Below are 55,556 nucleotides of genomic sequence, written 5' to 3'. Positions count from 1 at the left end.
GGCAACCGCTACGTCGACCTGGTGGGGAGCTGGGGGCCGCTCATCCTTGGCCACGCCTACCCGCCCATCGTGGAGGCCATCATCGACGCGGCTCGGCGCGGCTCGTCGTTCGGTGCGCCCCATGCGGGCGAGGTGGAGTTCGCGGAGCTCATCTGCGGGACGATGCCGGCGGTGGAGATGGTGCGGCTGGTGTCCAGCGGCACGGAGGCCACGGTGGCCGCCATCCGCGTGGCGCGAGGCTTCACCGGTCGCGAGCACATCCTCAAGTTCGAGGGCTGCTTCCACGGCGCGGGAGACCCGTTCCTGGTGAAGGCGGGAAGTGGCGTGGAGACGCTGGGCCTGCCGGACTCGCCGGGCGTGCCGTCCGCGCTGGCGAAGCTCACGCTCACCGCGCCCTATAACGACCTGGCGGCGGTGGAGCGCATCTTCGCGGAGAAGGGGCAGGACATCGCCTGCGCCATCATCGAGCCGGTGGTGGGCAACATGGGCGTGCTGGTGCCCAAGCCGGGCTACCTCCAGGGCCTCCAGGCCCTGTGTCAGAAGCACGGCGTGCTGCTGGTGCTGGACGAGGTGATGACGGGCTTCCGGCTGGCGCGCGGTGGGGCGCAGGAAGTGTACGGGCTGAAGCCGGACCTGACGACGATGGCCAAGGTGATTGGCGGCGGCATGCCGCTGGGCGCCTATGGCGGTCGCGCGGACATCATGCGGAAGGTGGCGCCGGCGGGGCCCGTGTATCAGTCCGGCACGTTGTCCGGGAACCCGGTGGCGGTGGCGGCGGGGCTGGCGTGTCTCAAGGCGCTGGCGGCGCCGGGGACGTACGCGCGGCTGGAGCAGGTGAGCCGGATGCTGGAGGAGGGCTTCATCGCCGAGGCGAAGGCCGCCGGTGTGCCCGTCACCGTCAACCGCGTGGGCAGCATGCTGACGGTGTTCTTCACGGCGGAGCCGGTGTTCGACTACACGAGCGCGAAGACGTCTGACACGGGGCGCTTCGGACGCTTCTTCCACGCCATGTTGGACGCGGGCGTGTACCTGCCGCCGAGCCAGTACGAAGCGGCCTTCGTCTCGCTGGCCATTGGCGAGGCGGAGGTGGCGCACGTGCTCGGGGCGGCGAGAAAGGCCTTCCGCTCGCTTGGCCAGACCGGTTGAGCCGGCGCCCCTCGAGGGGCCCGTTCGCTTCGGTCCCTATACCCTGGTGCGCCGCATTGGCGCCGGGGGGATGGGAGAGGTCTTCCTCGCGCGCGAGGAGGCTCCGCGCCGCGCATGTGTGGTGAAGAAGGTCCTGCCGCAGCTCATGGAGAGCCCGCAGTTCGTGGGGCGCTTCCGCGACGAGGCCCGGGTGGTGGTGCGGCTGACGCATCCCAACATCGCCCGCGTGTATGCGATGGGCGAGGTGGAGGGGCAGCTGTACCTCTCCATGGAGTACGTCCGGGGCAAGACGCTGAGCCGGCTCTCGTATCGGCTGCGGCAGCTGGGGCGGATGATGCCCTTGGGTATCATCCTGCATCTGGGCGAGCGGCTGTGTGAGGGATTGGCCTATGCGCACGATGCCACGGATGAAGAAGGGCACGCGTTGCATCTGGTGCACCGGGATTTGTCACCGGCCAATGTGTGTATCAGCTACGACGGCGAGGTGAAGATCATCGACTTCGGCGCGGCGCAGTCCACGCTGAAGGAGCAGCAGACGGCGCCCCGGGTGGTGATTGGGAATCTGACGTACATGTCGCCGGAGCAGGCGCGCAAGCGCTTCGTGGACCGGCGCGCGGATGTGTACGCGGTGGGCGTGTTGCTGTGGGAGCTGTGCGCGTGGAAGCCGCTGTCGCAGCGGGGAGACCCGGTGGAGCGCTGGCGCCGCGCGGCGTATCCGCAGTGGGAGAATGCGGGGAAGCATCGGCAGGGGCTGCCGTCGAGCGTGGATGCGTTCCTGATGCGCGCGCTGACGGCGGAGCCGGCGAATCGTTTCCCGGACGCGGCGGCGATGGGGGCGGAACTCGCGCGACTGAAGGCGAAGCTCGCGCCCGGCGTGGGGGACGCGGAGCTCGCGAGGCTGCTGGCGCTGGTCTTCCCGCGCGAGAAGAAGGCGGAGGAGAAGCTGCTCGAGGAGCTGCTGCGCGAGGAGGCGAAGTGCTCGCATACCGAGCCGGAGCTCGTCGCGACGCTCACCCCGCCGACGGCGCTCGCGTTCGAGCACAATGCCATCTACACGCCGGATGACTTCGTTCCGTCCGAGCGGGCGCAGGTGGGCCCGCGGCCCGAGGCCGAGGATGAGCCGACGCGCGCGGCCGGTGCTCGCGGTCCGGGCGAGGATGAGCCGACGCATGTCGCTGGCGGGCGTGGCCCCGGTGAGGATGAGCCGACGCATGTGGCGGGTGGACGCGGCCCCGGCGACGATGAGCCGACGCGCGCGAATGCTCCGAGGAGAACCGCGTCGAGTGAGTTGCGACATGCGGTGGGGATGCAAGGCCCCGGCGACGATGAGCCGACGCGAGCGGCTGGTCCGAGGCGAACTGCGTCGAGCGAGTTGAGACACGCGGAGGGGATGCAAGGCCCCGGCGACGATGAGCCGACGCGCGCTGCTGGTCCGAGGCGAACAGGGTCAGGCGAGCCGAGACAGGGCCCCGGCGACGACGAGCCGACGCGCGCTGCTGGTCCAGTGCGAACAGGGTCAGGCGAGCCGAGACAAGGTCCCGGCGACGACGAGCCGACGCGCGCGGATGGATGGGGAAACGCCGACGAGGATGAACCCACCGCCGTGGCCGTGCCTCCGCGAGTGGACGCGCCGCGTGTCGATGACCCCCTGGCGACGATGCCTCTCCGGGCGGAAGACCTCGCAGCGCGGACCGCGCAATACGGAACCTACCTCTCGGAGTCGGACGCGAGTTCCGAGCGTGGAGGTGTCGGCACAGGGACTCGCTCGAAGCCCACGTCTCCCGTCGAAGCGACCGAGGCCCTGGATGCGGCGAAGGTCCTCGTGGCCATCGAGCAGGCGGCCTCCGCGCGAGCCAGTGGTGCCCACGAGCCCCTGTTCCCGCCGGGCGCCGAGGACACGGTGACGCCCGCGATGTCGCGACACGCCCCCCGCCGCGCGCCGCGTGAGACGCAGGTCGGCTTCGGTATCGACATCTCGCAGACGGTGGCCACGGAGGCCCTCGAGGCGCGTCGACTGGAGCTGGTGCGCGCCATCACCGGTGACGGCGAGGTCCTCACCGCGGAGCCCGAGCCCTCCGGTGGATGGCTTCAGGGCTCCCGCGTCTGGCTCGCCGTCGCGCTGTTCACGGGCGCGTCGCTGCTGGGGCTGCTCGTGGCCTGGCTCACGATGTGGCGCTGACAGCCCACCCTCCTCTCGACTTCAAGTCACGGAACGGCCAGCAGCGGGCGCGTGGAAGCGGGTGAATCCAACGGCAGGTAGAGGCGGAAGCACGTGCCGGTGCCCGGCTGGGAGTCGAGGGTGAGGTGTCCCTGGTGGGACTCGATGATGCGCTTCACCACGGCGAGCCCCAGTCCGGTGCCCTTGGCCTTGGTGGTGAAGAAGGGCTCGAAGATTCGCGCGCGCACCTCGGCGGTGATGCCCGGACCGGTGTCGCTGAACTCCACCATGACCTCGGGCGCACCCGCGGCCCGGCGCACCGCGGCCCGCAGGCGTCCTCCTTGTGGCATGGCCTGCATCGCGTTGATGGCCAGGTTGAGGAAGGCCTGACGCATCATCCGCTCGTCCACTGTTACGGGCGGGACGTCCTCCTCCAAATCCAGCTCCACGCGGACCGCACCGGGTGACTCCGCGAGCGCCCCGCGCACCGCGTCTTCCACCAGCGGCGCCAGGGGCACTGGATGGGGATGCGGCGCGGGAGGTCGAGCGAAGGTGAGCAGGTCCGCGACGATGCGGTTGAGGCGGTCCGCCTCCTCCGCGACGATGTCCACCAGGGGCTCGGCCGGACTGCCCGGGCCGATGATTCTGCGGATGGAGGCCACCGAGTTGAAGATGGCGCCCAGGGGATTTCGCACCTCGTGGGCCACCACGGCGGACAGCTCGCCCAGGGCCGCCAGTCGCTCGCGACGCACGAGCTGCTCCTGCGTCCGGGCCAGCTCAACGTAGCTGTCCTTCAAATCCTCCACCAGTCGCGCGCCCTCCAGGGCCAGTGCGAGCTGGTTGGCGATGGCGCTCGCCCGCTCGATTTCAGCGGGGGAGAAGCGGCGGGTCCTCCGTGTCTCCGTGGCGACCATGACCCCGACGGGCCTGTCCCGCACCACCAGGGGCAGCACCAGGAACGCCTGCGCGGAGGAGCTGTCTCGCAGCTCCTGGTCCACACGGACGTCGGTGACGGCGTCCTCCACCATCACCAACTCGCGCGTCAGGAAGGCCAACCCGGTGGCGGACGCATCCGGCGCGCCCGCGGGCAGGCAGCGTCCGAGCAGCTCCGGGTGGCTGCCACTCACCGCGCGGACCTCCAGCCACTCGCCCGTGGAGTTCGGCATGAGGACATAGGCATCCGGTGTATCGATGATGCGCGCGAGGCTGGTGACCCCCGTGGCCAGCAGCTTGTCGAGCTCCAGCGTGGTGGCCAGGGCCCGCGCCACCTCGTGCAGCAGCGCCATGTCCTCGGCGCGTCCCCGCAGCTCCTGCAACAGTCGATGCGTCTCGATGGCCGCCGCGAAGTGGGTGCCCATCGCCTGCAGCGTCTCCAGCTCCAGCGGAGTGAGATACCTGGGCTCACGGAAGAGGATGCTGAGCGTGCCCACGCCCCGGGAGCGCACGCGCAGGGGGATGATGACCAGCGTCTGGAAGCCGCGCTGTCGCAAGTCCTCGCGCAGCCCGTTCGGGCAGTCGTCCACCTCCACCACCAGCGGCGCGCCCTCCTGCTGGGCCTGGTTGCACAGTCCTCCCGCCAGCCACAGCCGCGCGAAGCGGTCCGTGTCCGCGTCCTCCAGGTCCATGCCGCGCGCGTACGCCAGCTCCATCTGGTTCTCTTGAGGGAGCAGGATGGTCACCGCGTCGCAGGCCACCAGCCCGACGATTTCCTCCGTGCCCGGCCCGAAGAAGGCGCGCGGGTGGGGCGCCGACGCCGCCTCCGAGGCCAGCCGGTTGAGCGCCGCCAGCGCCGTGTTCTGCGCGGACAGTCGGGAGATGGTGAGCGCCGCATCGAGCGCCGCGGACACCTGCGCGCCAAACAGCCGCACCGGCGCCATCTCCTCCTCGCGCAGCCATTCCCCCGCCACCGCCAGCATCGCGCGGGGACGGCCCTCCACGTCGATGCGCACGGCGATGGTGTGCGCCGGACCGGCCCGGCTCAGCGCGCTCCGAGCGCGGTCCGCCTGGTCGCCGTCGAGGAACCAGGCCGCCTCCTGTGACAAGTCATTCGAGTAGGCCGAGCCCTCCTTCCACGCCCGGAACAGCAGGGACGGCCAGCGGCCCACCACGTCCCGCACCCACCGTCCGCTCATCATCCGCGCGTCCGGAGGCACCAGCGCGACGGGGACGAAGGTCTGCCCCAGCCGCACCCCCTCACCTTCGGGTGACAGCCACGCGAAGGCGAGCCCCAGTTCCTCGAGCCCGGAGAACACCCGCCGCAGCACCTCGCCCTCGGTGCGCAGGGAGGGCAGCCCCGCGCCCAGCTCCGCCAGCCGCTGGAGCACGCTGCGCCGCAGGCCCCGCGACGTGACGTCGCGCACCAGCGCCACCCAGTCGGGCCCGCTGGGAATGATGGTCATCTCCACCTGTCGTTCTCCTGTTGCCGTGCGAAGCGCCGCCTCGTAGGTGCTGGACACCGATTCACCGCGCAGTCGGCGTGACTGCTGCTCCATCACTTCCGTCACGCTCGACTCCGTCAGGAGGAGCGTCGCCGGGCGACCCACGATGAGCTCACGCGGGTGCCCCACCAGTATGCCGAGCGCATCATTCACATACACGAAGCGACGCTCGCGGATGACGCAAACGCCGACGGACATCTCGTCGAAGGAGCCATAGGGAGCTCCGCCCCGGATGGATGGATTCACGGCACCCATGACTCTTCCACCGCATGCAAGGGTGGAGAAGTGGGGCTCCCGACACTTAGATGACCAGACCACAGACGCGGCCAACGACTCGCGGTTTTCCCTTACATCGCGAGACGCCCGTGTCATGTGTTGACGCGCGTCACGCGCGATGCGGGCGATGACAGGAAATGATGCGGGCGGGCCCGGAAACGAGGGCTCCGCCCACAAGTCAGTCCATGAACTCGCCAGGTCTCCCAGCGAGCAGGCGGCGACTCAGGCCGACGCGCCGGGTCCCTGCGCTGAGCCCCGGTGGTGGACCTTCTCGTACAGGCCGATGAGGTCCGCCTGGCCCACGATGTGGCCCTCCATCGCCTTCAACAAATCCCTGCGGGTAGGCCGGCCCAGGTTCGGCAGCACGACGTCCAGGGCGTACAGCTTGAAGAAGTACCGGTGCCGGCCGATGGGGGGCATGGGGCCCCCGTACGCCTGGTGGCCGAAGTCGTTGAGCCCCACCCGCGTCCCTGGGGGCAGCACGTCCACCTGGGCCCCCTCCGGCAGCCCCTGGGCGCCCGGGGGGATGTTGTAGAGGACCTGGTGGCAGAAGATGCGCTGGGGATGCTTGGGGTCCGGAGCATCCGGGTCCTCGACGATGAGCGCCAGGCTCTTCGTCCCGGCGGGTGGGTTCTCCCAGTGCAGGGGTGGGGCGGTGTCCTCTCCTTCGCCGGTGAAGGCGATGGGGATGAGGTCCCCGTCCTTGAAACGGGGGGACGTCAGCACGAGGGGCTTGGGCATGGAGTCCTCCGACAATCGGGATAGGAGCAAGCTGGCGACGCGCACACCCCGGCGCGGATGAGCGACGCCCCGGCCGCTGGGGCGCCGGGCACCAGGGGAGCGGGGCGGGCGGGCCCTCGGTGAGGCTCGCGAAAAGGGCCGGCTCCCGCTCTGGAGGTGATAGCTGCGCTTGCCGGTGCCGCAACCCCCGCTGGCGCTGTCCCGTGCCGGGACACTGTAGCGGTTGCACGTGTCGCTCATTCGGTGTTAAGCGGCGCCCGCGTGTGAAGGGGTTGGATCGGGTGGCATGGGAAATCCGAGGGTTTCCCAGGGTTTGGGGAGGCGTCCGAATGGTGGAGCAAGAACCCCCAAATAAGGTCGGTTCGGACGGCAGCGAGCTGGGACCCATGGCTCGCCACATGCGGGCGGCCGAGCCCTACGTCTCGGCGGTGTGGAAGCTGGTGGGTGGGGCGGTGGTGGGCGTGCTGGGCGGCTACTGGCTGGACGGAAAGCTGGGAACGGCGCCGTGGCTGCTCCTGGGGTTGAGCCTGCTGGGTATCTGCGTGGGCTTCTACGGATTCCTCCGGGAGATGGCCCGACTGGGGAAGCGGAAGTGACGGGGCAGGGCGAAGAGAAGGACCCTTTCGGCTCCCACGCGGGGCTGGCGGCCGGGGTGGCGGTGGTGGGCGCGGCCGTGGCGGGGCTGTTGCCGACGGTGGTGGAAAACCGGGTGTCGGCGCTGTGGGGTGTGGGTCTGGCGGCGGTGACGGGCGTGGTGGCGCTGTTGTTGAAGCGGCGGGCGGTGAAGCAAGACCTGAAGGCGGCCATGAAGGTGGTGGCGGTGGTCTTCGGCCTGCGGGCGGTGGCGGTGTTGGTGGGGCTCTTGGGGATGATTTCGCGAGGTCTGCAGCCGGTGCCGTTCATCGCCGGCTTCTTTGGCGTCTACTTCGCGCTGCAATGGATTGAAGTCAGCTACGTGATGGCCGCGTCCAAGGGCGCGGCGGGCGGAGACGAGTGATGCGCAAGGCAATGGTGCTGTTCGCCTCTCTGTTCGTGGCCACGGCGTGGGCTTCGGAGTCCGGGGGCCACGGTGAGGGAAGCGAGCCGAGTGTTCCGGACTACATCCTCCACCACGTCGCGGACACGAACGACTTCGAGCTCGAGGTCCCGCTCAGCCAGCCCATCCACCTGGGCGCGATTCCGCCGCTGCGCATCGGCAGCTGCGAGCCGGTGATGACGGACCACGGGCTGGTGGCGCCCACCGGTTGGCCGGGGCTGATGGCGGGCTGCCTGGACCTCTCCATCACCAAGCACACGGTGATGATGTGGCTTGCGGCGCTGCTACTCCTGGGCACCATCTTCATCTGGAGCAGCCGCGACAAGACGAAGCTGGTGCCGCGCGGTACGGGCGCCAACCTCATCGAGATGCTGGTGCTCTTCGTTCGTGACGAGATGGCCATCAAGAACATCGGCAAGGAGGACGGCCCGCGCTACGTGCCGTATCTGCTGACCGCGTTCTTCTTCATCCTCTTCATGAACCTGCTGGGCCTCGTCCCCTGGATGGCCACGGCCACCGGCAACCTGGCTGTCACGTGCGGCCTGGCGCTGTGCACCTTCTTCGTGACGCAGGCTGCGGGCATCCGCTCGGCGGGCCTGGGCGGCTACCTGAAGCACCTGACGGGCGGCGTGCACTGGTCGCTGTGGATCATCATGATCCCCGTGGAAATCCTCGGGCTCATCTCCAAGCCCTTCGCCCTCACGATGCGTCTTTTCGCCAACATGCTGGCGGGCCACATCGTCCTCTTCTTCCTCATCGGCCTCATCTTCATCCTCGGCCATCCGGCGGTGGCGGTGGTGAGCGTGCCCTTCGCGTTCGCCATCTACCTGCTGGAGCTGTTCGTGGCCTTCGTGCAGGCGTACGTCTTCACGCTGCTGTCGGCGCTGTTCATTGGCATGGCGGTGGCCACGGGCCATCACCACGACGACCACGGCCACGCGGATGACCACGGCCACTCCGAGCTGGGTGGCAGCCACGACCACGGCAAGGCGCACGCCTGAGACAGGTTAGCGGGGCGCGAGCAGTCGGGCGCCCCGCGTAGAAGACCTGGCGGTTCGAAAGGCCGTCAGAGGTAGTCCTGAAGGGAATCACGACCCCCCCACAAGTGGGTCCTTCGCTAGAAAAGAGAAGCACCGCCATGACCAACCTCGCTCTTGCCTTCCTCGCCGCCGGTTTCGGCGCTGGCCTGTCCATCATCGGTGCCGCGCTCGGCATCGGTAAGCTCGCCGCCGCCGCCATGGACGCCACGGGCCGTCAGCCCGCCGCCGGTGGCGACATCCGCACCACGATGATCATCGCCGCGGCCCTCATCGAAGGCGCCACGCTGTTCGCGCTGGTTGTTTGCGTTCTGCTGGCGACCAAGACCGCCTAGTTTCAACGCAGGTGCCTGGGAAGCGCCGGTGCTCGCGGGTCACATCGCGGGTGCCGGTGCCTCTTCGCAGGCTGTTTCACCCTGAAGACTCCCTCGCTGTCTCCTCCCTCACGCCGGACACGCCACCATGTTCCTGCCCAACGTCCTCGCCGCCAGCAGCCTCGTGAGCGTCCAGCCGGGCCTCATCTTCTGGACCCTCGTCACCTTCGTCATCGTGTTCTTCGTCCTGAAGGCGAAGGCGTGGGGACCCATCCTTCAGCTGGTCGAGGAGCGTGAGAAGCAGATTTCCGCCGCCATCGAGAGCGCCAAGCGTGAGCGCGCCGAGGCGGAGAAGCTCTTGGCCGACCAGAAGACGGCCATCTCCGAGGCCCGCCGTCAGGCCGCCGAGGAGACGCGCCGCAACCAGCAGGAGATGGAGAAGTTCCGCGAGGAGCTGATGGCGAAGAGCCGCAAGGAGGCGGAGGAGCTGAAGCTGAGCGCGCGTCGTGAAATCGACGAGCAGAAGACGAAGGCCATCGCCGAGGTCCGCGCCATGGCGGTGGACCTGGCCATGGACGTGGCCGGCAAGCTCATCGGCGAGCGCATGGACGACAGCAAGCACCGCGCGCTGGCGGAGCAGTTCGTGAAGGGCCTTCCGCTGAGCGGCTCCGGCAACGCCGGCGTCCGCCGGTCGGCCTAGTTCGGGGAAGCGCGCCCCCCGGCGCGCGTGTTCCAGGGAATCACCATGGCGCTATCCATCGGAATCGTCGGGCTGCCCAACGTGGGCAAGTCCACCCTGTTCAACGCGCTGTCGGCCGCGGGCGCACAGGCGGCCAACTACCCCTTCTGCACCATCGAGCCCAACGTAGGCGTGGTGCCCGTGCCGGACGAGCGGCTGGACAAGCTCTCCGAGCTCATCAAGCCGCTGAAGAAGGTCCCCACGTCGCTGGAGTTCGTGGACATCGCCGGCCTGGTGCGCGGCGCCTCCAAGGGCGAAGGCCTGGGCAACCAGTTCCTGGGCAACATCCGCCAGGTGGACGCGGTGCTGCACGTGCTGCGCTGCTTCGAGGACGACAACGTCACCCACGTCGAGGGCGGGGTGAATCCGGTGAGGGACCGGGACGTGGTCGACACGGAGCTGTGCCTCAAGGACCTGGAGACGGTGGAGAAGCGCCGCGAGCGCTCCTTGAAGAACACGAAGATGGGCGGCAAGGCTGGTGACGAGGCCAAGGCCGAGGTCGCCCTGCTGGACCGCGTGAAGGCCGGGCTGGATGCCGCCATCACGGTGCGGGCGCAGAAGCTGACCGAGGAGGAGAAGGCCGTCATCCACGACCTGTTCCTCCTGACGGACAAGCCGGTGCTGTACGTGGCGAACATCGGCGAGGGCGAGATTGGGAAGGAAGACGCCAACAAGCACGTCGCGGCGGTGAAGGAGATGGCCGCGAAGGAGGGCTTCGAGGTGGTGGTGCTCGCGGCGGCGCTGGAGTCGGAAATCCAGCAGCTTCCCGAGGCCGAGCGCCCGGGCTTCCTGGAGAGCGCGGGGCTGACGGAGCCGGGTCTGCACAAGGTGGTGCGGGCGGGCTACACGCTGTTGGGCCTGTGGACATACTTCACGGTGGGCGAGCAGGAGTGCCGCGCCTGGACGATTCACAAGGGCTACAAGGCGCCGCAGGCGGCGGGCGTCATCCACACGGACTTCGAGCGCGGCTTCATCAAGGCCGAGGTGATGCGCTGGGAGGACCTGGTGAAGCTGGGCAGTGAGTCCGCGGTGAAGGAGAAGGGCATGCTGCGGATGGAGGGCAAGGAGTACGTCGTGCAGGACGGCGACTGCATGCACTTCCGCTTCAACGTGTGACGGGCTGACGCGGCCCTCTGAGGCCGCGAGCTGATGTACCGCGCGGGCGCGTTCTGGAGGGCCTTGGGGCCTTCTGGGAGCGCCCGCGAGGCGTTTCTGGGGGGTGGCTCAGAAGCTGATGGTGGGGCCGCGCACAGCGGTGAGGACCCAGAGGCCGACGCCGACGAAGGCGAGCAGGGTGGTGAAGAGGGCGGCGCGGCGGATGCGCGGGCTGCCTTCCGTCTGCTGGCGGGCGTAGAGCCACATGCCGCCCACGCGGAGGATGACGAAGAGGGCCAGGAGGATGGGGCCTGCCACGAGCCAACCGGAGGGGCGTGAGAGCAGGACACCCCAGGAGGCGAGGAAGGCGACGTTGCCCAAGAGGGAGGCGATGGCGAATCGAGGATAGGCGCGTCGTGTGTCCACGGGCGCAGTGTCCACCGTGTGGCGCGTGCGGCCAACCTGGGAGTGCGCGGGGTGGCGGGAAGGCGACATCCTTGTTCAGGATACAGGCCGTGTTTCTGTCGGGTGGTCAGTGTTCTTTATCGGGCTGACACGACTCTGGGATGAGGACGGTCAGATTGCCGGACTTCGTTGCCTGGCTTTAGCGAAAGGCCTTGTGCGTATGTCTCGGAATGGCTTTGTTCATCAAGCCCAGATGATTCATGGGTTGATGACCTCTCTGGCGTATTCTGTCCGGCCATTCGCATTCAAATACCAGATGCGTTCAGTCCGACCGCTCGCGGTGCGCTCATCGCGCAGGATGATTCCGTCGACACCGACGATGCAATACCGAACGCGCAGTGTGCCCTCTTCTTCAAATGGGCCGCAGGCATAGAATCCACGGGGGACGCCTGTGTCGGTTCTGGAAACGAATATCCAGTAGGGCCACGACAGGACCACGCAGGCCGCGAAGATGATGAGGGCCACCACGATGTGCAGGGGCTTCATCCCACGCTCTCCGATTCAAACATCCAGGTCTGCTCAGCAGCATGAGTAGGAAGAGAAGTCATTGCCGAGGCGATTGCACATAGCGGGCCCTGGGGCGGAGCAGGTGGCCTTGTTCCCTTTGCTCCAGGATGTGCGCGACCCATCCCGTCGCGCGTCCCACCGCGAAGATTGTCGCCGCCGCTCCCGGGGGCAGGCCCAGCGCATCCGCCAGCATCACCAGTCCCAGGTCCACTGACGGCGCTGGGTGTCCCGCTTCTGTCATCGCCTCCTGGACCGCTCTTGCCACTTTGACTCTCGGCGCCTCCGGTCGTACCTCCCTTGCCGCCTCGATGATGGGCGGCGACCTTGGGTCTCCCTCGGGATACAGCTGGTGGCCGAAGCCGGGCACTGCCTCGCCTCGGCGCAGCCGCTCGTACACCACGGCCGCCGCGCGCTCTGGCTTCCCCACCTCCGTCAACAGCGCCTCCACCCTGTCACACGCACCACCGTGCCTTGGACCCGATAGCGCTCCCAGTGCCGCGCACAGGCATGCGTACAGGTCCGCTCCCGATGACGCCGTCACCCGCGCCGTGAAGGTCGACACATTCAGCTCATGGTCCGCGCACAACACGAGCGCGCGATTGAGCAACTCCGGTGCTCGCTTCACCTTGGTGTCCCACGCCAGCGCCAGTGACTCCGCCACCGTTCCCGCCCGCAGTGCCCGAGCCACCCGCCCCGGTGCATGCGCCACGCACACCCATGCCGCCAACTGACGCAGCAGTCGTCTCGCTCGCGCCTTCTCCTGTTCGGGCGGCGCGGCGAAGCGCACCACATCCCTGGCCGCCAGCAGTGGCACCAGTGCGGACAGCGCCGCCACCGGAGGTGTGTCTCGCGGCAACAGTCTCGCCAGCTCCGACGGTGGAAACGGTGGCTCCTCGCTCTCCCACCGTGGGTCCTGCTCCGGGAGCCTCCCCGTCCACAGCAGCTCCGCCACCGCTTCGAGACTCCGCCCCTCCAGCGCCAGCGCCACCGCCGAGTGTCCCCGGTACGCCAGCCCCTCCGCGCCCACCTGTGACACGGACGAGTCGATGACCGGCTCACCCCAACGCAACGCCCCCGAGGCCACCGCCGCGTGCCCCGCACGGGCGTCATGCCTTGTCTTCAGCCGCTCCAAATCCGAGCGCACATAGCGATTCTCCTTCGTCCCCGGCTCGGGCACGCAGCGCACGAGCCCTCGGCTCACGTACGTGTACAGCGTCGCCCGCTTCACCCCCAGGAGCGCCGCCGCCTCCACCGCGGTGACGAGCTGCTCCTCGGGTCGATGGTCGAATCGAGATTGAGAGCGTCCACCCTTGCGTCTACTCATATCCCTGCAACCTCCAGAACATTCATTGTCGACTCGACTCGACTCCCGTGTCGATGTGAGCCTTTCGGCCCATACGGCGCTCGGGACGACGCGAGAGGAGCACTGTCATGCCTGTCGTCGACTTTGGTCGCACGTCCGAGGACTACTCGAAACACCGCATGGGCTTCCCGGATGCCTTCTTCACCCGTCTGGCCCGAGAGAACGTCCTCCGCCCCGGACTCCGTACGGTGGACGTCGGCTCCGGCACGGGCACCGTCGCACGAGGACTCGCGCGACACGGCTGCTCGGTCACCGCGCTCGATGTGTCCGCGTCCATGCTCGCGGCCGGACGCCAGCTCGCCTCCGAGGCAGGTCTGTCCATCGACTCACTCGAAGCCCCCGCCGAGGCCACGGGCCTGCCTTCCGGCGCGTTTGACCTCGTGACGGCAGGTCAATGCTGGCATTGGTTCGACCGTCCCGCCGCCGCGCGCGAAGCCGCTCGCCTGCTCGTTCCTGGCGGCAAGCTCGTCATCGCGCACCTCGACTGGATATCCCTGCCCGGCAACGTCGTCGCCGCCACCGAGGCCCTCATGGGCGCCTTCAATCCCAATCCACCGGACCACGCTCGCTTCGGCTGCGGCGTCGGCCTCTACCCGCAATGGCTCCATGACGTCAGCGACGCGGGCTTCACACCGCTGGAGACCTTCTCCTTCGACGTGCTCCTGCCCTACACCCACGAATCCTGGCGAGGCCGCTCCCGCGCCAGCGCCATGGTCGGCGCCACCCTGCCTCCGGATGACGTGGAGCGCTTCGACGCCGCCCACGCCCGACTCCTCGCCGAGCGCTTCCCTCACTCCGCGCTCGACATCCCTCACCGCGTCTTCGCCCTCATCGCCACGCGTCCCTGAACCCGGAGCACACCCCATGTCCTCACATCCCCACGTCGTCCACGAGCCCACGCTCCCGTGGACCGAAGTCACGCAGGGCCCCCGTGTCTCGTACCGGCGCAAGCAACTCGGCGCCGCCGCGAAGGGACAGAAGCTCGGCTGCAGCCTGATGGAACTCGCACCCGGCAAACACGCCTTCCCGCTCCACTTCCACCTGGCCAACGAAGAGGCCTACTTCATCCTCTCCGGCACCGGCCGCCTGCGCCTCGGTGACACGTCTCTGCCCGTGAAGGCCGGCGACTACGTGGCCCTCCCCATTGGCCCCACGGGCGCGCACCAGCTCGTCAACGACGGCACCGAGACACTCCGGTACCTCGCGTTCTCCACCATGGTGGAGCCGGACGTCATGGTGTACCCGGACTCGAAGAAGGTCTGTGTCACCGCCGGCTCCGCCCCAGGTGGCGACAAGGCCGCGCGAACCCTGTACACCGTCCTGCCCCTCTCCGCCGAGGTGGACTACTGGAGCGGCGAGGAGCGATAGAGTTACCGCCCTCATGTCCCCCTTGCTCGACGTGCTCACCCGGGAGCGACTCCTCAAGGACCGCGAGGCCGCCACGGAGCTGCTTCCCCGGGGCGAGCCGCCCCACGTCTCCTTGCTTCGCCTGTGTGACGCGGGGCTGCTCATCGGCGGCCTCTCCGTCGCATACGGCGTCCGCCCCGACGAACTCATGGGACCCCTCACCCTGGCCATGGGCGGCGCGGCGCGGAACCTCAAGGTCGTGGATGTCCGTGAGCGCCCCGTCCTGGAGCTGCACGTCCAGGCTGGAGACCTCACCGAGCGTTGGGAGGTGGAGGACCTCTCCGTCCTCGTCCACAACCTCAATGACCTCTACCGCGACGCCGCCGATGTGCGCGCGGTGGCCGAGCTGGGGGAATGGGAGGACGCCCTCCAGCTCTGGTGTGTCGACAAGCCCACCCTGCCGCGCCTCGTGCGCCAGCCTTTCTTCGCGCCCCGAAACGCACGGGCGCTGACGCGTCCGGTCGACTGACGTCAGATACGACCTGGCATGCTCTCGCGGTAATCCCAGGTTCTGAGGCAGCATGGGGGGCACATGCGTTTAGCGCCCTGCCTGCCGCTCCTGCTGCTGTGGTCCTCCGCCGTCCTGGCCGAGCCGGACTCCTTTGGTCTCGGCAACGCTCGCAGCGGCGCCCTCACCGTCAACACCGCGCGCACCATCATCAACACCGCGATGCGGTTGCCGACCGGCGCACAGCGCGGTGACTCGACGCTCGCGGTGGAGACCTCCACGGTACCTCCGACGGGGGGACTGGTGATGGTGCACCAGACGATGGGCTTCCCGTCCAGCACCCCTTCGGGCAGCACGGGCCAGACGAGCCCCGGGGACGTGGGGCGCTGGGAGCTGGCGCGCGTGTCCTTGGTGACGGTCGGCACTCCCACCGTGCTCCGGCTCACGGCGCCGCTCATGTACACCTATACCTCTCCGGGGGCCCAGGTCGTGACGGTGCCCGAATACAGCACCGTCAGCGTGACGGCGTCCGGCTCGCTCGTGGCGCCTGCCTGGGATGGGAACAGCGGAGGCATCCTGGCCTTCCTCGCCTCGGGCACGTTGACAAACAACGGCGCCATCCACGCCGACGGCGCGGGCTTCCGGGGTGGGGCCTTCACCAACAATGGCTCCCGCATGGCCTGCGAGGGAGGAGACCTCTCCACCACGCTGGGCGGCTCCTACAAGGGAGAGGGCCTGGTGGTGGAGCGCTTCGGCTCGGCCTCCGGGCGCGGCAACCTGCTCAACGGCGGCGGCGGCGGCAACTGCAACAACGCGGGCGGTGGGGGCGGTGGGCACCGGGGCTTTGGCGGAACGGGCGGACGTTCCTCCTTCTTGGATGGCTCGCGTGACGTGGGCGGCCTGGGCGGCTCGCGGATGGACTACTCGATTGTGGAGGCTTTCCTCTTCGGCGGCGGTGGTGGCGCGGGTGAGGGCGACAACGGCGTGGGGAGCGCGGGAGGCGCGGGCGGAGGCGCGGTGTTCCTCCGCGCGGCCAACGTTTCGGGAACGGGCCGCATCTCCGTCACGGGCGTGAACGCGTTGGCGGCGGGTGGCGAGGACGGCGCCGGAGGTGGAGGCGCGGGTGGCTCCATCATCGTGCGGACCTCTGGCGCGTTGAACTGCGGTCAACTCGATGTGCGAGGCGGGAGCGGCGGCAACGTGCTCGCGACGTCCTTCCAGCTCGGGCCAGGAGGGGGTGGTTCGGGTGGCTACGTGCTGCTGAATGGCACGCCGCTATCGTGCGGCGTGGGGTCTTCGGGAGGCGCCGCGGGGGTGACGTCCGCCAGCGCCGGCGCGCATGGCCCCACGCATGGCGCGGGCGTTGGAGGCGGCGGTTCCGTGACGCTGTACACCTATTCGTATGCCACGCCCGCCACGCCGACCATCACCCTGCCGACCGCGAATGCAGTGGATGTCTCCGCGCGGCCGCGCATCGAGGGCGTGGCGGACCCGGGCTTGCGCATCATCATCTCCGTGGATGGCGTTGAGTTGGCCCAGGTGACGTCGAGCACCGATGGAAGCTTCTTCACCGAGGTGGACGAGCCGCTGCCCGCCCTGTCTGGTGGCGCTCACACGGTCTCCGCCATCTCCGAGGGCCTGGGCGCGTACAGCAGACCCGGGGCCTCGAGCTTCACCGTCGTCGCCGCCCCCGTGATTTCCCAGCCCATCATCGTCGTGCCCGAGGATGGCGAGGTGACGGGCCCCACGCCCTACATCGCGGGCGTGGCGCCCGACGCTCTGACGGTAGGTCTGTACGTGGACAACCGCGACGAGGTCATTGTCCCCACGGACTCCTTGGGCCGCTTCCGCTACCAGATTCCCGACGACGCGCCGCTGACTCCGGGCCCGCACCGCGTCAACGCGCATGGGCACAACAATGACGACACCGGGCCCACTTCTCCCAACACCGTCTTCGAGGTCGTCCTGGAGGACGAGGACGCGGGCACGACGGTGCCGGACGCTGGAGATTCGGGAACCGTGGATTCGGGAACCGTGGACTCGGGGACGCCGGGCCCGGACGCGGGTTCGGGAGATGGTGGCGCCGTGGTCACTCGTGAGACGCCCGTGCTGGTGGTGCCCGCCGAGGGTGAGTTGGTGGACTCGACGCCCCTGTTCGCCGGTGTCGCGCAGGCCGGTGCTTCCGTGTCACTCGAGGTGGATGGGGTCCTCGTGGTCACCGTCGTCGCGGACTCGACGGGCACGTTCCGTCACGTCGTGCCCGCGGACAGCGCGCTCTCCATGGGGGCGCATGCCGTGTCGGCGTACTCGGTCAACGGCGAGTCGGGAACGCCGGGCCCCCGGTCCCCGAACACGGGCTTCGAGGTGCGTGGACCCACCGCGTTGAACGTGGGCTGCGGCGGCTGCGGCGCGTCTCCCGTGGGCGCGGCGGGTGCGTGGGTCCTGCTGGTGGGTGTGGCCACCTTGATGCGCAGGCGTCGGGGCCCGTGACGGAGCCTGCTTCCCAACCACAGTGGCGAGGCGCGCCGTGCCTCGCCACCGGTTGACTCCGCGGGCGACGCGAAAGCCTAGTCGTCGCTCCCGAGCAGTGAGCCCAGGCCGACACCACCGAGCACGCTGCCCTCGTCGCGCGCGCCACCCGGACGCGCGGCGGAGAGGATGCGGCCCGCGAGCCGGCTGAAGGGCAGGGACTGGAGCCACACCTTGCCGGGCCCTCGCAGCGTGGCGAAGAAGAGTCCCTCGCCGCCGAAGAAGGCCGTCTTGATGCCGCTCACCATCTGGATGTCGTAGTCCACGGTGGGTTGGAACGCGACGATGCAGCCGGTGTCCACGCGCAGCAATTCGCCGGGGCCCAGCGTGCGCTCGCGCAGCGTGCCTCCCGCGTGGATGAAGGCGAGGCCGTCGCCCTGGAGCCGCTGCATGATGAAGCCCTCGCCGCCGAACAGGCCGGTGCCCAGCTTCTTCTGGAAGGCGATGCCCAGCGACACGCCCTTCGCCGCCGCGAGGAAGCTGTCCTTCTGTGCAATCAGCTCTCCGCCCAGTTCGCGCAGGTTCACCGGAATGATTTTGCCGGGATAGGGCGCCGCGAAGGCCACCTTGCGCTTGCCGCCACCCCGGTTGAGGAAGACGGTGGTGAAGAGGGACTCGCCCGTCAGCAGCCGCTTGCCCGCGCCGAGCAGCGAGCCCAGAAAGCCGCTCTTCTTCTCCGAGCCGTCACCGAAGATGGTTTCCATCTCGATGCCGTCCTCCATGTACATGAGGGTGCCGGCCTCGGCCACCGCCGCTTCCTGCGGGTCCAGCTCCACCTCCACGAACTGCAGGTCGTCGCCGTAGATGTGGAAGTCGACCTCGTGCATCTGCGCCATGGAATCGCTCCGTCGTCGTAAAGGGACGGCGCACCATAGCCGCCCCGTTGCATGGCTCAACCCGCGAGCACACGGGAACGCGTCCCGGCCTCACGGGTTTGCCGATGCGTGAAAGACGGAGGGCTCGCGCTGCTACTGCGCCAGCAGGATGGAGAGCGCGGTGACGAGCTCTTCATCCTCGTCCGCGAGCGACGGAGGAATGGTCAGCGAGACGCTCCTGTCCAGCTTGGTGCCGCAGGTGCGCGCGCCCTCGTAGCGGTGGGGGCGGGTGATGAGCAGCTCGTAGCTGCACGCGCCCACCGTGCCGGTGATTTGCTGGGGACTCACCTGGAAGTTGGTGAGCTTGCCGCCGAAGGTCCCCACGGCATCGAGGGTGTCATTCGTGTCCGTCACCTTGACGTTCACGGGGCCCTGGCCGTAGGTGCCGCGGATGGTGTCGTTCTCCAGGGTGAGGTTGACGGGGCGGCCGAACGCCTGGCCGCGCACGGCGTCGGCATCGTCGTCGAAGGAGAGCTGGATGTCCGGGCCGGAGAGGTTGTCGTCGGTGACGCCGACCGTGACGGAGCGGTCCTGGGTCTTGAGGTTGAGGGAGGAGGGCGCTGCTGGCGCGGCCAGGGCGGAGCCACAGGCGAGCAGGCCGAAGGCAAGGAGGCGCGGGGTCTTCATGCGACTCAAGGTAGGTCGTGGGGACACCCCGTGTGCTCAGTCCGCAGGCAGGGCGGGCGTGCTGCCTCCGGCGGGGAGCTCCACGGAATCTCCACGCTCGGGGCGCAGCACCAGCTTGCGCAGCGTCCAGCGGTCCGTCGCGTAGGCCACCTGGGCCTCGAGGACGCCCCGGCCGAGCGGGCCCTGGACGGTGAGGTCGAAGTCCACGAGCCCCTCGTCGGGCGTGGAGCCGTGGGCTCGCAGGGTGAGGAAGCTGCTCGTCAGCGGGGTGCCCAGTCGCCCGGTGGCGAGCGGGCTGGACTCCGCGGTGCGCAGCGCCAGGCGGTGGACGTCATTGCGGCGCAGCTCCTGCTCGATGCCCTGGAAGAGCGAGCGGGAGACCCAGGCCACACCGCCGGCGAAGCATCCGAGTCCGCCGAGCACGAGCGCGGCCGCCACCATCCAGCTCTGCCAGGGACTGTCGAGGCGGTGCGGGCGCATGAGGATCTCCGGGTCCCCTCACTAACGGGCGGTCGCGCGGGTTGCCGGGCAGGCGACGGAGGCGGCCATTATGCTCCGCCTCCCCACCGGGTGCGATTCACCCTGTTCGGAGGTCCTGGCCGTGGCGGAGCTGTCGGAGAGCGTGGAGCGAGAGTCACGGAGGGAGTCGCGTGCGACGCCCAGGCGGGTGTTGCGCTGGCTGATGTCCCTGGGCGGCATCCTCACGCTGATGGGCGGGCTGCACGCGTACCTCGCGGTGCGGTTGTTCGTGAGCCCGGCGTGGCCCTCGCCCTGGGGTGTCCTGGGCGTGGCGCTGATGGTGCTGCTGTTCGTGTCGATACCGGCCGGAGTGCTGGGCGGCCGGGGCGAGCCATCGACGGCCCGGCGCGTGTTGCAGTGGACATCGTACCTGTGGCTGGGGAGCTTCGGCATCCTGCTCAGCGCGGTGGTGACGGCGGACGTCGTGGGCGCGGTGCTGGGATGGACGGGCGTGGTGACGGATGCGCTGGCGCTGGCCCGGTGGAAGGCTGGCGTCGTGGGCGCGGTGACGGTGCCGGCGGTGGTGTTCGCGTTCGTCACGGCGCGCGGCAAGGCGACGGTGGAGCGACTGACGGTGCCGGTGAAGGGGCTCCAGCCGGGGCTGGGCGGCCTGCGAGTGGTGCAGATCTCCGACGTCCACGTGGGGCCCACGCTGGATGGACGGTGGCTGCGGCGCGTGGTGGAGCAGGTGAACGCGCTGAAGCCAGACATCATCGCCGTGACGGGAGACCTGGTCGATGGTGGGGTGGAGGAGCTGCGCGAGGAGGTGCGCCCGCTGGCGGAGCTGCGCGCGTCGCTCGGCGTGTTCTACGTGACGGGCAATCACGAGTACTACCACGGAGGCCCCGCGTGGGAGGCGGAGGTGGCTCGGTTGGGGCTCACGGTGCTGCGCAACACGCACCGCGTGGTGGAGCGCGATGGGGCACGGCTCGTCGTTGCGGGCGTGACGGACCACGACGCGGGGCACATCGTTCCCTCGCACGAGAGTCGTCCAGGCGCGGCGCTCGCCGGGGCTCCCGAAGGCGTGCCGGTGGTGTTGCTGGCGCATCAGCCGCGCTCGGCGCTGCGAGTGGCTCAGGCCGGTGTGCGCGTGGACCTGCAGCTGTCCGGACACACGCATGGCGGACAGGTGTTCCCGTTCATGTTCTTCATCAAGCTGCAGCAGCCCGTGGTGCGGGGGCTCGCCACCGTCTCCGGCGTGCGCGTGTACACGCACCGGGGCACAGGCTACTGGGGGCCGCCCCTGCGGCTGGGACCCTCTCCCGAAATCGCGGAGCTGACGCTGGTTCCGGCAGCACAGTAACTTATGTAATCCGGAGTCGGCGGCGGCGTGTCATGCTCACCGGGATGCGTCCGTCCGCCTGTGCGGAGGTGTTTGCATGACGACCTTGGGCTTCGATGAACTCCTCACCACGGCTCGCGGCGTGGCCGCCGAGTCCGTGCTCGTCGTCACGGGGGCTGGCATCAGCCTGGCCAGTGGAATCCCCACGTTCCGGGGCACGGACCCGGGCGCGGTGTGGGCGAACGAGGTGACGCAGAAGGGGACCCGCGCCTACTTCAAGCTGTTCCCGCACGAGTCCTGGAAGATGTACCTCCAGCGCCTCGAACTGGCCCGGAAGGCGAAGCCGAACGCGGCGCACGCGGCCCTGGTGGACTGGGAGCGCTGGCAGACGGGGCAGGGGGGCGGCTTCACCGTCGTCACGCAGAATGTCGACTCACTGCATGAGCAGGCCGGGAGTCAGGCGTTGGTGAAGGTGCATGGGAGCCTTCAGCTGGCGCGGTGTTCCGCCCGTGGCTGCGAGCTGGGGCCGCCCACCGGCACCATTCCGTTGGAGACGCTCGACTTCAGTGCGTTCCACGCGAGCCCGAGCGCCGAGACGGTGCCGCGCTGCCCGAGCTGCCGCAGTCGCGTGCGACCTCACATCCTGTGGTTCGACGAGTACTACTCGGAGCACCTCGGGTACGAAATCGAGCGGGTGTACGACCTGGCGCGACAGAGTCGGCTGGTCGTCTTCATCGGGACGTCGTTCTCGGTGGGCGTGACGGATAGCATCCGCGCCCTCGCGCTGAAGCGCCTCACTCCGATGTTCAGCATCGACCCCTCGGGCGTGGCCCCGCCCCAGGGAATCCAGGCGGTGACGGGGCGGGCCGAGGAGCTGCTCCCCGAGCTCGTCCGTTCCCTGCGGGGTTGAGTTCACGGCACGGGCCCCGCGCTGCTTGCGGCGGGGATACGCTGCTGTATCTCAACCCGTGGCGTGCCGAGCGTCCTGTCAGGTGGGCGTGAAAGCCGGCGTCGGCTGGCGGCTTCATTCCACACACCGTGACGAGGGGACGTACCGATGACGACCTTCGCAGTGGATTCCGTCGAAGAGGCTGTGACGCCCCTGGAGACCGTACCCCTGGGGAGCCTGGTGGGTGAGGCGCTGTGGCTGGCGCCAGCCGCGGACACCCGGGTGGTGGACCCCGAGGGAGTGCACCCGCTGCTCGCCGCTGTCCACATCGCCTTCGCCGAGCATCGCCCCCTGGTGTTGTCCCCGGACGTGGTGTGGCTCACCCTGGCCCAGGGGTTCGCCCACCACATCCGCCTGCACTCCGAGACGCTGCGAGGCCGGCTCGTCCGACACTCGGGCCGACGGACGCTGACGGTGGGAGTCTCCGCCGCGCCCCGGACCGAGGAGGAGTTCGGCGCCACCCTCACGGCCTTCCGTGAGTTGCTCCGCGAGGAGCTGGGGCCGGGACTCCCCCGGCTCCTGTCGTGTGACTTCTCCACCAGCACCGACGTGGAGCGCATGGCGGGGGACGTGGTGTTGATGGACGCGATGTCCCCGTACTTCGACTTCGCCATCACCGCCATGTGTGGAATCCCTCGCATCACCCTGCTTGGAACTCCGGAGGACTGGCGGGCCATCCGCCGCCGCATCGACGTCCTCGCCGAGTTCGACCTGGGCTGGTGGACCTCGTCGCTCATCCCGATTGTCGATGAGTTCGTGCGCACCTCGGAAGGCCACCCGGACCGCGAGCTCTGGTCGGAGCTGTACAAGCCTCGTCGGGCGTATGGCTGGGACCGCGCGTCGGGCTGGGTGACGCGACTGTTCCCGTATGTGGGGAACGCCGGGCGCTTCAACCGACGCAACCCCATTCTCGAGCAGTCCCACGCGGACATGATGAAGTCGGTCGAGAACGGGGATGAGAATGATTGGCATTGGGGGCCCGGCCTCGCGCTGCATGAGGCGCCCGCCGGGCTGTCCTGCGTTCCGCTCCAGCTCTCGGCCGTCACGTCGGACTGGAGCGAGACGTGGTCCCTGGAGGCGGGTGTGCTCGCGGTGGCGGTGGACTCGGAGGGCGCGCTGGTGCCTCGCGCGGGGGTGCTGGTGCGGAGGTCCCACGCCTCCATGTCCCAGGTCATCGAGCGCATCGTCGCCGAGCACTCCGTGACTCGCGCCACCGAGGCCTCCACCTTCCACGGCGTCGCCGAGTTGAACGCGCTCTATGACCACCTCGCCCGCGCCACGCTCTTCCCGGACACGATGCCCTGGCGCCTGCGCTCCACGGCCGAGCACACCGAGGTCCACATCCCGGTTGACGGAAACGGAGACTTCGTCGTGCCGGTGCGGTGCCTCGTCGACCTGCCGGATGGGACGGTGATCGCGCTGCGCTACTGCAGCGGTCGTCGTCCGCACTGCTACGTGCGCCTGCGCTCGGACGCGCTGGAGCCCCTGACGGTGCCTCCCGGAAAGCAGCCCGAGGATGAGGTGATGCTGGAACTCGAGCGGGTGACGCCGCCGCTTCGCTCCCGCCAGACGGCGACGGACATCCCCGTCGTCGGTCCCTCCCTCACCGAATTGCTCTCCCATGCGCTGGAGCACGGAGGCTCCACGGAGCTGCCCGTGCTGAGGACGCTCGTCGAGGAGCTGGAGCCCTGGGAGAACCCGCCTCCGCGCGCGCCCATGCCGCAGCGCAGGAAGTGATGTCTGGGTTGGTCATGACTCACTGAACATAAATCCATGGCCCCCAGGTCTGTGCCGTGGGGCCGTGGGTATGTCATTGAGTCCCAGAGAGCGGACTACTCGGATAATTGAAGTGTAGTTTGATATTTCCGCTATTCCTGGCTATTGTTCAATGCGTGCCCCCCGCCACCACCGTCCAGCCGCGTTTGCTCCAGTCCGTCCCCGCGCCTCGCTTGAGGGAGGTGGGTGGTGTCGAGGTCTACGAGACGCGCCGCGCCATGCGGGCCTCGGGTGCGCCCTCGGTGATGGTGGTGTCCGAGTCCCCGTTGCTGCGGCTGGCCATGGGGCGGGAGCTGGCGCCGGTGGTGGGGTTGATCCACGCGACGGGCATCGCGTCGGCGATTCGGCGGCTGGAGATGGGCGTGGTGCCGGCGGCGGTGGTGGTGGTGCTGGACTCGGCGGAGCGCGGTGCCGCGCACGACTTCCTCGCGCGGCTGGTGGAGATGGACTTCGCGGGCCCGCGCATCCTGGTGTCCTCGCGCTTCTGCCCGGAGCTCGCGGAGGCGTTCGGTGGCTCCTGCCTGACGCACTTCGCGCTCGCGCGTCCGTGGCGTCCAGGGGCGATGCGTTCGATGGTGGAGTCGGCGCTGGGGTTGAGCGCGCCGCTTCGAGTCGCCGCGGGACGCTGAGGTTCATCCCATGAGCGTGGGCTTCTCGCTGGCCTCGCGGCTGGTGGACGCGGGCCGTGGTCTGCTCACGGGGGTGGTAAGCGCCCTGAGGGGTGTCGCGCGGGGGCTGCGCGTGGTGCTCACGGGCGTTTTCGGTGGACTGGTCCTGTATGCCCGAGGGCGTCCGCGTGAAGGGCGCTTCCAGTTGCGCCGTGGGCTGTGGCGCGTGGCGCAGCTTCCGGTGGACCTGTTCCTGATGCTGGCCGGGCGTGTGGTGAGCGCGGTGCAGGTGTTGCTGTGGATGGAGCCCGTGGGGCGCCGGCTGTCGGGGTTCGAGGTGGAGCTGCTGCGCCCCATCTTCGGCGCAAGCCTGGACTACGCGGCGGTGCGGGTGAAGGAGGGGCCCATCGGAATCCTGGGTGTGTCGGGGCGCGCGTTCGTCCATGGCGACACCGTCTTCGTCCCGCCGAGGAGTGGCCCCACCGACCTGGGGCTGTTGGTGCATGAGCTGGTGCATGTGTGGCAGCACCAGCATGGAGGCACCGCGTACCTCAGCTCGGCGATTGCCGCGCAGCTCTCGGGAGATGGCTATGACTGGCGCAAGGGGGTGGAGAAGAGCTTGCGCTGGGAGGAACTCAATCCGGAGCAGCAGGCGCAGTTCATCGAGGAGGCAACGGTCGCGGGACTGATTCATCCTGACCACCGTGCGCTGTCTCCCCGCGCGCGACTGAAGGGCTGGACGGAGAATGCGCTGCCGTTGCTGGAGGATGCACTCGCCAGCGTGCGCTCGGGACGCGGCGCGCCCTGAGTCGCGGCTCAGGCGTGTGAGGCCTCGGCGATGCAGAGGGCGGCTTCCCTCGCATCGCAGCCGTTGAGGCCAGCGCCCCAGGCGGCGTTGGCTTCGAGGAGCACCCAGCCGCGGCCCTCGATGCAAGCCGCGTCCAGCACGCAGGTGCGAGGGAGCTTCGCCTCCCTGGCCACGGTGGTCAGGAATGCGCGCGCCTCCGCGAGGTCGCCTTCACCTTCGTACAGCGCACAGGTGCGGAGCTGGCCGTCGAGTGCCCAGGCCCTGGCCTCCGCGCGCACGGTGACGACCTCCGAGGACAGCACGGGCGTCTCGGGCGGGAGGCCCTTGCATTCACTCCGCAGGGACTCCGGGTCATTCCACACGCTCGCGCGGAACACCTTGGGCACCTGCGGCTTGATGAAGCGTGGGAAGGGCTCCGTGAGGACCTGCTCCAGCGTGGAGCCGCGCACCTCGCGGCCCAGCCAGTCGGAGTCCACGCGCAGCAACAAGTCATCGGGCGGCGAGACGAGGGTGAGGCCCAGCTTCTGTGCCAGGACGAGACAGAAGGTGTCGTTGCCATAGAGGCGGGTCCGCGCGGGCGTGACGTCGGGCGGGTTCCAGAAGCGGTCCAGTCGCAGCACCGTGCCTCCCCCTGTCTCCCAGGCGCGAGCGACCGCGTCGCGCTCCGGGTCGGCCTTGGCTGGAATCAACAGACTGAGCCCCTGGAACATGCGCGTGACGCTACCTCATCCCGCGCGGACCCAATGGCGGGCGCGCGAGGCGCTAAATCTTCGGCGGCGACATCGGGTCGTGCTCGGAGAGCATCTTCGCCACCCGGGCCTCATCCAGCCGCGTGCCGAGCTGCTCCATCTCGTGCTGGTCTCGCACCGTCTTGGACAGGCTGAAGGTGGAGCCCACGCTGAACAGCAGGCCCATGCCCAGGAAGGCCTTCACCCAGGGGTCCAGCGGCAGGTTCCAGATGCCGACGGCCGTGACACCCACGGAGAGGGCAAAGGACAGCCAGGTCTGGATGACCCAGGCGGAGCTGTGCGCGACGACGACCTTCGGGGTGGAGCGGGACATTCTTTTCTCCTCGGAAACGAGCCGTACTCTCGCTGACGTGGAGAAACCATGCCGCTTCCGCTCGTAAAGCGCATGGAACTAATCAAAGCGAGATTGATAACCTGGAGTGCATGATTCAGCTCCAGCGCCTCGAGGGCTTCTACCGCGTGGCCCGTGCAGAAGGCTACGCGCGAGCGGTGAGCTCCTTCCCGTACCCCATCACCCAGCCCGGCATCCACCAACAGGTCAAACGCCTGGAGGCCGAGGTCGGCGTCGCCCTCTTCGAGCGCGTGGGCAAGGACCGCGTCGTCCTCACCCCCGAGGGCCGCGCGCTGTACTCGCACGTCGCGCCGTTCCTGGAGGGACTGGACTCGGTGGTGCAGTCGCTTCGCAAGGGCGAGGTGGGCGGCACGCTGCGCATCCATGCCTCCGGACACGTCCTGCGCCACCTGCTGCCCGCCTGGCTGCGGCGACTCCAGACGAAGCGCCCGGACATCGAGGTCGTCCTCTTCGAGTCCAAGGTCCCCGCCGTGGACATCCTGCGCTCCGGCGACACGGACCTGGTGGTCGACCACCTGCCCGAAGTTCCCGACGAGGCGGAGGCGCGCGAGGTGGGCCGGACGTACCCCTTCCTGGTGCTGCCCTCGCATCACCCCCAGGCGAAGAGTCGCCGCGTGCGGCTGGAGTCGCTCCGGGATGACGCCTTCATCGCGTACAGCACGGACCGACACCTGCGAGAGCTCCAACTTGGGGAGCTGGCGCGAGCGGGCGTGAGACCGAAGCGGCTGCACGCGGCGGACTCGTCGGAGACCATCCTCGGCTTCGTCGCGGCGGGGCTGGGCTACTCGCTGCTCGCATCCCTGCTACCGGGTGGCCCTCGCGAGGCCGGTGTGGTCTCGCGGCCCCTGCCCGGTGTGCCCTCGGGGAGCATTCACGCCGCCTGGCGGAAGTCCGCGGCGAAGAGCCCGCTCATCCAGGCCGCGCTCGCGCTCGCGCCGAAGCCGTGAGCCGGACGTGAAACGGGGCCCCGCTTCCGCTCGAGTGGCGGAGGCGAAGCCCCGGGGGCACTGCTCATGGCCTGTCGCGCCGGCTCAGCCCTGGTACTGGTGAACCGACATGATGGGGTAGCTCATGCTGCTGAAGCTGATGCGCTGCGAGCCATCCGAGTTCACGTTGTTGGAGCCGATGAACTGGGGCTTGCCGTCCTTCCAACCCGCGAACATCACCACGTGCTCGCCGCCGCCCACCTTCATGGACACCACGTCGCCGGGCTTCGCGTCCTGGATGGACACGCGCTTGAAGTTCGGGTCCGCGTCCAGCTTGCGCTGCAGGCCCATCACGCTGTTGTCGTGCTGGCTGTTGGAAATCTGGCCCGCCTGCTCCAGACACGCGGAGACGAAGTTGGCGCAGTTGACGTTGTTGGGGACCCAGTCCTCCATGTCCGCGCCTACGCCGCTGCCTTCCATCTTCAGCGAGCCCGCGTTCTTGTTCAGGTGCGAGCGCGCGATGTCGAACGGGCTGCCCTTCGGGCCCTTCACGCCGTCACCCGAGTTCGTCGGGCCGGAGGGACCGTCCACGCCGCCCGTGAGGTTCGGACCCGTGCGGCCCGAGGGCCCGTCGAAGCCGTCCGTGGCGCCAGGGAGCTTGAGCGTGTCACCCGCGTAGATGAGGTCCACGTTCTTGATTTGAGGATTCGCCTTCTGCAGGGCGTCGACGCTGGTGCCGTAGCGCTTGGCGAGCGCGGACAGGGTGTCGCCGGACTGGATGCGGTAGCTCATGGAACGAGGGCTCCGTGGACGTGGGCTCGCGGCTGGGCGAGGAGTTTCAGGTACGACTTGCACCTATTCTCGGAGGTTGAGACCCCGAGTTGCTTGGCGGCGCGTATTTCCCCCGGGCTTTCGGTGAGATCAACAAGTCTCGCGCACTTGCACGAGGGCCGAGTCACCAGGAGTCGGAGTCCTTCTCTCGGGGAGTAGGAGTTTTCGCGCTGCCTCCTACCGGACGGACGGCCCCAGGCCGCGCCAAGGTTCTTGAACCGGGTGGGTGGGTCCGCGCATGGTGCCGGCGTGAGCACCTCCATCCCCCACCCTGACTTCGCGGTCGAGCGGTTCTCCCGGTGTCCGGACGCGCGCTTCCAGCCAGCGCCCGCGGACGGTGTGTTGCCGGAGGGCTTCTTCACCACCACGAACCTGCCCACCTACGTGCGCCTCGGCGGTGAGTGGCGCATGCCGCGCGAGCCGCGCATGGACGGCGCGCTCGTGCTGGACGAGCAGGGCGTGCTGTGGATTCGCGAGGGCCGCCGCGTCCGCGCCGGAGAGCGCGTGGTGGTGGGGCACGCGGAGGACGGCTCCGAGGGCGTCTACGTGAATACGGCGTACCTGGGCGGCGGCGGCGAGGGTGAGTTCAAGTTCATGACGAGCGAGGTGTCTCGCGAGAAGCCCATCGACTACGCGCAGATGGCGCGGCTGTTGGTGGAGGGGCGCGAGCGCGGCGGCTATCCGGTGTGGGTGACGGGGCCGGCGCTGGTGCATTCGCGGGCGCGCGCGGACATGACGTGGTTCATCGACAACGGCTTCGTGGGCGCGCTGCTGGCGGGCAACGCCGTGGCGGTGCATGACATCGAGGCGTCCATCTTCGGCACCACCCTGGGCATGAGCGGCACCGGCGAGGCCACGTCTGGAGGCCACGGCCTGCACATGCGCGCCATCAACAAGGTGCGCGCGGCGGGCTCCATCGCGAAGGCGGTGGAGGCGGGCGTGATTACCAACGGCATCATGCACGCGTGTGTCACGCACCAGGTGCCCTTCGTCCTGACGGGCTCCATTCGTGACGACGGTCCGCTGCCGGACGTGGTGACGGACAACGTGGCGGGGCAGGACGCCATGCGCCGTCACGCGGTGAAGGCCACCATGGCGGTGATGGTCGCCACCGCGCTGCATGCCATCGCCACCGGCAACATGTTGCCCGCGTTCGTCACGGAAAAGGACGGCTCGCTGCGGGAGCTGGCCACCATCTGCGTGGACTCGTCCGAGTTCGTGGTCAGCAAGCTGAAGGACCGGGGCACGCACCAGGCCTTCGGCGTGGTGACCAACGCCCAGGACTTCATGCACATCCTGCGGCTGTACGTGGAGCGCGAGCTGTCCGCCCGGGCCCAGGCCCCGAAGGGCACCTGAGCCGCGAGCCTGTCACCCGCTCACTGGCAGAGCGCGGCCTCGATGGAAATACAGCGCTGGCCCAGGCAGCGGCTTCCGGTGTCACATGTGGAGGACAGCCGTCCGCAGGGCTCTCCCTCACGAGCGATGGGCAGGCAGAGCAGGCCCGACTCAGTCACGGCGCAGGCGTGGCCTTGGGGGCAGATCAGGTTCTCGTAGTCACAAGCCTCTCCTGGTGCCACGGCCTTCACGCAGACGCCCAAGCGGCCCACCTCGAGGCGCGCGTCCTTGCACAACAGTCCCTCCGCGCACTCGCTGTCCAGGCGGCACTCCTGACGCTCCTCGCGGCGTGGCCGGCACAGCCCCAGGTCGTCGGGGTTCGCGTCGCAGAAGAGCTCTCGCTGGCACACGTCGACGTGGAGCCCGGTGGTCCCGTCACGGGTCGGCGCGGTGCAGGCCGAGCCTTCCTTCGCGTGGCGGACGCATTTGTTGTCGCTGCACACCAGGGAGGGGCCGCACGGGTAGTAGCCCTGGTTCTCGCAGATGTCTCCCTCCGAGCCCACCCGCTTGCACGTCTTGTAGCCATTCCAGTCGCACCAGAGGCCCTCCGCGCATGGCAGGGTAGAGGTGCCTCCCGCCTCTTGGACGACACACGAGGCGCCTTCCTCCAAGGGGCGCAGACAGGTCCAGGGCAGGCCTACGAGCACGAGCCCTGGTTCGCACGGGGTTCGCTGGGGAATCACGGAACCCTCCGTGCCTCGTGCCTGGCACACACCCGCGCAGGCGTTCTCCGACACGTGGCCGCAGTAGCCCTGTTCGCCACATTCGAGATTGCTCTGACAGCTCTCGGATGAAGCCGAAGCCACGAGCACCCGGCAGGTTGCGTCGTACTCGATGCCGAACCGCCACGAGTCATCGGACAGCGCGGGCGTGTCACAGCTTCCTCCCCGGATGGAGTCCAGACAGCGCCGGGCCGCGCCTTCGTCGAAGCGGAGCTGGCCGTTGCGCAGCGACTCGTCGTAGCGCGTCCCCAGCCCCAGGTAGGCGTCGCGTCCCCAGCGGCGCATGTCCTCTTCACACGCGCTCGCGCGGGCGTACTCGCCGCAGCGCTCGGCCCGAGCACAGAGCGCCTGGACGACCTCGCCGCCGAAGTCCTCCTTCTTCACCGCGTCCTCGCCGCCGCAGGCCCAGAGCCCCGCCAGCATCATCACCAGTGCCGCTTGTCGTCCATGCATCGCGCGTCCGCCCATCCGTGGCCTGAAAAGGGCCCTGACCCGGCGTGCCCTCCATGGGCATACGGACCTGACCTTCGCCACGGGCCGATGATGTCTCGCTTTCGGTGCGAGGCGCGAGGGCTACCGCGTCGCGAGCCGCCCCTCGGTGTCGATGAGGAACACCCCGCCCTCCGTCGCGACGCGCACGCCCCGCCGCTCCTCCTCGATGTGCAGCACCGGTCCGGCGACGGTCCACACCCGGTGGGTGCCGAGCTCCATCACGCGCCCATCCTCCGTCCCCGCATGGCGCGAGGTCAGCACCGTGTAGGTCGCATCCGGGGGCAGGGTCCGTGTGAGTGCGTCCAGTCGCTCGACGTACTCGGCCTCGCTCGCGTCCTCGGCGTCGGGCAGTGCGTGCCAGCGCACGTCGAGCACGGGCTCCACCCGGAAGGACGCATCCAGCGAGACGATGCCCGCGTCGGTGGCCGCGAAGAGCCGGTCGCCCGCGACTTCCAGCGCGAGACAGAAGGGGCTCGGCAGCCCGTCCTCCGTGGAGACGCCGCGCACGGGCTTGCCGGAAGAATCAAGCACCTCCAGGCCGTCCTCCGTGCAGGCGACGACGTGGCCGGCGAAGCGCGCCAGCTCCAGCGGTCCTCCCGTCTCGGGAGCGGGAGAACCCAGGGCGACGGCGGCGGCGACGGTGAGGGCGGAGAGCATGACTCCCACCCTCAATGCGAACCCCGGGCCACCACGACTTCCCCAGGAGGAACGGACGGATGGCGCCGGAGGTGTCCTCCCCCGGCCACAGGTGCGGCCGGGGGACAGCAGGCTTCAGTGCGCCTGACTCAGTACGACTCCTCGGGGACGTCCATCAGGTCCAGCGTGCCGGCCTCCACCATGCGGGCGGCGTGCGCGAGGCCCGGGAGCACTTCCGCGCAGTACCAGCGCGCGCTGGCGAGCTTGCCCACGTAGAAGGCCCTGTCACCGGGGTTGCTCTTCATCCGCTCCAGCGCCACGCCCGCGTGACGCACCAGCAGCCAGCCGATGACGAGCTCCGCCACGCTCGCCAGCACGCGGTTGCCCTGCAGGCCCACGTGGTAGACGGACTCGCCCAGCTTGCCCATCAGCGTGCCGAGCATCGTCTCCAAATCACCGAGCGCCTTGCCCAGCGTGGCGCGCTCCGTCTGCAGCTCGCCGCCGCCCAGGTCGCCCTCGGCCGTCTCGCGCACCTGCGACAAGAGGCCCTGCAGCGTCGCTCCGCCGTCCTTCGCCACCTTGCGCATGAGCAAGTCGAGCGCCTGGATGTGCGTGGTGCCCTCGTAGAGCGTGTCGATCTTCTGGTCCCGCAGGTACTGCTCCACCGGGTAGTCCTGCAGGTAGCCGGAGCCACCGTGGACCTGCAGCGCCACCGCGAGCAGCTCGAACGCCTTCTCCGAGCAGTAGCCCTTCACCAGCGGCAGCAGCATGTCGTTGAGCGTGTCCAGCTCTCCGGCCTCGGTGGCGCGGTGGCCGCCCTTCATCTCCACGCCGTCCTGCACGGACGCGGTGTAGAGACACAGCGCGCGCATGCCCTCGGCGTGCGCCTTCTGCGCCATCAGCATGCGGCGCACGTCCGGGTGCTGGAAGATGGGCACGCGCGGCGCCAGCTTGTTGCGCGCCTGGAGCAGGTCCGCGCCCTGGAGCCGGTCCTTCGAGAACGCCAGCGCGCGCTGGTAGCCCGCGGACAGCGTGGCCATGGACTTCACGCCCACCGCCATGCGCGCCTGCTCGATGATGTAGAACATCTGCCGGATGCCGTCGTGGACCTCGCCCAGCAGGAGGCCGCGCGAGGGCTGGCCGTCGCCGAACGTCAGCTCGCACGTGACGGAGCCCTTCAGCCCCATCTTCTTCTCCAGCTTGGTGCACACCACGCCGTTGCGCTCACCCTGGCTGCCGTCCTCGTTCACCCAGAACTTGGGCACGACGAAGAGCGACAGGCCCTTGGTGCCCGGAGGCGCGCCTTCCGGCCGCGCCAGCACCATGTGGATGATGTTCTCGGACATGTCCGAGTCACCGTTGGTGATGAAGCGCTTCACGCCCTCGATTTCCCACACGTCGCCGCCCACGGGACGCGCCTTGGTGCGCGCGGCGCCCACGTCGCTGCCGGCGTCCGGCTCGGTGAGCACCATGGTGCCGCCCCAGCGCTTCTCCAGCATGTGCGGCAGGAAGCGCTTCTTCTGCGAGTCCGTCCCCAGCCGGTCGATGATGCGCGCGAGCAGGTTGCCCAGCGTGTAGAAGGCCAGCGAGGCGTTGGCGCCCACCATCAGCTCGAACGCGGCCCAGCCCAGCGACGGCGGCGCGCCCATGCCACCCAGGTGCGGCGGCTGCTCCAAGAGGTGCATCCCCGCGTCGAAGAACGCCCCCATGGACTTCTTCAGCCCGGGAGGCAGCGTCACCTCGCCGTTCTCCAGCTTGGGCGGCGTGTGCTCGGCTTCGTCGAAGGAGGGCGCCAGCTCGTTCGCGCAGAGCACGGCGAACGCCTGCAACATCTGCCGGGCGGCCGTCTCGTCCAGGTCGCCAAAGGGCGCACGCCCCAGGGAGGTACGGCCGATGTCGAGGAACTCGAAGAGATTGAACTCGATATCGCGCAGGTTGGGGACGTAGTGGTTCGCGGACGACGACATCTCGGACTCCTCACGGGAACGAAAGCCCTGAGGGTAGCCGAGATTGATTTTCGAGTCAGCCCAGGTTGCCGGGCGCCACGGACGGTGAATGACGCGCGGTGCCGTGAACGCACGAAGGGCCCCCGGGGAACCGGCCCCAGAGGCCCTTCGCTCAGCGGTGTGTCACGTGTGACGGGGATTCAGCCCTTGAGCTGGAGCGAGGGCACCGCGCCCTCGCCGAGCACCAGGTGGACCTGGCCGACCTTGGCCGCGAGGTCCTTGTAGGCCTCCAGCTCCTTGAGGCGCACGAGCAGCGGGTTCTCCGCGAGCACCTTCGCCGTCTGGGCCATGGAGCGCGTGGCGGCCGTCTCCTCGCGGCGGGTGATGACGTTCGCCTCGGCCTCCTTCTGGGCCTGGATGACGCGGTTGAGCAGCTCCTTCATCTCACCCGGCAGCACGACGTCCTTGATGCCGAAGCGCAGCAGCTCCAGGCCCACCGACTCCGCGCGCTCCTTCACCTGCGCGAAGAGGTCCTCGGCCACGGCCTCACGCGAGGCGAGCAGCTCGTCCAGCGTGCGCGTGGCGACGGACTCGCGGGCCGCCAGCTGCATGGCGAGGTAGAGGATGTCATCCGGCGCGCGGGCGACGACGGCGAGCCGGCGGGCATCCGCCACGCGGAAGGCGGTGGAGAGGTTGAGCCGCAGCGTGACGCGGTCCTTGGTCATGACTTCCTGGCCGGTGACGTGGAGCAGGCGCTCGCGCAGGTCGATGACGGCGAGCTGGACCTTGCGGGCGACGGTCCACGCGGCGTGCCGGCCGGCGGGCAGCACCGCGTCCAGGGTGCCGTCCACGTAGCGCAGCACGACGCTGCCCTCGGTGGCCGTGGCCTCCACGTAGTCGCTGGCGGGGACCTTGGCGCGCACGACGTCCTGCAGTGGCGCGGTGGCCACGCCGGACGTGTCCAGGCGCTCGATGCTCACGGCGGAAGAAGCCGGGACGGAGTCGCGGCCGGGGAGGCGCTCCAACGTCCACACCTGGTGCTGGCCACGGCCGAGCCACAGGGTGGGGCGGCCGCGGTGGTAGAGCATGGCGCGCTCGGTGGGACCCAGCTCGAGGACCTGGAGGTCCGACGGGGGCACGAGCGCGAGCAGCTCCGTGTCCAGGTTCGTCAGGGGCATGCCGGTGGCGACGCGGACGATGCGCACGTTGCGGAAGGGGTAGGTGAGCCGGTAGCGGCCCGGCACCAGGTAGCGCGTGGGCACCTCGTCGACGAGGACGAACGCCCGCTCGTGCTGCACGACATCGACACGCTGGAAGAAGCTCATCGCGCACCTCCTTTCCCCGTGGGGGACTTGATGAAACCCGGGAGGCGAGGTGGCGCGAGGAAGCGCGCGTCCCGGGGGACTGCTGAAAAGTGGAAGCCCCGCCCTTCGCGGGTGGAGAGCGCTGACTGCGTGCCCGGCCTCGTCACCACATCCCGCGCTCGCGGGCCGGGCCGGGCGCGGACGACGACAGGACTTCCGTTGACGGCTCGGAAGGGGACTGTCGCCCTGGCGGACGGCGAGGCTTCGCGGTGGGGGAGGGTGGACGGGGTGGGCCAGCGCTCCTACCGGCTCGGGGTGGAGCTTCCTGGCGGAGCCGAGTTTTCAATTCGGTTCAGAACGAAGGAGTCGAACCTTCAACCTCAAGATTAAGAGTCTTGTGCTCTCCCATTGAGCTAGTTCTGAGAGTCCCCGTGAGGGGCCACTCAAATGGCTTTCGAGGCGGCCGGCCTGACGCAACCAATGTGAGGGAGACACCGCGGACGATGGACCCGGGAACACCCTGACCGGCACGTGAGCGCAGAGCGCCCCGGTCCAGCCTTCGGGAGCCCAGGGACAGACCCGTGACACCTCTGGAGATGCGTCGGGGGCGAGGGACGCCACCGTGGCACGGAGGCTGACAACGGGTGATTCGCCGAAGCGCGGGACGTGGGTCACCGCGTCCGGGCGAAAGGGTTGATTCGTTGCGCACGCGCGAGACGTTCGTCACCGCGCCTGGGAGGATGGGCTACTCCACCGCGCCTGGCTGCGCCGACTTCAGCGGCAGCGGCACGGAGGCCGTCTGGGATTGAGCCTGGGGCGCGAGGGAGGGCTCGGGCTCCGTGGACTCGGTGGGCTGCATCGGCTGGCAGCTCGGAGTCTCGCTCTTCGTGTCCGTCCCGCTCGCCATGGCCTGCTTCGCGGCGCTCTTGGAGGGCAGCGAGCACATGGTGCTTGTCGGTGTCGCCACGATGGGCTTCGCCACGCGGGGATTGCTCGGCGTCGCGGAGTTACCTCGCGCGCGGGAATCACCTCGCGAGTTGGAGTCGCTGCGCGTGTCCGCCTTGCCTTCGCTCGTGGAGGTGGACGTGGCCGTCGCCACCGCGGACGGGGTCGGCCGCTTCGCCGCTTCTCCGAGCGCGTTCGCCAGCCGTCCGTTGCTCTCGTGCATCTGGTCCCGCGCCCGGTCCAGGCTGGCCTGCGCGTGCTCGCGCTGCGCATCCATGCTGCCCTGGAGTCGCTCGCGCTCCTTCACCAGCGCCGCCTGGGCCTCGTCACGCTGGGCATCCAGCTTCGTCCGATACGACTCGCGCTCCTGCTCCTGGTTGGCGCGCAGGCTGTCGCGCTCCTTCGAGACATCACTCAGGCGCTGCTCCAACTCCCCCTTCTCCGCCGAGAGCATCTTCTCCGTGGTGACCATGCACGCCTCGAGCACCTTCTCGTCTGGCTCGCGCGTGGGCAGCGGCTCACCGCGATTCCAGGCCACCATCGCGCTGCTCTGCCAGCGGTAGTCCGCGTGCATCACGCACTCCTGCACCAATCGTGTCACACGGTCCGCTGACCACTCCGGCTTCGGCCGCGCGCAGGGACCCACTTCTTCCTTGAAGCTGGAGGGAAAGGTGCGGACCTGCTTCACCCAGCAACCATCCCGCTGCTCCACCTTCACCGACGCGCACCCGCTCACCGCCACCGCGAGCACCACCGCAGCCACACGCTTCATGACGCCCCCGCCTTCCATCCCGCCCGCCGGCCCGTGCTTCACCTCTTCGCCACTCGAAGGCACGGTAGGAACGATGGAAGACCTCGCCCATTCGGCGGAGGCCTCTCGCGCAAGGCGCCTGTTCTCGACTCAACGGACCCGGGCAGACAGGCGAGCATGCTTCGACCCACCCCGTGTGCGCCGCTCAACGCTCGCACCCTCCGAAGGGGGTGGGCGGCCGAGCATGCGCTCCACCGTCCACCAGTCTCCTCGCGCTGCTCAGGGAATCAGGCTTCGCGTGTGCTCCAGCAGCTCCGGTCCGCCCGGCGCGCCGTGGCCCGGGATGATGACGCGGGTCTCTGGGAAGCGCTCACGCGTGCGCTCCAGGCTCGCGGGCCAGGCCGCGAGGTCCGCGTCCTCCACGTTGCCCAGGTCCTTCGCCGCTCCATCCTTCACGAAGCAGCCACCGAACAACACACCGCTGTCCCGGTGCCACACGAGGAGGTTATCGCGCGCATGCCCCGCACCAGGGAAGAACAACTCCACCGGCCCCAGCGTGCGCGCTCCCGAGAAACTCTCCGTGGGCACGGGCCGTCCATGCTCCGTCGCGAGCTTCACCGTGTCCTCCAGCCCGTACACCGGAATGTTCCGCGCCACGAGCACCGGGATGCCCGCGGTCCGGTCGACGTGGAAGTGCGTGGACACCGCCGCGCGCACAGGCTTGCGCAGCGTCTCCTTCGCCCAGGTGAGCAGGTGCTCCGTCTGTGCCGGACTCCAGCCCGTGTCGACCAGCAGCGACTCCGCGCCGTCCTCGATGACCAATCCGTTCGCGGGGTAGCGGCCGAAGTCCGGGCCCGACAGCGTCGTGTGGACCCAGACACCCGGAGCGATGCGGCGCACGGAGATGTCCTCCGTGAGCGTGTACTCACTCGGGCCCGTGTCGGGTGTTGCCACCGTGGAGGCGGGGCGCCCGGGTGTCGAGGTACAGGCCGGAGCGAGCATCAGCACGGGCGTGAGGACGAGGGCGCAAAGGCGTTGTGAGGTCATGACGTGGGCTGCTGACCTCGTGCGGAAGAGGGGGCGATTCATGAGGGCTCGCCACCGAGGATGACCGTGCACTGGCCCGTGACGACCTGGGGGCGCTCATCCACCCACTGCCAGACGCGGCTGTAGCGAAGCCGCGCTTCGAACTCGGTGCCGTCGTGGGTTCCCTTCACAGAGGCGCTGACGATGACCACCGCGCCCGCCGAGAGGTAGCGGATGATGGGCGCCGACACGTCCAGCCGCGTCAGGCGCAGCGCGCGCGAGCGGTGCGCGGCCAGGTCCGCTTCCTTGTCGAACACCTGTCCGGTGTGGTTGACGAAGACGAGGTCGTCGGAGATGAGCGCGTCGAGCGCGGCGACGTCACCCCGGAGCATTGCCTGCCGCAGCGACTCCTCGGCGGCGAGGAGGTCTTCTTCCGTCATCATCCGTGGCGCTCCCTTGTTTCGATGCCAGTCACGGTGGAGTCTGTAGCGTCGCGAGTCTGCCTTGGCCACCCACTCGGGGTGTGCCACTTCCATCGCGACGACGCTACCCCCGCTCCACGTCCCACCAACCGAACCACATCGTCCGCTCCTCGGTGAGCTGCACCCAACCCGGGGCATGCACGTAGTCGCGCGGTTGCAGCCCCGCTTCCACGACGGCGCGAGCCGTGTCCTCGAAGGAATACAGATGCAGCGTCACCGCCGGGCCCGCCGTCTGGACCTCGTGCGTGGCGGTTTCATGTCCCTCGAAGCCGGGCCGTTGCTCCAGCACCGTGAACAACATCCGACCCCCGGGCGCCAACGTCGCGGCGAGATGGCTCAGCACGCGCGGCAGGTCGTCACAGAAGTCGAGGCAACCGATGGCCAGCACCACCTGGAAGCGCCCCCACTCCTCGGGGAAGGGGCGGTGATAGCTGTGCACGTGCCACGCGCCCTCGGGCCGGGCCTGTCGCGCCAGCTCCAGCATCTCCGGGGACAGGTCGACTCCCACCACGTCGATGGAGGCGTCCAGGCCCCGCGTATGGAGCCCCGGCCCGCACCCCACGTCCAGCACTCGACACCCCGGAGTCACCGCTTCCGCGAGGAAGCGCTCCACGCGGTCCTCATATCGGTGAAGCACGGGGAAGAGCGCCTCGTACGCCGAGGCAATCTCCCCATACACCTGCTTCACGTCCTCTTCCTGAGCATCCCGCGACATGGCGCCGCAGCCTATGCACGAGGAGGGCCCAGGTGGCGTGGAACACACGCGGACACTCCGTGCGGTGAGCGTCCTGGGATGAACGCTGGACGCTCCGCCGTGGCGTCACTTGTTCCGGGGAGCACCACAGTCCGGGCAGAACTTCGCGCTCTCCGGCACCTCCAGGCCACACGTCCCGCAGCTCACCTTCCGGGCCGCGAGGGGCTTGCCGCACTCCATGCAGAACTTCCCGCCGTCCACCTTGGCGGCGCAGTGCGGACACGTCGCCAGCCGCGTCTCCTTCATGTCCAGCGTCGCGACGTGGTCCACCGTACGCGCCTTCTCGCGCGCCTGCTCCACCGCCACGTGCGCCTGGATGGAGGCCGCCTCTTCCGCCAAATCGGGAGCGCACGCCTCGCACAGTCCGCGCCCCTCGTTCCAGCACGAGCGCGGACACACCCACTTGCCGCACCGGGTGCAGTTCTTGAAGTGCTGCTTCCCCGCGTCCACGGCCTCCGCGTAGGCCTCATCCCAGCCCTGGCCGCGCAGCGCGTCCTTCAGGTGCGTGCCCGCGTGCGCCGCGCGTCCAATCGTCCCGCCGAAGAACGAGCCCGCGGCGCGCAAGAGGCCCGTGGCCACGCCTACCTTGCTCGCGATGAACGGCGACATGTGCCCGTTGCCGCACTTGTCGCAGAAGAACTCGAACTGGAACCCGTAGTCGTTCGAGCGGTCCGTGTAGTTCCGGGTGAACTGAATCATCGACATGTCGTGCGTGCTCCCTGCCGCAACACGCCGTCACGCTATCACGGATGCAACAGGACCTCGCCCGGATGACGAGGCCCTCGGACGTCCGGGTGGCTCAGTCCTCCACCTGCCGGAACACCGCCATCGCGCGGCCCACCAGCTCGAACTTCCCCCGAGGCGTGACTTTCTCCGCGCCCCGGGTGTCGTCCGCCGTGTACAGCGCCAGCTCCCACCGCTGGCCCGTCACCACCGCGGGCACGGTGAAGGACACCGGCTCATGGTGCGCGTTGAGCAACACCAGCACCGCGTCGCCGATGATGCGCTGGCCGCGCTCGTCCGGCGTGGGGATGGCGTCGCCTCCCAGGAGGAACGCCAGCGAGCGCACGAAGGGCTTCTTCCAGTCCTCCGCGCCCATCTCCGTCCCATCCGGACGGAACCACGCCAGGTCCTTGTGCTCGGAGTCCCACAGGTGCGCGCCCTTGAAGTAGCGCCGCCGCTGCAACACCGGCTGCCGGTGTCGGAAGTGGATGAGCTTCCGGGTGAACTCCAGGAGCTTCTCCCTCCGGGCATCCAGCTTCCAGTCCACCCACGACAGCTCGTTGTCCTGGCAGTACGCGTTGTTGTTGCCCCGCTGCGTGCGCCCCATCTCGTCGCCCGCGACAATCATCGGGACACCCGTGGACAGGAACAGCGAGGCCAGGAGGTTGCGCTTCTGCCGCTCGCGCAAGGCGACGACGCCTGCGTCCTCCGTCTCGCCCTCCACGCCGCAGTTCCACGACTGGTTGTCGTCCGCTCCGTCGCGGTTGTGCTCGCCGTTCGCCTCGTTGTGCTTGTGGCTGTACGTCACCAAATCGTGAAGCGTGAAGCCGTCGTGCGCCGTCACGAAGTTGATGCTCGCCTGCGGCTTGCGCCGCGCCTCCGCGTACAGGTCCGAGTTCCCCGTCAGCCGGTAGCCCACCTCGCCCGCGAGGTTCTCGTCCCCCTTCCAGTAGCGGCGCAGCGCGTCCCGGTACTTGCCATTCCACTCGCGCCACGGCGCGGGGAAGCCGCCCACCTGGTAGCCGCCGAGCCCCACGTCCCACGGCTCCGCGATGAGCTTCACCCGGCTGAGCACCGGGTCCTGCTGAAGAATCTGGAACAGCGCCGCCCTCGGGTCGAACCCGCCTTCGCCCGTGCGCCCGAGCACCGTGGCCAGGTCGAAGCGGAACCCGTCCACATGCATCTCGTTCACCCAGTAGCGCAGGCTGTCGATGATGAGCCGCGCCGCGTTCGGGTTCGACGCGTTGACGCTGCTGCCGCACCCGGTGAAGTCCAGGTAGTAGCGCGCGTCCGGCATCAGCCAGTAGTAGCTCGCGTTGTCGATGCCCTTCAGCGACAGCGTGGGCCCCAGGTGGTTGCCTTCGCAGGTGTGGTTGTAGACGACGTCGAGGATGACCTCGAGCCCCGCCGCGTGCAGCGCACGCACCATCGCCTTGAACTCGGCCACCGCGGCGCCCGGTGTCTTGCGGCTGGCGTAGTACTGCTCGGGCGCGAAGAAGCCGAGCGTGTTGTAGCCCCAGAAGTTGGACAGCTTCTTGTCGTTGAGGAACGAGTCGTCCGCGAACGCATGCACGGGCAACAGCTCCACCGACGTGACGCCCAGCTTCTGGAGGTGCTCGATGATGGGCGGCGAGGCGAGCCCCGCATAGGTGCCGCGCAGGTGCTCGGGCACGTCGGGATGCCGCATGGTGAGGCCGCGCACGTGGGCCTCGTAGATGACCGTCTTGCGCCAGGGGATTTCCGGCCGGCGGTCATTGCCCCAGTCGAAGTAGTCGCTCACCACCACGCCCTTGGGCACCCCCGCCGCGCTGTCGCGCTCGTCGCGCGCCAGGTCCTGATGGGGGTTGCCGAGCGGGTAGCCGAACACCGGCTGCTTCCAGTCCACGTCGCCGTGCAGGGCCTTGGCATACGGGTCCACCAAGAGCTTGTGCGGATTGCAGCGGTGCCCCTTCGATGGCTCGTAGGGGCCGTGGACCCGCAGGCCGTACAGCGTCCCGGGCTCCAGGCCCGGCACGTAGCCGTGGTGGACGAAGTCCGTCGCCTCCGGCAGCGGGAAACGTTCGATTTCCTTCGTTGGATTCGCGGGGTCGAAGAGACAGACCTCGATGCGCGTGGCCACCTGGGAGAAGACGGCGAAGTTCACTCCCGTGCCGTCGAAGGTGGCACCACGCGGCCAGGGTTTCCCCGGCCAGACCTCCCTGCTCATGCGGGCTCTCGATTCCTCTCAAGGATATGGCCCGCTGAATGTGGGATGGCCCCCGCGTACCGGCAACCGTCAAGCAGCGACTGCGTGGTCCAGTGAGCGCCACGTCCCCAACGCCCAGTCCTCCTCCTCCGGGTCGTCGAAGCTCACCACGCACAGCGCCCGGTGCCTCCCCGAACTGCACACCGCCGTCAGCCGGCACTCGCCCGGCTCCATGTGCAGCGAGGCGCGGCCGCTCACCCGCTCGCCCCGGTACTCCAGCTCCATGGCCCGGCGCTCCGCCGTGGTGGGCGCCAGGCTGTCCTCCGTCGCGTCCTCCAGGGGAACGAAGCGCACGCTGCGCCGATGGTCCCTGGCCACCCAGGTGCCGTCCTCCAGGTGCGCCTCCGCCAGCGAGCCCGGGATTCGAATCTCCCAGCCCGCCGGCAGCGCCACCTGCACCGCGCCCCGCCGGTAGCCGATGGACGGCCCCCTCGCCGCGTGGAACGCCGCGTGCCGGTGGACGAGCTCCGCGAGCGTTCCACCCACGCCCAGGTAGCCGAGCACCTCGCGCCACTCGCGCCACGGGTACGCCAGCTCCGGGTCCTCGCGCCACGCCAGCTCCAGCGCGCGCGCCACCTCGCGCAAGAGCCGGCGCTCTTCGTCCAGCAGCGGCGGACGCCACACGACTTCCGTCCACAGCCGGCACAGGGCCCGGCCCAGCCGCGCGTGCGCGCCCACGCCCTGCTTCCACCAGGGAAACACATCCATGCCCAGCCGAGGGTCCTCGTACACGCGCCGCATCCAGCGCTCGTCCCGAGGGCCCAGCGGCGTCAGGAGCGCGCCGGGATACTCGAAGGTGTGGCCGAAGCGCATCGACATCGCGAAGCCCGACTCCCCCTGGCTGCGCAGCCGCAACACCTGTCCCACGGACTCCTGGAGCCACGCGAGCATGTGGACTTCCACCGGGCCCGCGTCGTCCGTGTGGAAGTAGCCCGTGGGGTCTCCCACGCCCATCGCCTCGTCGGCCTCCGCCCAGTGCAGGTCCAGCGATTGACCCATCGCCTTGAGCAAGTCACAGAGGAAGACGTGGTAGCCCGGGCCCACCGCCGTCGTCTCCGCGGAGATGACGACGCGCGCGCCGCTGGCCGCGAGGATGGAGACTTCGCCCGCCGCTGGATGCAATCGCAGTCGCAGCATCGGCGCGCCGTGGGGGCCGGTGCTCAGATGACTGCTCTCCAGCCATTCTTTCGCGTTCCCCTGAAACCATTGCTCCACCTGCTGCAACCAGGAGCGCGCGTTCTCGGATGACGGCGTGAAGGGCACATCCCCTCCACGCCGGCCGGCCAGCAGCAACTTCACACTCATCACGCCTCTCTCGGGTTGGGACGACGGTTCATCCGGGGACAGGGCATGTCTCCGCGTCTTGTCAGGAAAGCGCGCTTCGCCTTGAAGGTGCCACCGACCCCGGGTGCCTGCCGGCCCGTGCTCCACGTCGCGCGGAGTCACGAGCGAGAGGACTTTCGCTCGTCCGCCTGCCTGCCCTTGTCGCAATGACTTGCAGTGACGTGAGGCTTTCGTGACCCGGAGGCATCAGGCCACGGAAGTTGAAGAGAGGTTCAGTTCTGGGTGGCGGCGGCGGGCGCGTCCTTGCGCGCGTTGGCGGCGACCTTCTCCGCGATGCGGGCCCAGGAGGTGTGCTGGCGCACGGACTCGAGCGACGGCTCGGTGGTCAGCGACGTGGTGGCGGCGAAGCCCTGGTCGGCGGCGCGCTCCAGCCAGATGATGGCTTCGTCCTGGCTGCCGGCGCGCGCGGCGATGACACCGGCGTAGTAGAGCGCGTCGGGGTGGCGGAAGCCGTCGGCCCACGCCTTGCGGTAGAGGAAGAGCGCGTCCTCGTAGCGCCCGTCCTCCAGGAGCTTGTCGGCCTCGGCGCCCAGGCGGCGCGCCTCGCTGGCGTCGGGCGGCACGGGGCGGGGGACGGGCCCGGAGGGGTTGCTCGGGTCGTTGGTGTGGGTGGTGGCGCAGGCGGTGAGGTGAAGAACGGCGAGGACCGTGAGGAGACGGCGCATGGCGGAGGGCTCCGGTTTGAGAAGGTTTCGGGCGGGGACGCTGCCAATACCTGGCCAACCATTCAAGCAGGGGCTTGCTGCTCGGAGCAGGGACGGCGTCCACGTTGAGGGAAAGGAGGCCGTCATGAGCAAGAAAGACGAGCTGCACATTCCGCCCGATGCCCTTCCCACCATCCCCAAGCGCGACGCGGGAACCGAGGACGAGTCCTCACCGCGCCGCGTACCTCCGACGTTGGACCCGGGTACAGGGCCTGGAGGCACCCCCGGGGCGGATGAGGATCCGCTCATCATCGAGCCGCAGATGAACCCCGGCCGCTATCCCGGGACGAGTGTGAGCTGAACGTCATGAGATGGAGCGCGCGAGGCCCGCGTCCGAAAGGGCGCGGGCCTTTTGCTGTCGGACGTGTGCGAGCCAGTGCCGCTCGCCAGAAATGGTGATGCCCGCGCCGGTCGGGGCGCGGGCATCGGGTGCGCTCGATTCAGCGCGGGGCTACTGCTTGCGGCCGGACTCCGGCTCGCGGGGCGCGCTGGTGTCGGGCGCGTACGGGTCCTCGCGGTCGCTGGAGTCAGGCGTCAGGTCTCCATCCCCGCTCGTGCCGGGGTCGACGGCGGTGTCATCCGCGGGGTCCAGCGTGCCCGAGCCACCCGTGCCCGGGTCCAGCGTCGGGTCCTGACCCGTGGGCGGGTTCAGCGTCGGGTCCTGCCCGGAGGGCGGACTCGTGGACGGGTCATCCACGCCCGTGCCGCCCGTGCCCGGGTCCACGGAGGGGTCCGTGGCTGGCGGTGGACTCATCGTCGGGTCATCCATGCCCGTGCCGCCCGTGCCGGGGTCCGGCGTGGTGCCCGCGGGTGGCGTCGTCGTCTCGCTGCCCGTCGTGGTGCCCGTGTCCGTCGTCGGGGCCGTCGTGTCGTCGCGCTTCGCGCTCGAGTCGGACTTGCAGGCGGTACCAAACACGAGAGCGCCGGCGGCGAGCGAACCCAGGACGAGCTTCGTCTTCAGGAACTTCTTCATGGTGGTTCTCCCACTGGAAAGGTTGGGTTGGTGGTGTGGCTGGCTGCTGCTGGTCGAGAACGTGAGCAGCCAAATCGCGACCTGCAGCGGACGCCCCTCCGGCTGCCTGCTCCCCGGGCAAAGGCAGGAAGCAGCACGTGGGGACCTTGTCCGCGCGCGATTGTCTTTCAGCCGTCTTTGTTCGGGCCCACCAGCCGGGGTTGGTCATCCCCGCGAGTGCCCTGGGAACGGCGGCGCAGGGACTCGCGCCACCCCGGCGTCAGCAGCGGACACTCCGCCAGCGCGGCGGCGTCCTCCCGCCGGTGCTCATGCATCGCCAGGTTGGCGAACGCGACGGTGAACGCGGGGAAGGGACGCTCCACCAACTCCAGCGCGTCGCCCGCACGGACCTTGCCTTCTTCCAGCACGCGGTAGTACCAACCCGTGCGTCCCGTCCGCTGGAGCAACAGCGCCAGTTCCTTGTGCCGCCAGCGCCGCGCGGGCTTCCAACAGGGCTGACGCGGCTGCGACACCTGCACGCGGGCGCCACCCACCCGCAGCACGTCGCCAATGCAGACGCTGTCCTCGGCGCCACCGGAGACGACCCAGTTCTCACCGAAGGCGCCCGGGCCCACGTCCTCACGCGCCAGTTGGGCGCGCCAGAAAGCGTGGTGCGAGGCGGGGTACGCGAGCACCGCCTTCTCCAGTCCCCCATGGACCCGCAGGTCCGCCTGACCATCTCCGGCCAGCCCCGTGCGCGACAGCCACACGGGCCCCAGCACGGGCTCTTTGTGGATGGCGCTGGTCCACGGCCGCTCCAGCGGGTCCACGGCACCCGGCGTGCCGAACTCGCGGGGCATGCCCACGTGGAGCGAGAGGATGCGGGGGAGCTCGGTGTCCATCACTCGCGCGACAAAGCAGGCGCGCGAGGCGCTGTCCAGCGGTCCTGACTCGTGAAGGCCGCTCGTTCGACAAGAGGCGGGGGCCGCCCTGAAGGCCGCCCCCGCCTCGTCAACCTCGTGTCGCGTGTGGCGTCAGAAGGTTCCGCCGTCCATCACCGCGCCGCCCGCGGGCGGCTGGAACGTGTCGTCATCCGTGGTGCCCGGCACCACGCCCGAGCCACCCATGCCCGCGTCACCGTCGAGCGTGGGCGTGGTCCCCGGCGCGGACGTCGTCGTGTCCGGGGTCGTCGTGGTGGTGTCGCCCGGCGTCGTCGTGGTGGTGTCGCCCGGTGTCGTCGTGGTGCTGCTGCCGGGGTTCTGCTGTGGCGTGCTGGGCACCGTGCCCGGCGCCGTCTGCGTCGGGTCCATCATCGTCGGGTCCTGCGTTGTCGTGTCCGGAGTCGTCGTACTCCCGGAGCCGCCCGTCGCGGGCTGCCCCGAGGTATTCGGGTCCGTCTGGGCCACCATGACAGGTGCCTCCGTGGAACTGCACGCCGAGCCCAGTGCCAGGGTACCCGCCATGGCACCCGCCCACATCCACCGCCTCATGTGCTTCGCCATTGCCTCCTCCTTCCGTGGGTGTGCGTCACTTCAGCTCAAGGGGTGGCGTGCTCGGGGCCAGGTGCCCCCGCCGCCGCCCGTTCCTTCACTTCCGAATCCATTCGCGCCCGGTGCCGACGCCTCCGTCGCTCCGTCAGCACCAGCAGCAGCGCGGGAAAGGCCACCAGCATGACGAGTAGATTGGTGGCGAAGCCCATACTGGCCAGTGCCCCCACGGAGTTCAGGCCTGGATGCCTGGCCAGGAAGAGCGCGCCGAAGCCCATGGCGCTCGTCAGCAGGCCCCCTGCGATGGCCCGACCTGTCTCCGAGTAGACCTCCACGAAGTCGCTGCCCGGTGACGCCAGGCGTGTCAGCAGATGCACGCCCGCGTCCACCGTCGTCCCGATGAGCACGGGGATGATGAGGATGTTCAGATAGTTGAACTCCACCCCCACCAGCGGCATCAGGCCAATCAGCGCGAGCAGCGACACCACCGTGGGCAAGAGGCACAGCACCGCCATGCGCAGCCCGCCCAAGGTCATCCACATGGCGAGCAGCACCGCCAGCGTCGTGCCTCCGAGGATGAGCGGCGCCTCGTGCGTCACCATGTCCAGCAGGTCCGCCATCACCATGGCCTCACCCGCCGCGGACACGCGCCCCCCATCCAGCGTCGGGGCACCGCGCACCTCGCGCGCCAGGGCCCGCACGGCCTGCCCGTCCGACTGGTCCACCGCCGGGTACACCAGCACGAAGCTCCCGGGTGTCCCCTCGCGTCCCATGAACTGCTGACGCACGCTCGGCGGAAGGTCCTCGAGCGTGAAGGGCCGGGCCTCGCTCTGACGACGCAGTTCCACCAACTGCGTGCGCTGCTCGGGCGACAGGCGCTCTTCAGGGACGTTCTCGAGCAGGCGGTGGATGTCCTGGAGCACGGCCTGCTTGCGCGGCTGGTCCTGGGGCACGAGCGACGACAGCGAGGCCACGAAGTCGATGGTGGAGTCCTTGCCCCGCTCGCGCTGACGCCGGGCCAGGGCGGACGCCATCGCGTGTTCCTCTTGCGTGCTCTTCGTGAGGACGACGACCGGCGTCTGCGAATAGCCGATGATTTCGTTCACCTGCTTGTCGAGCACGAACGAGGGCAGGTCCTGGTCCTCGAGCGTCCCGAAGTTGTAGTCGAAGCGCACCCGAGGCACCTGCGTCAGCAGCCCCACCAACAGCACCGCCGAGACGCCGGTGATGACGTAGCGGTGCCGCACCAGCACGCGCCCGAAGGGGGACTCGCTCGGAGCGACGGCCGCCCGTTTGGGACGCCAGCCCCAGCGCGCCGTGAGTCCCAGCAGCGCGGGCAGCACCAGCACGTACGCGGCGATGAGCACCAGCATGCCGATGCCCGCGATGACGCCGAACTCCCGGAACGCGCGCAGCCGAGACGTCCCCAGCACGAAGAAGGTGAGCGCCGCCACCAACGCGGACACCAGGGCCGCGCCGCCGGTGTGCGTGAAGGACTCGCGCGTGGCCTCCTCGGAGGACTCGCCCTCCGTGCGCAGGTGCAGGTAGCGCCCCAACAGGTGGATGCCGTGCTCCACGCCCAGGCCGCCGAGGATGGCGCCCAGAAAGCCCGTCAAGAGATTGACCTGTCCATACAGCAGGGCCACCAGGCCGTACGTCCACGCGAGGCCCATGCCCACCGGTGTCAGCACGAGCCCCACCGCCAGCGCGCTGCGGAAGTGGAAGAGCAGGTAGAGCAGCATCAGCGCCATGGCCACGGCCGACGACACCGCGATGTCGCGGATGATCTGCTTCTGCTGGTCCAGCTTCTTCTGGAAGGTGCCGGTGATTTCCACCCGGAAGCCGGGGCCGTACCTGGACAGGTCCTGCGCGTCGAGCAGCCCGCGCACCTCGTCCACGATGCGGCGCGAGTAGGCGAGGTCCGCCGACGTCATCTCCGGCTTGACGAGCACGACGACGCGCCGGGCCTTCGCGTCCAGGTAGTAGTCGTCCTTCGCGGAGGACAGCTTCTGTCCCGCGGCGCCGCCGTACTTCGCCTCCAGGTCGGAGAAGTCGAGCGTCGGCTCGGGCTCGTCCACCAGCGGCACATAGAGAGGGTTGGCCTGCTGGCGCTCCCATTGGAGCCGCGCGGCGAGCCGACGGTGGACCTCTCGCAGGTCCTCTTCCGACAGGAAGTAGAGCGCCCTGTCGCGGAAGAAGGCGCCCGTGCGCTCCTTCTCCACGAAGCGCACGCCGGGCAGCGCCTGGAGCTTGGGTGCCAGGTCATCCGCGAAGCGGCGAAGCGACTCGGCGTCTCCTCCTTCGCCCACCACCGACACCCAGCCGAGTGCGCCGAAGCGCGTCTCCAACTCGTGCAGGTCCTGCACGCTCTCAAATGAGTTCGGAAGCAGGTCCACCAGGTTCGCGTTGAGCTTGAGGTTGCGAGCGAAGAAGCCCCCCACCGCCGCCAGGAGCAGCGCCAGGCCCAAGGCGAGAATGGGCCGCTGGTGACTGCGTGTTGCCAGGGCCCCGAGGCTCCGCTCCACGCGTCGCATCCAGCGGCGCTCACTCCGCGTCGATGTCGTCGTTGGCTCCGAGTCCATCTGTCACGGTGGCGTCCCGTCCCCAGGCTCCGGCCTCTGCCGGTAGCGTGGAGGGCGGCACGGCTTCCCCTCCCTTGGGTGTCCGCGTGAGCGGCCCCATGTGGTCGGGAACGTGGGGACTCGGCGCGGGGGATGCAGTGCTCGCCGACTGGCCGTCTGCCCCCCGGGAGGGCGGCGGACCCGCTGCTCACGTCCCTGATGCGCGACGCGCCCGGCCGTGCGCTCCACCCGTGGAAGCAGCCGGGCAGACAGCCGGGCGAGGGTCGTTGGGACTTGTTAGAGAAGGTCAGGTCATTCGGTGCCTTACATTCCGCCTTACGGCATAAACGCGTTGACTCCCTGGTTGGCGCATGCCCAAGGTGGGCCGGCCGTTGTTCGGCCCGCAAACAACACAGCAGGTGTCGCAACATGGGTGAGAAGCGTTGGTCGGAGCGGTTCGAGGGGGCGATGGGCCAACTCGCCGCACGCAGCCACCGGCGTCCGTATCAGGCACTGGTGGTGGCGTTGGTGCTCACGCTGCTGGGGGCCTGGTTCGCGAGGACCCTGACGCTCAGCGCGGACTTCGTGGGCCTGCTGCCCAAGGCGTTCCCCAGCGTCCAGGACATCGAGAAGCTGCGCAAGCGCTTCGGTGGCCAGGGCAACGTGGTGTTGGTGGGCATGGGCGCGGAGCCCGAGGTGCTCAAGCGCTTCGCGGACGACATGGCGCCGAAGCTCGCGGAGCTGTCGGAGATTCGCTACGTCAACTACCAACGGCCGAGCGAGTTCTTCGACAAGCACGCGCTGTACTACGTGGACCTGGATGACCTGAAGACCATCCAGGGCCGCATCGACGCGCGCATCGCCTGGGAGAAGGAGCAGGCCAACCCGCTGTTCGTCCGGCTGGATGACGCGCCGCCGCCGTCGGTGGACTTCGCCGACATCGAGCAGAAGTACACCGGCCGCGCCAATCAGCGGCTCTCCGGCCAGGGAGATTTGTACTACCTGGACACGACGGAGCGCGTGGTGGTGCTGATGGCGAAGCCCAAGGGCAGCGCCGCGGACCTGAACTACTCCAAGAAGGTCGTCACCCAGGTGGAGGACTTCCTGGCGAAGCAGGACCTGTCCAAGTACGGGCCGGGCTTCAAGACGGCGGTGACGGGCACGTTCAAGAAGAAGATCGACCAGCAGCGCGTCATCGTCAGTGATTTGGCGACCGCGTCCTCGCTGGCCATGGTGCTCTTGCTGGCGTACCTGGCGTTCCACTTCCGCAGCGCGCTGTCGGTGGGCTTCACCATGCTGCCGGTGCTCGCGGGCCTGGGGTGGACGTACGGCTTCGTCGGGCTGGCGTACGGGCAGGTGAATCTCTTGACGGGGTTCCTGGCGGCGGTGCTTGGCGGCCTGGGTGTGGAGCACGGCATCCACCTGTTGGGGCGCTACGGGACGTTGCGTTCGGAGGGGATGACGTCCGAGGCGGCGGTGCACGAGTCCTTCCGGCACACGGGCTTCTCCGCGCTCATCGCGGCGCTGGTGGCGGCGCTGACGTTCTTGAGCCTGGCGCTGTCGGAGTTCAGGGCGTTCCGCGAGTTCGGCATCATCGCGGCGGTGGGCATGCTGGTGAGCATCTTCGCGTACGTGCTCATCCTGCCGGCGCTGCTCGGGGTGGCTTCGCGCTTTGGCTGGTCGCCGCGCGTGCACCAGGGTGGCACGGGGCCCATGGCGCTGTTGGGGCGGTGGCTGCCGCGTTCCTATCGAGGGGTGGCGGTGGTGATTGGCGTCGGGGTGCTGGCGCTCATCTCGCAGGCGTACCGCATCTCGTTCAACTACGACTCGCGCACGCTGGAGGACTACAAGCAGGCGTCGGCGGTGCTGGACCAGAAGGTGAACAACATCCTGGGCTACTCGCAGACGCCGGTGGTCGTGCTGACGGACTCGCAGGACATGGAGCGCGAGGTCGTCCGGCAGTTGGAGGCGCGCAAGGCGGCGCGGGGCAAGGACTCCACCATCGACTTCGTGGGGGCGCTGGAGGACCTGGTGCCTCGCCAGCAGTCGGAGAAGCGGGCGGTACTGGAGGCCATCCACACGCGGCTGAACAAGCTGGACCCGGAGCGGCTGCCGGAGGACACGCGGGCGTCGCTGACGCGCGCGCTGAACATGTCGCAGGCGAGGCCCTTCACCCAGGCGGAGCTGCCGGCGAGCGTGCGGCACCAGTTCGAGAGCCTGGATGGGAGCACGGGTGGCGTGGTGCTGGTGTACGCGGGCGGCGGGGTGAGCCTGTCGGACGGCGAGGGCACGCGGCGCTTCTCCAAGGAAGTGCGCGGGCTGCACATGCCGGACGGCAGTCAGGTGTCGGCGGCGGGCGAGGCGCTCATCCTGGCGGACATCCTGGACATGGTGTCGCGCGAGGGCCCGCGGATTCTCGCGGCGGCGGTGCTCAGCGTGCTGGCGGCGATGTGGCTGACATTGGGGCGGCTGCGCACGGCGCTCATCTGCATGGTGCCCACGTTGCTGTCGGTGGCGGGGCTCGTGGGGTTGATGGCGCTCCTGGATTTGCAGTTCAACTACCTGAACATCATGGTGTTGCCGGTGTTGGTGGGCACCACGGTGGATGCGGGTGTGCATCTGGTGCAGCGGCTGGGTGAGCCGGGCGCGGACTTCATCTCCGTGTATGGGGAGACGGGCCGGGCGATTACGGGCGGCCTCTTGACGAGCGCCATCGGCTTCGTGGCGTTGGTGCTGGCGAAGCACCCGGGGCTGAACTCGATTGGGGACCTGGCGAACCTGGGGTTCGGGTTGAACCTGGTCATCGTGCTGCTGGGGTTCCCGTCGCTGCTGTTGCTGGTGGAGCGGTGGCGTCGCAAGCACGGGGCCACGGCGGAGCAGCCGGAGCAGCCCGCGCCGGAAGCGTGATTCATGCGCGGCCGGGGCGCCGTGGTGGTGCCCTGGTCGGTGTCCGAGGAGGGCAGGGTATGAAGCGGAGCGGATGGTTCGCGGCGGTGACGGTGGCTGTGGCCCTGGCGGGCTGTGGCCATGGTGGGAAGAAGGAAGAGAAGAAGGGCGACACGCGCTGCGAGGAGTCGCGGAACCTCTCGTGCATCACTGGCACGGAGTGTTCCATGGACCGAGACCGTGGCTGTGAGGTCTGTCGCTGTTCGCCCGCGGATGCGCTGACTCCCACGGACAAGCGCCGGCCCACGGCGATGGAGCCGCAGCAGCGCTGGTAGGGCGGGGACGGGCTACAGCTCCGCGAGGATGCGGCCGCGGGCGTCGATGGCGTAGACGGCCCCGGCGTCCATGAGGGGCATTGTCAGCCTGAGCGCTCGAATCTAGAGTTGCTCGGGGGATGCGCAAAGCAGTCGATGTGCTGTCCATGCACGACTGCAAGCGAGTTCATGTGGGCACTGAATAACCGCACAGCCTATTCGGCGGAGCGCAACTGGACTCGCGATAGGGATGGACTCCACTGGTGGCTTGTCGCCGTGCGGGCAACGTTCGATATCGGACGGAGCGGTCGGCTTTCTCTCTCTGACGTACAGCCGCCGCCCTGCTTGATGCCGGAGTACTTCGGTGACCCTGGTGGCTCAAGCCTGCGGTACGACTCGGACCTCCTGGCGTCGAAGCCAGGAACGGATATCCTCGTCATCGCTCAAGCGCACGCGCCCCATGGCAAACCGGCGCAATGCGTCCCTGTCTCGCTTCGTGTGGGGCCCCTCCGGAAGGTCCTGCTCGTTCATGGAGAGCGCTTCTATGACAGGAGTTGGTCCGGCATCTCATTGACTCGGGCACAATCCTTCACCACCTGCCCCATCCGTTATGAGGGGGCATTTGGCGGAAGCGATTTGTCAGCGCCTGATACCAGCAAGCACCGCATCGACGAGCGGAATCCGATAGGGCGTGGCTTCGCGACGAGGATGGCCCATGTCGTTGGGAAGACTGCCCATTCCATCGAATATCCCAAGGGCGAGCCCGCGCAGAGAGGACCCGCGGGCTATGGTCCCATCGATTCCTCTTGGATGCCTCGGCGCAAGCTCGCGGGGACCTACGATGCTCGCTGGGAGCGCACGAAGAAGCCGCTCCTTCCCGATGATTTCGACCCGACCTTCGCGTTGAGTTCCCCCATGGACCAGCGTCCGGAAATGCCGCTCCTGGGAGGCGAGCCGGTCGAGTTGTTGAACATGACCCCAGATGGCGTGCTTCGCTTCGAGCTTCCTCGTCTCTCGCTCGGTTTCACGACGCGGATTGCCGCGCGTCGTGAAGAGCACGGTGCGCAGCTGGCCACGGTCCTCGTCGAGCCCGAGCAGCGGCGCCTCTGTCTCGTATGGCAGAGCAAGCTGAGAGTGTCCGCCCTTGATGCGGACTATCTCGACGAGACGGAGATTGTCGAGTTGGGGAGCACGGCATGAGCCCTCAGGTCGAAGTCGTCGCGGTTGGAGCGCGAACACCTCTGGGCTACACGGCGGAAAGCAGCGCGGCGGCGATGCGGGCCGGCATCGCGCGATTCGCCGAGTACCCGTTTGCCGACGCGCGAGGAGAGCCCGTCGTGGTGGCCGCGGACGGGCTGCTCGACTCGAAAATCGAGGGGCGTGTCCGCATGATGGCCCTGCTCGAGAGCGCTCTGGAGGAAGTTGAGGAGAAGCTCGGGCCGGGAGTGGCGCGGAGTGGTGGAGTTCGGTTGTTGCTTTCGCTTCCTGAGGGACGCCCAGGGTTCTCAGAAGAAGACGCTGCCTGGGTCGTGGCCGCCGTGGAAGCTCGCACCCGTGCGAGGGGACATCATCCGCTCGTGGAACTCGTGGGCCGTGGCCAGGCTGGAGGCATCCGGGCGGTGGAGCACGTCTTGCGCGAGTGCGCCAAGGGAAGAGAGGCTGTGTTCCTCGTTGCGGGCGTCGAGAGCTATCACCACCCGGAGACGTTCATCTGGTTGGAACGTGAGCGCCGGTTCGCGCAGCCGGGAATCCGCGGCGGATTCATTCCTGGGGAGGGTGCCGGGTGCCTCGCACTGGTGAGCGTGGGGCTGCGCCGTCGGTTGAAGCTCCCAGGGCTGGCTGTCGTGAGCGGGGCGTGCACTGTGCAGGAATCCTTGCTGCGCGACAGCGACACGGGGTCATTTGGTCAGGCCATGACGAAGGCCGTGGAAGGCGCTTTCGCGGGGCTCGCCACGACGCGGGAGAAGGTGGACGACCTCTACATCGACCTCAATGGTGAGCGATACCGCAGCGAGGAATGGGGGTTCGTCGCGCTTCGGACCCCTTCGATTTGGAGGACGACCACCTATCGCTCGCTCTGCGATGGCTGGGGCGATGTGGGGGCGGCAGCGGGTGTACTTGGAGGGGTGCTGGCGGTCAGGGCATTTGCGCGGGGCTACATGAAAGGCCCTCTGGCCATGGTGCTCACAGGTTCCGACAGTGGACTTCGGGGAGCGATGCTCCTGCGGAGCCCCGGGCCAATCGAGGGGAGGGTGTCATGACAAAGGTCTCAGTGAATGCGCCAAGAACGCCGGTGACCGAAGGCTCCAGCGGGGTCGCCGCGGCAACGCTGCCCAATGTGTGCAAGATGCCCGGGCCGCCTGCTCCCTTTGTTCCGACACCGCTGCCGAACATTGGCAAGAGTGGAACGGACCCCAAGAAGTACTCCAAGACAGTCACCATCGAGGGCAAGAAGGTCGCGATTCGAGGTTCGACCTTTGGTTCCATGGGAGACGTCGCCAGCAAGGGAACAGGAGGCGGGCTGGTCTCCGCCAACGTGGAGGGCCCTACGAGCTTCGTGGGGCCAGGGGCGATGAGCGTGAAGTTCGACGGAAAGAACGTCCAGCTTCTTGGCGATCCCATGCTCAACAACTGTGGCCCAGGTGGGAGCCCCGCCAACGCGGCGACGATGATGGGCGTCATCCAGATGAATGGAGCCGTCATCTTCGTCACCGGAGAAGACCGGTGCCCTCTATGCAAGGGGAACCATGACAAGAAAGGAATGTTGAAGGAGACCAAGGCGACCAAGGTCAATGCCGAGCGGCTGGCCAAGAAGCTCAGCAAGCAGGGCTATGCCATGTCCACGATGCTTGGTGTGGTTCAGTGCAAGTGCAAGGCGAAGCACTATGCCGACCGCTCCGGGGCCACGGACAGCGAGTTCTGCGCGAGCGTCAAGGAGCTTGGATGGCACGGTCCTCAGGAGGCGAGTGCGGTCAATCCCCCGAGGAACGCAGGGGGTGGTACGGACAATGCGGTGCTCAGGTTCCTCAAGAACCGGTTCCCGCAGCGCGTGGAGCGTGTGCAGGACGTCTGGGAAGATGCTGCGGAGCGATTCGAGAACTTCAGTCGCAACCCCGAGTTGCCCGCCGCCTATCCGCCGGGGCGCTGTGCTGCTCCCAAGGCGCTCATGCTCTTGATGGAGGATGAGGCCTTCCCCGCGGGTATCACCGAGCAGTGGTTCCACCCCGAGGGCAGACCGACTCGAGGGAAAATCAAGTTCCGGGACAGTCAGAGCGGGACGGTGGTCGCTGGGCCATTTGGCCATGGGAAGACGGTCCCTCCCTGCGATACCTGCAACCTGCTGCTCCCCATGATGCTCTGCTCGGAAGACAAGGAGACCCAGTGTCAGCACAAGACCTAGAGCCCGACATGGAGGGCCTGCTCCTGAGGGTCGTGCCGGGGCTCGCGGCGACGTGGAAGGGCGTCACGTCGGACACGATTGCGTCGGTCGAGCGCCTGGCTGGGCAGCCCTTGCCCTCGTTCTATCGCTGGTTCTTGAGTCGCATGGGACAGAGCATGGGACCTCTGGCCTATCCGACCCTGGACTTCTCCGCGCAGCGCGTGCTCGCGTGCTACGCCAAGAAACAGGTCCTGCCCGATTCCCGATTTCTGCTCATCGCGTTCGAGTCCGACGAGATGATGCCCTTTCATCTCTTTTATGACTTCAGCGCTCCAGCGCGCGAGGACGCACTGGTCACGTCGAGGGAAGCCCGGGGCGGGGAGTTGACGGACAGGTTCGAAACGCTGCGTGAAATGCTGGCGTGGGGAGCGGTCTCGCTGTTCCGCATCGACAGGGCTCCGCAGACCCTGAGTGGCAGCATCAAGGGGGACGCTCCCGATTTTCTCT

53 protein-coding genes and 1 tRNA gene (2 of these 54 running past the window's edge) are annotated in these 55,556 nt (G+C 68.8%); 26 read left to right on the top strand and 28 right to left on the bottom strand.

The annotated features are described in order from the left end of the window. Positions 1-1,146, top strand: the 3' portion of a protein-coding gene (gene hemL / locus HUA76_RS04620) for a glutamate-1-semialdehyde 2,1-aminomutase (protein ID WP_174457009.1). It extends 150 nt beyond the left edge of the window; only the last 1,146 of its 1,296 coding nucleotides appear in the window; the start codon falls outside the window, past its left edge; its stop codon occupies positions 1,144-1,146. Beyond that, on the top strand, positions 1,130-3,325 hold the full coding sequence (locus tag HUA76_RS04615) for a serine/threonine-protein kinase (RefSeq protein WP_254613984.1): 2,196 nt from the start codon (positions 1,130-1,132) through the stop codon (positions 3,323-3,325). The genes hemL and HUA76_RS04615 overlap by 17 nt, the downstream gene beginning before the upstream one ends. Before the next feature lie 26 nt (positions 3,326-3,351). Here the strand turns inward: HUA76_RS04615 and HUA76_RS04610 are convergent, their stop codons facing one another. Both HUA76_RS04610 and HUA76_RS04605 read right to left on the bottom strand, forming a co-directional pair. Next, positions 3,352-5,988, bottom strand: coding sequence for a GAF domain-containing protein (locus HUA76_RS04610; RefSeq protein ID WP_371823424.1), 2,637 nt, complete (start codon positions 5,986-5,988; stop codon positions 3,352-3,354). 252 nt (positions 5,989-6,240) lie between these two features. Beyond that, positions 6,241-6,759: a YbhB/YbcL family Raf kinase inhibitor-like protein gene (locus HUA76_RS04605; RefSeq protein ID WP_141647718.1), complete on the bottom strand. Its 519-nt coding sequence runs from the start codon at positions 6,757-6,759 to the stop codon at positions 6,241-6,243. 329 nt (positions 6,760-7,088) lie between these two features. Here HUA76_RS04605 and HUA76_RS04600 point away from each other — a divergent pair, with 329 nt between their 5' ends. From HUA76_RS04600 to ychF, 6 genes are all read left to right on the top strand, one after another. Next, positions 7,089-7,355, top strand: coding sequence for an AtpZ/AtpI family protein (locus HUA76_RS04600; RefSeq protein WP_174457008.1), 267 nt, complete (start codon positions 7,089-7,091; stop codon positions 7,353-7,355). After that, a complete protein-coding gene (locus HUA76_RS04595) occupies positions 7,352-7,756 on the top strand; it encodes a hypothetical protein (RefSeq protein ID WP_174457007.1) in 405 nt (134 codons plus the stop codon). Before HUA76_RS04600 ends, HUA76_RS04595 begins: the two co-directional genes overlap by 4 nt. Continuing rightward, positions 7,756-8,796, top strand: a complete 1,041-nt coding sequence (atpB, locus tag HUA76_RS04590) for a F0F1 ATP synthase subunit A (protein WP_174460096.1) — start codon at positions 7,756-7,758, stop codon at positions 8,794-8,796. Before HUA76_RS04595 ends, atpB begins: the two co-directional genes overlap by 1 nt. Before the next feature lie 137 nt (positions 8,797-8,933). Next, a complete protein-coding gene (locus HUA76_RS04585; protein WP_141647851.1) occupies positions 8,934-9,167 on the top strand; it encodes an ATP synthase F0 subunit C in 234 nt (77 codons plus the stop codon). Positions 9,168-9,294: 127 nt separating this feature from the next. Continuing rightward, a complete protein-coding gene (gene atpF, locus HUA76_RS04580) occupies positions 9,295-9,846 on the top strand; it encodes a F0F1 ATP synthase subunit B (protein WP_141647850.1) in 552 nt (183 codons plus the stop codon). 45 nt (positions 9,847-9,891) lie between these two features. Beyond that, a complete protein-coding gene (gene ychF, locus HUA76_RS04575) occupies positions 9,892-11,001 on the top strand; it encodes a redox-regulated ATPase YchF (RefSeq protein ID WP_174460095.1) in 1,110 nt (369 codons plus the stop codon). Positions 11,002-11,109: 108 nt separating this feature from the next. Here ychF and HUA76_RS04570 read toward each other — a convergent pair whose 3' ends face one another. The 3 genes from HUA76_RS04570 to HUA76_RS04560 form a co-directional block, all read right to left on the bottom strand. Then, complete coding sequence (locus HUA76_RS04570; protein ID WP_254613983.1) at positions 11,110-11,475, bottom strand: hypothetical protein; 366 nt, start codon at positions 11,473-11,475, stop codon at positions 11,110-11,112. Positions 11,476-11,643: 168 nt separating this feature from the next. Continuing rightward, the gene (locus HUA76_RS04565; RefSeq protein ID WP_174460094.1) at positions 11,644-11,931 is read right to left on the bottom strand and encodes a hypothetical protein; all 288 of its coding nucleotides are present in this window, start codon (positions 11,929-11,931) and stop codon (positions 11,644-11,646) included. A 58-nt stretch (positions 11,932-11,989) separates the two neighbouring features. Then, positions 11,990-13,276 carry a citrate synthase gene (locus HUA76_RS04560; RefSeq protein ID WP_174460093.1) on the bottom strand — a complete coding sequence of 429 codons (1,287 nt, stop codon included), beginning with the start codon at positions 13,274-13,276 and terminating at the stop codon, positions 11,990-11,992. Between the two features lie 107 nt (positions 13,277-13,383). On the opposite strand from HUA76_RS04560, the gene HUA76_RS04555 reads away from it, so the two are divergent. The 4 genes from HUA76_RS04555 (at position 13,384) to HUA76_RS04540 (ending at position 17,660) form a co-directional block, all read left to right on the top strand. After that, complete coding sequence (locus HUA76_RS04555) at positions 13,384-14,163, top strand: class I SAM-dependent methyltransferase (protein ID WP_174460092.1); 780 nt, start codon at positions 13,384-13,386, stop codon at positions 14,161-14,163. 16 nt (positions 14,164-14,179) lie between these two features. Further along, complete coding sequence (locus HUA76_RS04550; RefSeq protein WP_174460091.1) at positions 14,180-14,683, top strand: cupin domain-containing protein; 504 nt, start codon at positions 14,180-14,182, stop codon at positions 14,681-14,683. A gap of 13 nt (positions 14,684-14,696) precedes the next feature. Next, the gene (locus HUA76_RS04545; RefSeq protein ID WP_174460090.1) at positions 14,697-15,191 is read left to right on the top strand and encodes a hypothetical protein; all 495 of its coding nucleotides are present in this window, start codon (positions 14,697-14,699) and stop codon (positions 15,189-15,191) included. Between the two features lie 63 nt (positions 15,192-15,254). Next, complete coding sequence (locus tag HUA76_RS04540; RefSeq protein ID WP_174460089.1) at positions 15,255-17,660, top strand: MYXO-CTERM sorting domain-containing protein; 2,406 nt, start codon at positions 15,255-15,257, stop codon at positions 17,658-17,660. 77 nt (positions 17,661-17,737) lie between these two features. Here HUA76_RS04540 and HUA76_RS04535 read toward each other — a convergent pair whose 3' ends face one another. From HUA76_RS04535 to HUA76_RS04525, 3 genes are all read right to left on the bottom strand, one after another. After that, positions 17,738-18,535: a TIGR00266 family protein gene (locus HUA76_RS04535; protein WP_141647309.1), complete on the bottom strand. Its 798-nt coding sequence runs from the start codon at positions 18,533-18,535 to the stop codon at positions 17,738-17,740. Positions 18,536-18,667: 132 nt separating this feature from the next. After that, entirely contained in the window at positions 18,668-19,201 is a 534-nt protein-coding gene (locus HUA76_RS04530; protein WP_174456998.1) for a hypothetical protein, read from the bottom strand. 36 nt (positions 19,202-19,237) lie between these two features. Further along, positions 19,238-19,681, bottom strand: coding sequence for a cytochrome c oxidase assembly factor Coa1 family protein (locus HUA76_RS04525; RefSeq protein ID WP_141647311.1), 444 nt, complete (start codon positions 19,679-19,681; stop codon positions 19,238-19,240). A 121-nt stretch (positions 19,682-19,802) separates the two neighbouring features. Here HUA76_RS04525 and HUA76_RS04520 point away from each other — a divergent pair, with 121 nt between their 5' ends. The 5 genes from HUA76_RS04520 to HUA76_RS04500 all read left to right on the top strand — a co-directional run bounded on the left by HUA76_RS04520 (position 19,803) and on the right by HUA76_RS04500 (position 25,143). Further along, positions 19,803-21,023 (top strand): metallophosphoesterase, encoded by a 1,221-nt coding sequence (locus HUA76_RS04520; RefSeq protein ID WP_174460088.1) that lies wholly within the window; start codon positions 19,803-19,805, stop codon positions 21,021-21,023. A 76-nt stretch (positions 21,024-21,099) separates the two neighbouring features. Continuing rightward, positions 21,100-21,912, top strand: a complete 813-nt coding sequence (locus tag HUA76_RS04515; protein WP_174460087.1) for a Sir2 family NAD-dependent protein deacetylase — start codon at positions 21,100-21,102, stop codon at positions 21,910-21,912. A 147-nt stretch (positions 21,913-22,059) separates the two neighbouring features. Next, positions 22,060-23,688 carry a DUF4419 domain-containing protein gene (locus HUA76_RS04510; RefSeq protein ID WP_174460086.1) on the top strand — a complete coding sequence of 543 codons (1,629 nt, stop codon included), beginning with the start codon at positions 22,060-22,062 and terminating at the stop codon, positions 23,686-23,688. Between the two features lie 155 nt (positions 23,689-23,843). Beyond that, the gene (locus HUA76_RS04505; RefSeq protein ID WP_371745749.1) at positions 23,844-24,356 is read left to right on the top strand and encodes a hypothetical protein; all 513 of its coding nucleotides are present in this window, start codon (positions 23,844-23,846) and stop codon (positions 24,354-24,356) included. Positions 24,357-24,366: 10 nt separating this feature from the next. After that, on the top strand, positions 24,367-25,143 hold the full coding sequence (locus HUA76_RS04500) for a hypothetical protein (RefSeq protein WP_141647315.1): 777 nt from the start codon (positions 24,367-24,369) through the stop codon (positions 25,141-25,143). 8 nt (positions 25,144-25,151) lie between these two features. On the opposite strand, the gene HUA76_RS04495 is transcribed toward HUA76_RS04500, so the two are convergent. Then, positions 25,152-25,853, bottom strand: coding sequence for an ATP-grasp domain-containing protein (locus HUA76_RS04495; RefSeq protein ID WP_174460085.1), 702 nt, complete (start codon positions 25,851-25,853; stop codon positions 25,152-25,154). Between the two features lie 52 nt (positions 25,854-25,905). Beyond that, on the bottom strand, positions 25,906-26,205 hold the full coding sequence (locus HUA76_RS04490; protein WP_174460084.1) for a YiaA/YiaB family inner membrane protein: 300 nt from the start codon (positions 26,203-26,205) through the stop codon (positions 25,906-25,908). 110 nt (positions 26,206-26,315) lie between these two features. On the opposite strand from HUA76_RS04490, the gene HUA76_RS04485 reads away from it, so the two are divergent. Continuing rightward, the gene (locus HUA76_RS04485) at positions 26,316-27,191 is read left to right on the top strand and encodes a LysR family transcriptional regulator (protein ID WP_141647318.1); all 876 of its coding nucleotides are present in this window, start codon (positions 26,316-26,318) and stop codon (positions 27,189-27,191) included. Positions 27,192-27,275: 84 nt separating this feature from the next. On the opposite strand, the gene HUA76_RS04480 is transcribed toward HUA76_RS04485, so the two are convergent. Continuing rightward, positions 27,276-27,962 (bottom strand): LysM peptidoglycan-binding domain-containing protein, encoded by a 687-nt coding sequence (locus tag HUA76_RS04480; RefSeq protein ID WP_174456991.1) that lies wholly within the window; start codon positions 27,960-27,962, stop codon positions 27,276-27,278. Positions 27,963-28,250: 288 nt separating this feature from the next. Here HUA76_RS04480 and HUA76_RS04475 point away from each other — a divergent pair, with 288 nt between their 5' ends. After that, the gene (locus tag HUA76_RS04475; RefSeq protein ID WP_174460083.1) at positions 28,251-29,357 is read left to right on the top strand and encodes a hypothetical protein; all 1,107 of its coding nucleotides are present in this window, start codon (positions 28,251-28,253) and stop codon (positions 29,355-29,357) included. Positions 29,358-29,377: 20 nt separating this feature from the next. On the opposite strand, the gene HUA76_RS04470 is transcribed toward HUA76_RS04475, so the two are convergent. The 13 genes from HUA76_RS04470 to HUA76_RS04410 form a co-directional block, all read right to left on the bottom strand. Then, on the bottom strand, positions 29,378-30,571 hold the full coding sequence (locus HUA76_RS04470; protein ID WP_174460082.1) for a Dickkopf N-terminal cysteine-rich domain-containing protein: 1,194 nt from the start codon (positions 30,569-30,571) through the stop codon (positions 29,378-29,380). A gap of 120 nt (positions 30,572-30,691) precedes the next feature. Continuing rightward, positions 30,692-31,267, bottom strand: a complete 576-nt coding sequence (locus HUA76_RS04465; protein ID WP_174460081.1) for a hypothetical protein — start codon at positions 31,265-31,267, stop codon at positions 30,692-30,694. Positions 31,268-31,395: 128 nt separating this feature from the next. Then, complete coding sequence (locus tag HUA76_RS04460; RefSeq protein WP_174460080.1) at positions 31,396-33,213, bottom strand: acyl-CoA dehydrogenase; 1,818 nt, start codon at positions 33,211-33,213, stop codon at positions 31,396-31,398. Positions 33,214-33,392: 179 nt separating this feature from the next. After that, positions 33,393-34,517: a slipin family protein gene (locus tag HUA76_RS04455; protein WP_174460079.1), complete on the bottom strand. Its 1,125-nt coding sequence runs from the start codon at positions 34,515-34,517 to the stop codon at positions 33,393-33,395. 330 nt (positions 34,518-34,847) lie between these two features. Beyond that, positions 34,848-34,919: transfer RNA gene (locus HUA76_RS04450), tRNA-Lys, on the bottom strand. 322 nt (positions 34,920-35,241) lie between these two features. Continuing rightward, on the bottom strand, positions 35,242-36,213 hold the full coding sequence (locus HUA76_RS04445; RefSeq protein ID WP_174460078.1) for a hypothetical protein: 972 nt from the start codon (positions 36,211-36,213) through the stop codon (positions 35,242-35,244). Positions 36,214-36,471: 258 nt separating this feature from the next. Then, positions 36,472-37,239, bottom strand: a complete 768-nt coding sequence (bla, locus tag HUA76_RS04440) for a subclass B1 metallo-beta-lactamase (RefSeq protein WP_174460077.1) — start codon at positions 37,237-37,239, stop codon at positions 36,472-36,474. 38 nt (positions 37,240-37,277) lie between these two features. Further along, positions 37,278-37,661, bottom strand: a complete 384-nt coding sequence (locus HUA76_RS04435) for a nuclear transport factor 2 family protein (RefSeq protein ID WP_141645021.1) — start codon at positions 37,659-37,661, stop codon at positions 37,278-37,280. Positions 37,662-37,764: 103 nt separating this feature from the next. Continuing rightward, a complete protein-coding gene (locus HUA76_RS04430; RefSeq protein ID WP_141645020.1) occupies positions 37,765-38,415 on the bottom strand; it encodes a bifunctional 2-polyprenyl-6-hydroxyphenol methylase/3-demethylubiquinol 3-O-methyltransferase UbiG in 651 nt (216 codons plus the stop codon). A 105-nt stretch (positions 38,416-38,520) separates the two neighbouring features. After that, positions 38,521-39,159 carry a zinc ribbon domain-containing protein gene (locus HUA76_RS04425; protein ID WP_174460076.1) on the bottom strand — a complete coding sequence of 213 codons (639 nt, stop codon included), beginning with the start codon at positions 39,157-39,159 and terminating at the stop codon, positions 38,521-38,523. Positions 39,160-39,253: 94 nt separating this feature from the next. Next, positions 39,254-41,383 (bottom strand): glycogen debranching protein GlgX, encoded by a 2,130-nt coding sequence (gene glgX / locus HUA76_RS04420; RefSeq protein ID WP_174460075.1) that lies wholly within the window; start codon positions 41,381-41,383, stop codon positions 39,254-39,256. Between the two features lie 69 nt (positions 41,384-41,452). Further along, on the bottom strand, positions 41,453-42,727 hold the full coding sequence (locus HUA76_RS04415) for a hypothetical protein (RefSeq protein WP_174460074.1): 1,275 nt from the start codon (positions 42,725-42,727) through the stop codon (positions 41,453-41,455). Between the two features lie 251 nt (positions 42,728-42,978). Further along, positions 42,979-43,431: a hypothetical protein gene (locus HUA76_RS04410; RefSeq protein ID WP_141645016.1), complete on the bottom strand. Its 453-nt coding sequence runs from the start codon at positions 43,429-43,431 to the stop codon at positions 42,979-42,981. 124 nt (positions 43,432-43,555) lie between these two features. Here HUA76_RS04410 and HUA76_RS04405 point away from each other — a divergent pair, with 124 nt between their 5' ends. Then, positions 43,556-43,771 (top strand): hypothetical protein, encoded by a 216-nt coding sequence (locus HUA76_RS04405; RefSeq protein WP_174460073.1) that lies wholly within the window; start codon positions 43,556-43,558, stop codon positions 43,769-43,771. Positions 43,772-43,921: 150 nt separating this feature from the next. Here the strand turns inward: HUA76_RS04405 and HUA76_RS04400 are convergent, their stop codons facing one another. The 4 genes from HUA76_RS04400 to HUA76_RS04385 form a co-directional block, all read right to left on the bottom strand. After that, complete coding sequence (locus HUA76_RS04400) at positions 43,922-44,443, bottom strand: hypothetical protein (RefSeq protein WP_174456978.1); 522 nt, start codon at positions 44,441-44,443, stop codon at positions 43,922-43,924. A 167-nt stretch (positions 44,444-44,610) separates the two neighbouring features. Continuing rightward, positions 44,611-45,324, bottom strand: coding sequence for an MOSC domain-containing protein (locus HUA76_RS04395; RefSeq protein WP_174456977.1), 714 nt, complete (start codon positions 45,322-45,324; stop codon positions 44,611-44,613). Between the two features lie 132 nt (positions 45,325-45,456). Continuing rightward, on the bottom strand, positions 45,457-45,924 hold the full coding sequence (locus HUA76_RS04390) for an Erp protein (protein WP_141645013.1): 468 nt from the start codon (positions 45,922-45,924) through the stop codon (positions 45,457-45,459). Positions 45,925-45,959: 35 nt separating this feature from the next. Further along, positions 45,960-48,443, bottom strand: a complete 2,484-nt coding sequence (locus HUA76_RS04385) for an RND family transporter (RefSeq protein WP_254613982.1) — start codon at positions 48,441-48,443, stop codon at positions 45,960-45,962. A 456-nt stretch (positions 48,444-48,899) separates the two neighbouring features. Between HUA76_RS04385 and HUA76_RS04380 the strand changes: the two genes are divergently transcribed. The 6 genes from HUA76_RS04380 to HUA76_RS04355 form a co-directional block, all read left to right on the top strand. Then, complete coding sequence (locus tag HUA76_RS04380; RefSeq protein ID WP_174456975.1) at positions 48,900-51,377, top strand: RND family transporter; 2,478 nt, start codon at positions 48,900-48,902, stop codon at positions 51,375-51,377. A 59-nt stretch (positions 51,378-51,436) separates the two neighbouring features. Next, positions 51,437-51,691, top strand: a complete 255-nt coding sequence (locus tag HUA76_RS04375; protein WP_174456974.1) for a hypothetical protein — start codon at positions 51,437-51,439, stop codon at positions 51,689-51,691. Between the two features lie 135 nt (positions 51,692-51,826). After that, positions 51,827-52,870, top strand: a complete 1,044-nt coding sequence (locus HUA76_RS04370; protein WP_371823443.1) for a DUF2169 domain-containing protein — start codon at positions 51,827-51,829, stop codon at positions 52,868-52,870. Next, a complete protein-coding gene (locus HUA76_RS04365) occupies positions 52,867-53,931 on the top strand; it encodes a hypothetical protein (protein WP_174460071.1) in 1,065 nt (354 codons plus the stop codon). Before HUA76_RS04370 ends, HUA76_RS04365 begins: the two co-directional genes overlap by 4 nt. Further along, positions 53,928-55,070, top strand: coding sequence for a PAAR-like domain-containing protein (locus tag HUA76_RS04360; RefSeq protein ID WP_174460070.1), 1,143 nt, complete (start codon positions 53,928-53,930; stop codon positions 55,068-55,070). The genes HUA76_RS04365 and HUA76_RS04360 overlap by 4 nt, the downstream gene beginning before the upstream one ends. 8 nt (positions 55,071-55,078) lie before the next feature. Next, on the top strand, positions 55,079-55,556 hold the 5' portion of the coding sequence (locus HUA76_RS04355; RefSeq protein ID WP_174460069.1) for an SMI1/KNR4 family protein. It continues 245 nt past the right edge of the window; only the first 478 of its 723 coding nucleotides appear in the window; its start codon is at positions 55,079-55,081; its stop codon lies beyond the right edge, outside the window.

This window comes from Myxococcus sp. CA056 (assembly GCF_013336715.1).
Lineage (GTDB): Bacteria > Myxococcota > Myxococcia > Myxococcales > Myxococcaceae > Myxococcus > Myxococcus llanfairpwllgwyngyllgogerychwyrndrobwllllantysiliogogogochensis.
The sequence above is the reverse complement of the archived record's forward strand: the minus strand, read 5'-3'. Positions and strand labels throughout refer to the sequence as shown.

Bases quoted from the DNA above. Each gene is read 5' to 3' on its own strand.
- HUA76_RS04605 (WP_141647718.1), bottom strand. From the start codon at position 6,759: ATGCCCAAGCCCCTCGTGCTGACGTCCCCCCGTTTCAAGGACGGGGAC.
- HUA76_RS04600 (WP_174457008.1), top strand. From the start codon at position 7,089: ATGGTGGAGCAAGAACCCCCAAATAAGGTCGGTTCGGACGGCAGCGAG.
- atpB (WP_174460096.1), top strand. From the start codon at position 7,756: ATGCGCAAGGCAATGGTGCTGTTCGCCTCTCTGTTCGTGGCCACGGCG.
- HUA76_RS04585 (WP_141647851.1), top strand. From the start codon at position 8,934: ATGACCAACCTCGCTCTTGCCTTCCTCGCCGCCGGTTTCGGCGCTGGC.
- atpF (WP_141647850.1), top strand. From the start codon at position 9,295: ATGTTCCTGCCCAACGTCCTCGCCGCCAGCAGCCTCGTGAGCGTCCAG.
- ychF (WP_174460095.1), top strand. From the start codon at position 9,892: ATGGCGCTATCCATCGGAATCGTCGGGCTGCCCAACGTGGGCAAGTCC.
- HUA76_RS04570 (WP_254613983.1), bottom strand. From the start codon at position 11,475: ATGTCGCCTTCCCGCCACCCCGCGCACTCCCAGGTTGGCCGCACGCGC.
- HUA76_RS04565 (WP_174460094.1), bottom strand. From the start codon at position 11,931: ATGAAGCCCCTGCACATCGTGGTGGCCCTCATCATCTTCGCGGCCTGC.
- HUA76_RS04560 (WP_174460093.1), bottom strand. From the start codon at position 13,276: ATGAGTAGACGCAAGGGTGGACGCTCTCAATCTCGATTCGACCATCGA.
- HUA76_RS04555 (WP_174460092.1), top strand. From the start codon at position 13,384: ATGCCTGTCGTCGACTTTGGTCGCACGTCCGAGGACTACTCGAAACAC.
- HUA76_RS04550 (WP_174460091.1), top strand. From the start codon at position 14,180: ATGTCCTCACATCCCCACGTCGTCCACGAGCCCACGCTCCCGTGGACC.
- HUA76_RS04545 (WP_174460090.1), top strand. From the start codon at position 14,697: ATGTCCCCCTTGCTCGACGTGCTCACCCGGGAGCGACTCCTCAAGGAC.
- HUA76_RS04540 (WP_174460089.1), top strand. From the start codon at position 15,255: ATGCGTTTAGCGCCCTGCCTGCCGCTCCTGCTGCTGTGGTCCTCCGCC.
- HUA76_RS04535 (WP_141647309.1), bottom strand. From the start codon at position 18,535: ATGGCGCAGATGCACGAGGTCGACTTCCACATCTACGGCGACGACCTG.
- HUA76_RS04530 (WP_174456998.1), bottom strand. From the start codon at position 19,201: ATGAAGACCCCGCGCCTCCTTGCCTTCGGCCTGCTCGCCTGTGGCTCC.
- HUA76_RS04525 (WP_141647311.1), bottom strand. From the start codon at position 19,681: ATGCGCCCGCACCGCCTCGACAGTCCCTGGCAGAGCTGGATGGTGGCG.
- HUA76_RS04515 (WP_174460087.1), top strand. From the start codon at position 21,100: ATGACGACCTTGGGCTTCGATGAACTCCTCACCACGGCTCGCGGCGTG.
- HUA76_RS04510 (WP_174460086.1), top strand. From the start codon at position 22,060: ATGACGACCTTCGCAGTGGATTCCGTCGAAGAGGCTGTGACGCCCCTG.
- HUA76_RS04500 (WP_141647315.1), top strand. From the start codon at position 24,367: ATGAGCGTGGGCTTCTCGCTGGCCTCGCGGCTGGTGGACGCGGGCCGT.
- HUA76_RS04495 (WP_174460085.1), bottom strand. From the start codon at position 25,853: ATGTTCCAGGGGCTCAGTCTGTTGATTCCAGCCAAGGCCGACCCGGAG.
- HUA76_RS04490 (WP_174460084.1), bottom strand. From the start codon at position 26,205: ATGTCCCGCTCCACCCCGAAGGTCGTCGTCGCGCACAGCTCCGCCTGG.
- HUA76_RS04485 (WP_141647318.1), top strand. From the start codon at position 26,316: ATGATTCAGCTCCAGCGCCTCGAGGGCTTCTACCGCGTGGCCCGTGCA.
- HUA76_RS04480 (WP_174456991.1), bottom strand. From the start codon at position 27,962: ATGAGCTACCGCATCCAGTCCGGCGACACCCTGTCCGCGCTCGCCAAG.
- HUA76_RS04470 (WP_174460082.1), bottom strand. From the start codon at position 30,571: ATGCATGGACGACAAGCGGCACTGGTGATGATGCTGGCGGGGCTCTGG.
- HUA76_RS04465 (WP_174460081.1), bottom strand. From the start codon at position 31,267: ATGCTCTCCGCCCTCACCGTCGCCGCCGCCGTCGCCCTGGGTTCTCCC.
- HUA76_RS04460 (WP_174460080.1), bottom strand. From the start codon at position 33,213: ATGTCGTCGTCCGCGAACCACTACGTCCCCAACCTGCGCGATATCGAG.
- HUA76_RS04455 (WP_174460079.1), bottom strand. From the start codon at position 34,517: ATGAGCTTCTTCCAGCGTGTCGATGTCGTGCAGCACGAGCGGGCGTTC.
- HUA76_RS04445 (WP_174460078.1), bottom strand. From the start codon at position 36,213: ATGAAGCGTGTGGCTGCGGTGGTGCTCGCGGTGGCGGTGAGCGGGTGC.
- bla (WP_174460077.1), bottom strand. From the start codon at position 37,239: ATGACCTCACAACGCCTTTGCGCCCTCGTCCTCACGCCCGTGCTGATG.
- HUA76_RS04435 (WP_141645021.1), bottom strand. From the start codon at position 37,661: ATGATGACGGAAGAAGACCTCCTCGCCGCCGAGGAGTCGCTGCGGCAG.
- HUA76_RS04430 (WP_141645020.1), bottom strand. From the start codon at position 38,415: ATGTCGCGGGATGCTCAGGAAGAGGACGTGAAGCAGGTGTATGGGGAG.
- HUA76_RS04425 (WP_174460076.1), bottom strand. From the start codon at position 39,159: ATGTCGATGATTCAGTTCACCCGGAACTACACGGACCGCTCGAACGAC.
- glgX (WP_174460075.1), bottom strand. From the start codon at position 41,383: ATGAGCAGGGAGGTCTGGCCGGGGAAACCCTGGCCGCGTGGTGCCACC.
- HUA76_RS04415 (WP_174460074.1), bottom strand. From the start codon at position 42,727: ATGAGTGTGAAGTTGCTGCTGGCCGGCCGGCGTGGAGGGGATGTGCCC.
- HUA76_RS04410 (WP_141645016.1), bottom strand. From the start codon at position 43,431: ATGCGCCGTCTCCTCACGGTCCTCGCCGTTCTTCACCTCACCGCCTGC.
- HUA76_RS04405 (WP_174460073.1), top strand. From the start codon at position 43,556: ATGAGCAAGAAAGACGAGCTGCACATTCCGCCCGATGCCCTTCCCACC.
- HUA76_RS04400 (WP_174456978.1), bottom strand. From the start codon at position 44,443: ATGAAGAAGTTCCTGAAGACGAAGCTCGTCCTGGGTTCGCTCGCCGCC.
- HUA76_RS04395 (WP_174456977.1), bottom strand. From the start codon at position 45,324: ATGGACACCGAGCTCCCCCGCATCCTCTCGCTCCACGTGGGCATGCCC.
- HUA76_RS04390 (WP_141645013.1), bottom strand. From the start codon at position 45,924: ATGGCGAAGCACATGAGGCGGTGGATGTGGGCGGGTGCCATGGCGGGT.
- HUA76_RS04385 (WP_254613982.1), bottom strand. From the start codon at position 48,443: ATGCGACGCGTGGAGCGGAGCCTCGGGGCCCTGGCAACACGCAGTCAC.
- HUA76_RS04380 (WP_174456975.1), top strand. From the start codon at position 48,900: ATGGGTGAGAAGCGTTGGTCGGAGCGGTTCGAGGGGGCGATGGGCCAA.
- HUA76_RS04375 (WP_174456974.1), top strand. From the start codon at position 51,437: ATGAAGCGGAGCGGATGGTTCGCGGCGGTGACGGTGGCTGTGGCCCTG.
- HUA76_RS04370 (WP_371823443.1), top strand. From the start codon at position 51,827: ATGTGCTGTCCATGCACGACTGCAAGCGAGTTCATGTGGGCACTGAAT.
- HUA76_RS04365 (WP_174460071.1), top strand. From the start codon at position 52,867: ATGAGCCCTCAGGTCGAAGTCGTCGCGGTTGGAGCGCGAACACCTCTG.
- HUA76_RS04360 (WP_174460070.1), top strand. From the start codon at position 53,928: ATGACAAAGGTCTCAGTGAATGCGCCAAGAACGCCGGTGACCGAAGGC.